Genomic DNA, 54190 nt, shown 5'->3' on the forward strand with positions numbered 1-54190 from the left:
AGACGAGGTTCTGGCCGTTGTCCCAGGTGAGCCGCACCGGCTGCCCGGGCGCGAGCGTCGTCCTGTCGGCGGTCCAGAGCGTGTCCGGCCCCGGCAGCTTGATCGAGGGATCGGATGCCGACCAGCCGAACTCGGCGTAGTAGGGATGCTCGCTGCCGACGGGCGAGAGCACCGGCACAGGCGGGCTGTTGGGATCGAGCGTCTCGCGCTGCTTGGCGAGCTGCACGTCGTCGATGCGCCCGCCCTTGAGGTCGATCGAGCCGATCAGTTCCGGCGTGTTGAAGGTGACCCGCGGATTGCGTGCCAGGGCCTGCTCGCGCGGCACGAAGGACTCGGCCGCGGCGGCCGGCGCCGAGCCGGGGGCCGAGGGCGGCGCCGACGGGCTGGTCGACGACGAGTTGGTCGACGACCGTTCGGCGGGCGTCGATTGAGCCGTCGTCTGCTGTTGCTGCTGCGTGTGCTTGGGCGGGAAGGCGTATTGCCAGCCCATGATGATCAGCACCGAGAGCACGATCGCGACGATGAAATTCTTCTGGTCCATTTGACGAGACTTCAGGAGCGCTCAGCGGTGTGACAGGAAAGAGGGATCCGGCGCGGCGGAACAGGGTCGCAGCCGCCGCCCCCCCACGGATGGCAGCGGCAGAGCCGGCGCGCCGCCAGCCAGCTTCCCGTGAGCGCGCCGTGCACGGCCACGGCCTCGGCGGCGTAGGCCGAGCAGGACGGCTCGTAGCGGCAGGCGCCGACGAAGAAATAGGCGAGGGTCAGCTGGTAGAAGCGGATCGCGGCCCGCAGGAACAGGGACACCATGCGGCCCGGAAACTGGCGATTCAGCGGGGCTGGCGCAAGCCATGCGAAGCAGGTCATGGCGTCGCGACAGGCGCTTGCGGCGCCAGCGCCTTCAGACGCTTCAGCGCCTCGACCAGTTCACTCTGGAGCAGGGCGAAATCACGGCCCAGGGCGGCCTGCCGGCCGACCAGCACATAGTCGAGATCGGCTCGCCCCCGTCCCGGAATCACGAGGCGCGCGACCTCGCGCAGCCGACGCCGCACCCGATTGCGCTCGACGGCATTGCCGACCTTGCGGCTGACCGTGAAGCCCACCCGGACGACCGACGGCCGGACGATGGTCTCTGGCGCGGGCGCCACCTGGAGGACGAAGCCGGGCATGGCACAGCGCCGTCCGGCCTGGACGCGCAAAAAATCCCTGCGATGGGGGAGACGCCCGGGGCGCGCCGGGGCCAAGGGACAGGCCTGGCGCTAGGCCGACAGGCGCTTGCGGCCCGCTCTGCGGCGGTTGGCGATGACCTTGCGACCGCCCACCGTCGCCATCCGGGACCGGAAGCCGTGCCGCCGCTTGCGAACGAGCTTGCTCGGCTGATAGGTGCGTTTCATGACGCAACTCCTTCAAACACAAGCCCCCGCGCGCGGCGACGGGGGCGAATAATTCGGTGGGCGGGTAAATAGGCGGGCACAGGGCCTGAGTCAACGCCGGCGGCCGGGCTAGACTGGTTCCATGTCCCTGATCTTGCATGGTTACCATCTCAGCGTCTATTTGCGCATCGCCCGTTTGGCCTTGGCCGAGAAAGGGCTCGCCTACGAGCGGGTGGAGGTGAACCCGTTCGCGCCCGACGTCCCGGCGTCCTACCTCGAGCTCCATCCCTTCGGCCGGGTACCGGTCCTGGTCCATGACGGCTTCGCGCTCTACGAGACGGCCGCCATCACCCGCTACGTCGACCGCGCCTTCGCAGGCCCGCCGCTGCAGCCCGTCGAGCCCAGGGCTCTGGCCCGCATGGATCAGATCATCGGCGTGGTCGACGCCTACGCCTATTGGCCGCTGGTGCGCCAGGTCTTCGCCCACCGCGTGATCCGCGCGCGTGGCGGCCAGCCGACGGACGAGACGGAGATCGCCCAAGGGCTCGTCGGCGCGTCGCGGGCGCTGGGCGCATTGGAGAAGCTTGCCGACGGTGAGCCATTCCTCGTCGGGCCGGCCGTCTCGCTGGCCGACTTCCATCTCGGCGCGATGACGGCCTATTTCGTGCAGGCGCCCGAGGGCGCGGCGATGCTGGCCCTTTATCCGCGCCTCGCCGCCTGGTGGCGGTCGGTCGCAGCGCGCCCCAGCTTCGCCGCGACCGATCCCGGTTCGGCGGACTGAGCGCTCAGCCGCCGGCGGTCGCCACGATCTCGCGCAGGATGGTGACCGTGGTCTCCGGTTCCGGCCGACGGGTGTAGTCGGGATCGGCCTGCACCGACCTTACGATGCCCTTGCGATCGACGACGAAGCGTGCGGGCACCGGCAGACGCCAGGACGGGTCGTCGTTGCGGGCGGCGAGGTCGTTGCCGAAGCCGAGATAGACCTCCTTTAAGTCTTCGGGCAGCGTGAAGGTCAGCCCGAAGGCCTCGGCGACTGCTGATCGCTCGTCCCACATGATGGGGAATGTCAGCTTCTGTTTCCTGGCCATGTCCGCCACCCGTTCGGATCGCTCGGGCGAGATCACGACCAGCGCGGCCCCGAGGGCCATGATTTCCGGAGAGGAGTCCTGCAGAGCGTCCAGCTCATGTCGGCAGTAGGGTCACCACGATCCCCTGAAAAACGACAGGACCAGCGGTCCGCGCGCCAGGAGATCGGCCGACGAGATGCGACGCCCGTCATGATTGGCGAGGTCGAAAGACGGCATCCTGGCGCCGTCCTTCACGATACGGTCGAGGATGCCCGAGCGCCGCAGGTCCTCGGTCGCGCGATGCATGATGGCGAGACGATCGGGCGGGATGCGCCTGGCGGCGGCTTCACGCAGGGCGGCGAGCTTGTCCTCGAGTGCCATGGAACCCCCTTCATATGATCGATGCGACTATGGGCGTTTCCTTCGTCGCGTTCTTCTCGGCGTGGTCAGCCGATCGAGCGCCGGCCGGGCCACGCTTTCCAGCAATCGGCGTCGGGCGCCGGTGCGGGCGAGGACGCGGATGGCGAGCACGATGCCCAGCAGATGCCCGGAAACCACCGCGGCATCGAGATCGGCGGCAATGGCACCGTCGCGCTGGCCCGCCGCGAGACTGCGCCGGAAGAAGGCGCGGATCTCGTCGAGATACGCCGCCACCAGCTTCGCCAGTCCGGCGTCGCGCGACGCCATGTCGAGCGCGGAGTTCACCAGCAGGCAGCCCTTGCCGTCGGGATCCCTGACCGAACGGTCGATGATCTCGCCCAGGAAGGCGCGGATCGCCTCCCGTGGCGGATGGCGCGCCTCGATCCGGGCGATGCGTTCGCGCATCGAGCGGTTGGCATAGCGCTCCAGCGCGCGCACAAACAGCGCGCGCTTGTCGCCGTAGGCATTGTAGAGACTGGCCCCGCCGATCCCCATCGCCCCGGCAAGGTCGCGGACGGAAGCGGCTTCGTAGCCATGCGCCCAGAAGCAGTCGACGGCGGCGTCGATCGCACGATCTTCGTCGAAGGCCTTCAGGCGGGGCACGAGGGCAGTAAATCACTATTTTGGAGCATCTGCTACAGAATAAGGTTCATCACCGGAAGTTGAGCCGCCGTGCGCCCGTGGTCGCTGAACCTTGATTGGCCGTCATGTCCGGAGTCCCCGTACAGTGCCCGATGCCCGTTCAGGGTCCATCACAGCAGGGAGCCTCGTCATGACCAAGCAAGCCCTGATCGCCACCGCGATCTCGATCTTCGCCGCCGGCAGCTTCGCCACCGCCGCCCACGCCGAGGCCGTGAAGTGCCACGGCACCAACGCATGCAAGGGCCAGAGCGCATGCAAGAGCGCGAGCAACGCCTGCAAAGGCCAGAACGCCTGCAAGGGCCAGGGCTTCACCGAGATGAAGGACGCGTCGGCCTGCACCGCCGCCGGCGGCAAGGTCCTCTAGCCGCTTTCCCGCTACGCCCGTCGCGTGACAGGCTCTCCGGCGGCGCCGGAGAGCCTTGTCGCGCGGGCGAGCGGAAGAGTCCCGGCCTGACCGCTAGGCCAGTTCCGCGCTCTTCGAGTAAGATCGCCCCATGGCTGCCGACATCACCGTCCAGGCGCGCTCGGCGCGGACAAGCCGCTCACTGCTGTCGCGCTTCGGCCTGTCGTGGCGCATCATGGGCCTGGTCGTGGCGGCGGTGATGACGGCGGAGGTGCTGCTGTTCCTGCCCTCGATCGCCCGCTTCCGCATGGTCTATCTCGAGCAGCTCATCGAAAGCGGCACGCTGGCCGCGCTGGCGCTGGACGCGACGCCCGACAACATGGTCACCGAGAAGGTGAAGCGCTCGCTGCTCAACAACGCGCGCGTCGACGCGGTCGTGCTGGTCGAGCCGAACAAGCCCAAGCGCGCGCTGCTGAACATTCCGCCGCGGCCCGACATGCCGAGCTTCAATCTCATGGACCGCGGCGCGCTCGGTCTGATCTGGGATGCGCTGGCGGCGATGACACGGGACGGCGCCTACTACATCCGTGTCGGCGGCGAATCGATGCGCCTGCCGCACGCCATGGTGTGGATCGTGGTCGACGAGCTGCCCATGCGCATCGCCATGTACGGCTATGCCGGCCGCATGCTGATCCTGTCGCTGATCGTCGCGCTGTTCACGGCCTCCCTGCTCTATCTGGCGCTGCGCTGGCTGGTGATCCGACCGCTGCAGGATCTTTCCGCGGATATGACGGCGTTCCGGCGCGCACCCGAGGAGCCCGGCAACGAACGACCGGCCACCGGTCGCGACGACGAGATCGGCGTGGTCGATCGCGAGTTCCGCAACCTGCAGCGCGAGCTGCGCGCCTCGCTGCGCCAGAAGTCGCGGCTGGCTGAAGTCGGCGCCGCCTCCAACAAGATCAATCACGACTTGCGCAACATGCTGTCGACGGCGCGGCTGCTGTCCGACCGCCTGGCGCGCAGCGACGACGAGCGCACGCGCAAGCTCGCGCCCACCATCCTGGGCACCATCGACCGCGCCACGCGGCTCGCCAGCGAGGCGATCGAGTATGTGCGCGACCGGCCGGCGCCACGGCTTGCCGAGTTCGACCTGGCCGACCTGGTCGACGAGGTCGGCGTGGCCCTGCAGGAGCAAGGCGAGGAGAGCGATCCGAACCTCCTGCGCAACTGGTCGAACGCCCTGGGCGGCGAACGTCGCGTACGTGCCGACCGCGACCTGCTCTACCGGGTGCTGGTCAATCTCGGGCGCAACGCCTTCGATGCCGGCGCAACGACCGTGAGCGTGTCTGCTCGTCCGCGCGGGGAGTATCTCCTGGTCGACGTGGCCGACAATGGCCGCGGCGTGCCGCCCGACGTCGCCGCCCAGCTCTTCCGTCCGTTCACGACCGGCGGGCGCGCTGGCGGTGCAGGCCTCGGCCTGGCGATTGCCCGCGACCTCGTGCGCGCCCATGGCGGCGAGATCGTGCTGGCCGAGAGTGGGCCCGGCGGCACGACCTTCCAGTTCTCACTGCCCCTCAACGGCGTGTGATAGACGTTCCCGGTGGATTTCCAGCGACGCCTGGCTACTATCGGTGCGGTCAGGCACTGCTGCATGTACCAAGGTGGTACTCGTCTATCGCGTGCATTGAGGGGCGATGACTATTCGCAACGCCGACCCTCTTGCGGAGATGCAGGCAAAGCGGCTGCAGTTTGGTCGCTATGTCCTCGATTTGGATCGCGGCTGTCTGTTTCTTGACCGGACCGAGATTGCCCTTCGGCCAAAGACCTTCGCGGTTCTGCGCTACCTCGTCGAAAGTTCCGGTCGCCTTGTCTCGAAAGAGGAACTCTTCGACTCGGTTTGGCCGAATCTGACCGTCACTGACGATGCCCTGGTACAAAGCATTGGCGAACTGAGGCGGGCGCTCAAGGATACGGGCCCGGCCTTATCAAGACCATTCCACGCCGTGGCTATCGATTTGAAGCCGAAGTGACGTCCGGTGGTCCAATCGACGGATCCTCCGCGAACGCCGCATCGGCCCCGACGGCGGGGTCCGTCACGGCTCGACCGTTGAGCGCCGACATTCGCACGTGGCCGCCGCTCAGCTTCCTGACCATGGCGCTCGGCCGCTCACGGATCGGATTGTTCTGTACGCTCGGTTTCGCCGTCCTGATTGCCGCAGGCGTGTTGTGGGAAGGCATCGGAGTCGAGTGGAAATCTTCAAGCCTTCCGGGACTGACCGACCGATCCGCAACGGCGAACACGGAGGTCAGCGCCAAACCCGCGATTGCCATTCTGCCCATTGTCAACCAGAGCGGAGATCCGGCTCGAGAGTACTTCGCAGACGGGCTGACCCAAGACATTATCAGTGCGCTCGGGAGGTTTCCCGAGTTGACCGTGATGTCGTGGAACGCCGTCTTTCCGTACAAGAGCAATCCCGCAAGCCCCGGAGAGATCGCCCACGGTCTTGCTGTGCGCTATCAGCTCGAAGGCAGCGTCCTGCAGACCGGCGATCGCGTGCGGATGACCGCGCAGCTTGTCAATTCGCATGGTCGGGTGCTTTGGTCTGCCCGTTTCGACGAGCCCCTCGCCGATCTCTTCGCCTTGCAAGACAAAATCACCACCGACATCGTCGGCGCCTTGGCTGTCCGAGTGGCGGCGATCGAACAGCGGCGTGTGCTTGCCAAGCCGACAAAAAGCCTTGAAGCCTACGACTACGTGCTGCGCGCCAGGCCGGCATTGCAGCGTCCGGCACGCGCGGACATCGCGCAGGCGCGCGTCTTGCTCAGGCACGCCATAGAGATCGATCCGAATTACGCCGACGCCTACGCCGCGCTCGCTGAAAGTTATTACATCGCCACGTCGATGGGCTGGGCGGAAACGCCGACCGCGGCGCTCGATCGAGCAGAGGAACTGGCGAACAAGGCGCTGAGCATCGACGATTCCGAAGTGCGCGCCCACGTCATCCTCGGCCGTATCCACATCTTCTATCGTCGATACGAACAGGCCAAAGCAGAGATCGATCGTGCGATCGCAATCAATGCCAACGACGCCCACGCCATCGCTGGCCGCGGCAATATCCTGATGTGGCTGGGACAGACGGAAGCTGCAATCAGGAATCTGGAGCTGGCGCGGCGAATCGACCCCGAACTCGACGCGATGGATCGTTTTGCGCTCAGCCTGGCCTATTATCTGAAAGGGCGCTACGACGCGGCGATCGAGGAAGCGGAGCTCAATCTTCGAAAAAATACCGGCGCCAGCTTCAGCCGCATCGTGCTGGCCGCCGCTTATGCGCAGTACGATCGAGCCGAGGATGCCGCGCGTGTCGTGTCGGCGATTCGACGCTTCGACCCGACATTCGATGCGCGGGATTTCGGAACCAAATTTCTGAAGCCCGCGGATCTCGAGCGCCTCCGGGACGGCCTGCACAAAGCCGGCCTCTATGCCGCCACGCCCAGCTCCCCGCCTCCGACAGCCAACCGCTAATTCTTGGTAAGGAGCGGTCGGTTGAGATTCGCCTTGGAGACGTTTCCGGCAAGATCCCTCTGGAACAGGCCCGGACCCACCACCTTGCCGAAAATGTAGAGCTTGCCGTCGCTGATCAGCCAGTTCTCCGGGTCGGCCTCGACAAGCTCGCCCTTGCTCAGCGCCATGGCGCAGAAGTTGCCGAACTGTGGCGCGTAACGGGTGGGGGCGGCCTTGAAGAGTTCGCGGTGCTCGGTGGTCGAGAACCGATAGCGGTAATCGTCCCACTCGTACTCGATGTCCGGTCGCCCGTGCACGGGCTTTCCGTCGGTGAAATAGGCAACCGGGTCGTAGCCCTTGATCGCCAGTGGAACCCCTTGCGCCCTTGCAGATCGCAAGGGGATTCCAAACGAACAAGCCGCGACCAGTGTCGCCAGGCCGACAGTATCGCGCCGGCTCAATCCGGATCTCGTTGCAGCCTCTCCAGGTCTTCTCGCGGACTGGGAGACGACATCTCGCCGAGAGAAGCGGAGCATGGCCAACGCCCTCATGATTTGGCCTCCACTCGCCGATACCGACGGCGCCGGTGCGCAGGTTGAATTCTAGCGTGCCCGTCTCCTCAAATCTCGGCGTTTTTTCGTTGTTTGCTTCGACTTCCTTCGTTACGCGCCCGTCCTCTCACCGTACTTCCTCCTTGCCGGAGTTGGCCTCGCTTCAGTGCGATTGGCCGGAGGAGCCGAACGATGAAGTTGCGAACATGCGGTGCGGGACGTGTCGTCCTTTTTGCGCTCTTGCCATGTCTGTTTGCCTTGTTGCTGTTGCCTTCGACCGTGAAAGCTCAAGGGAAATTTGTCGTCACGGCAATGACCGAGAAAAGAATCAGACAATTGCCGGCGGGGCCGCTTTACTGGGAAATCGAGAATTTCCCGACGCTCGCGCGGGCGCAGGCCGCCGCGGGCGAGACATCACTTGCAGCCGAAATCTGGGGCAAGGTCTGGCTCTTCACCCTGGGGACCAAAGGCGGTCCGGCCCGCGGCGGTACGAGAATCGCCGAGATCGGGCCCGTGCCCCGAATTACCGCACCCGAGTACCTGCTGCGCATCAACACTGGGCAGGGACCGCCTGGAGCCAGAACGTCGGTGCATATGCATCCTGGCGTCGAAACCTTCTACGTGCTGACCGGTCAACTGGGGCAAAAGACTCCCCACGGCGTGAACCATGTCGAGGCCGGTCAGTCCATGGCCGGACACGGCCCAGGCATGGCCATGCAAGTCTTCAACAGCGGCCCGGGCGATCTGAATACCCTGGTGATGTTCGTGGTGGACGCCACGAAGCCGTTCTCGTCACCGGCCAAGTTCGAGTGAGCATGGGCGCCGGCGGCGGCGCGCGCTGAGACGCCTCGAGTTCTGGGTGGCCAATTTCTGCCATTGGCCATCTCGGTCGGACCGCCCGACGCGGAACGCCCAATCGGCTTCGACCCTACCTCTCCGCCAGCAGAAGCCTGGCGAAGGTACGGATGCGCTCGGCGTTGACGCCGAGATCCGACGTGCCGGTGCGGCTCTTGGAACGGATGTCGACGCGGCTGCTCGACGCACCGTCGCGCCGGATGCGCACGACGATGTCGTCGTGGAAGCCGAACCAGGGGCTGGTGGCGACGGCCTCCAGGCGGCCCTCGGCCGGCACGCGCGCGACCACCTGCCAACCCAGCGCCGCCGCGACGCGCTCGACCCGCCGGAACGCCTCCGCCGGCGGAACATTGAGCCTGATCGGCGTCAGATCGGGGTAGATCGCGTGCTGCAGCTCGGCCGCGGCATGTCCGGGATAGGCCGGGGCATTGGTCGCTCCCCGACGTAGCTGCAACGTGACGACGAGCTTGGGCGGGTTCTCGGTGTCGGTGGTGATGTCGGTGAGATCGGGCGCGCGATAGGCGTGCATCAGCCAGGCAAGCGGCGCCCAGGCGGCGGCGACTCCGATCACCAGCGCCAGAACGGCGGCGACGAAGCCCCGCCGGCGATCGCCGGGCCGGGTCGGCAGGATGGTGGCCAAGGCGAGGGCGATGCTCGCGGCGGCGATGTAGAAGCCGAAGCGAAAGACGTTCAGGGCAAGCTCGCGATCGACGCCGAGATAGTGATGCAGCGGCCCCGCAATCGCCACGATCGGCGCCGACAGGCACGCCAAGGCGAAGGCCAGGCGCGCGAGTCGGTGGCTTATCGGGTTCGTCGGTCGAAAGATCATGCCGTTCCTGCCGCCCGGTCATCGTAGCCATGAAAGCCGTCCCATGCATCCCGGGGCGCACCGGACGACGCGCTCGACAGGCGCAAGCGCGTTGTCTATGCGCGAGCCATGATCATTGTCGCCAGAGAGCGCCGCCGCGCGATGGCCGCTGGGCTGGGCGCCATCGTGCTCTGGGGCGCACTCGCCACGCTCTCGGTGCTCGCGGGCCCGGTCCCGCCCTTCCAGATGGTGGCCATGACGTTTGCGATCGGCGCCGTGATCGGCATTGCCCGCGCGCGTCGCCGCGGGATCGCACGGCATGCCCTGCTCCGCTGGCCGGCCCGTGTGTGGCTTCTGGGCGTGGTTGGCCTGTTCGGCTACCACGCTCTCTATTTCGCCGCGCTGCAGCTCGCGCCGCCGGCGGAAGCCAATCTCGTGAACTATCTCTGGCCGCTCCTGATCGTGCTCCTGTCGGCCCCGCTTGCCGGCGAGCGGCTCGGCTGGCCGCATCTCGCGGGCGCGGTCCTGGGCTTCGCCGGCGTGGCCCTGCTTGCCGTCGGCCGCGGTGCGAGCTTCGCCGACGCCCATCTCGCCGGCTATCTGCTAGCGCTCGGCTGCGCCTTCACGTGGTCGCTCTATTCGGTCCTGTCGCGCCGCTTCGGCGAGACGCCGACCGACGCGATCGCCGCTTTCTGCGCCGCGGCCTCGCTGCTCTCGTTGATCTGCCATCTCCTGTTCGAGTTCACCGTGTGGCCGGCGACGCCGGGCGCCTGGCTCGCCGTGGTCGCCCTCGGCCTCGGCCCCGCCGGCGCCGCGTTCTATCTCTGGGACCACGCCGTGAAACGCGGCGACATCCGCGCTCTCGGCGCGCTGAGCTACGCCGCGCCGATCCTGTCGACGGCCTTGCTGATCGCCTGCGGGTTGGCACGGCCGACGAGCACGCTGGTGCTCGCCGCCCTGCTGGTGACCTGTGGCGCCGTCCTCGCGTCACGCGACATGTGGAAACGCTGAGCGTCGACCTATGATGGCTTCCAGTCCGGCGGCGCCAGGTCGAAGCCCTCGAACTCGAAGGCGGGCGCCACCGTGCAACCGACGAGCGTCCAGTGGCCGAGCGAGCGCGCCGTCTGCCAAACGCCACGCGGCACCACAGCCTGCGGCAGCTCACCGAGATCGAGGTCGCTGCCGAGCCGCAGATACCGCACGGCGTGGCCGTCGTCGCTCAACGACAGCTCGATCGGTGCGCCGGCATAGTGGTGCCACACCTCGTCGGCGTCGACGCGATGCCAGTGCGAGCGCTCGCCCGCTTTCAGCAGGAAGTAGATCGCCGTGCTCGCGCCGCGCGGCCGGTCGGCGGCACGGAACGTCTCGCGATAGTGCCCGCCCTCGGGATGCGGCTGCAGGCCGAGCCGCGCGATGATCTCGTCGGCCGTCACGACGCCGGTCAGCCGGGCGGCGGCGCGGTCGCCTTGATCGCCGGCGTCTTGGAGGCGGCGGCGAACCATTTGGCGAGCCTGGGATGGCGCGAACGCCAGTCGAAGCCCGGGAAGCGGAAGTCGAGGTAGCCCAGCGCGCAGGCGATGGCGATGGTGCCGATGGTGAGCTTGCCCTTGAGCGCCTTGGCCTCGGCCTCGAGCTGCGCCAGCACGCCCTCGATCTTCTTCATCTGGCCCTTGCTCCACTCGGTCCAGCGCTTGTCCTCCGGCCGCAGGAAGCCCTCGTAGCGCACCAGCAGGGCGGCATCGAGCAGGCCGTCGCCCATCGCCTGCTGGCGCAGCGCGACCCAGCGCTCGCGGCCCTTGCGCGGAAAGAGCTTGCGGCCCTTGTGGTGGCTGTCGAGATACTCGCAGATCACGGGCGAATCGAAGAGGTCCAGGCCCTTCACCGAAAGCGCCGGGATCTTGCCGATCGGATTGTGCCTGTCGACATCGGCATTGGGCGCCACCGGCGAGAGCGCCACGTTCACCATGTCGATCTTCTTCTCGAGGCCGGTTTCGAGGGCCACCACCCGCACCTTGCGGGCGTAGGGCGAGGCGGGGGAGTAGTAGAGCTTCATCTTGGCCATGATCTGTTTCCCTCTCTCCGTCCGCCGCCTCAGGTTGAAGCGACCTGCGGGATCTCGGTATCGTTCAGCCGCACCTTGCGCGCGACCTCGATGAGTTGCTGCCAGGTGGTGCCGTCGATTGGAACGCCATTCTTCTCGCGGTCGCGCCGGCGCGCACGTTCGGGCTCGCCCGGCATCAGCACCTCGGCGACGCCGGGCTGTGGCCGCGCCGACTTCACCCACTCGAGGAAGGTCTCGACCTCGTCCTCGAAGAACTCCGTGCCGCCCATCGTCGCGGGATCGATGATGACCGACAGCATGTTGTTGATGATGTCGTGGCCGTCCTTCTTGATCGTGCGCGGGCTGTGCGTGCGGCCGCCGGTCAGCGCCCCCGCCAGCAGGTCGCAGATGACCGCGAGCCCGCCGCCCTTGTGCAGGCCGAACGGCAGGATGGCGCCGTAGGGCGGGTTGTACATCACGCCGGGATCGGTGGTGGGATTGCCCTCGGCGTCGATCAGGAGGCCGGGCTCCATCCGCACCTGCTTGTTGTTGGCCACGCGCACCTTGCCCATCGCCACCTGGCTGGTGGCGAAATCGAGCACGATCGGCTCCTGGCCCTTGCGTGGGATGGCCGTGCAGTAAGGGTTGGTGGTGAAGCGGGGCTCGGCGCCGCCGAACGGCGCCACCAGCGACTTGTGGCCATGAACGTTCACCCAATGGGTGCTCACCAGGCCGGCGCGCGCGCATTGCTCGGCCCAATGGCCGATGCGGCCGATATGGTGGGAGTTGGTGAGGCCGACGACGCAGACGCCGTGCTTCCTCGCCCGTTCGATACCGATATCCATCGCTTCCTTGGCGATGACCTGGCCGTAGCCGGCGCCACCATCGATCACGACCACCGCGCCATTGTCGCGGACGATCTTTGCATGGTGGTTACGGATGCAGCGGCCGGTGGTGGTGTTCTGGATATAGGCCGGCATCATGCCGACGCCGTGGCTGTCGTGGCCGAACAGGTTGGCGAGCAGCAGATGGTCTGCAACCAGCTTCGCCTCTTCTGGCGAGCTGCCATCGGCCCGACAGATCGCCATGGTGAAGGCGTGCAGCCGGTCGGGCTTTATCCGGACTTCGCCTACGCCGGCTTGCTCGGCCCCACCTTTTTCGGCCATTGCCTCATTTCCTTCCCGAGATCGACTTTTTCGGCGGGCAAGGTTCCCCGTCGTGCCGGCACTGTCAACGCTCGTCCCCGCGCCCCGGGTCGCTGCCGGATGCATTTCCCGAGGCGCTTCATGGCGGGGACTTCCCTCAGATACCCGTGCTAGGGAAATGGTCATGCGGGACGCCTTTCGTCTGGCCGGTTTGGTGCTGTGGCTGTGCATCGGCGCGACCGCGCTCGCCCAGACCGGGACGCCGCCGCAGCGGCCCTTTTCGCAGCTTGTGAATCTCTGGACGCGGCAGCTCGACCGGATCAGCGATCGCGCCGAGCAGGGCGACGTTCAGGCGGCCGAAATCGACTCTCTGCGCGAGCAGACGACGGATGTACGGGCGGCGGCGGCCGCCGCCGCGGCGCTGGCCCGCAACGACCTCGCGGACACCAAGAAGCTTCTCGCGCCGCTCGAGCCACGAACCGGGACCGATCAGCCGCCCGATACCGAGGCCGTGAAGGCCGAGCGCGATCGGCTGACCGAGCAGGCCGCCATCAGCGAAAGTCGGGTCAAGCATTGCGAGGTGATCATCGCGCGCGCCGACCAGCTTCTCGAGCGCATGACCAAGCTGCGCGGCCAGGTCGTGCTGCAGACGCTGCTGCATCGCGGCCTGTCCCCGGTCTCGCCCGGCGCCTGGCAGCAGATTGGCCCGGAGATCGTCGCGGCCACGCAGACGCTCGCCAAGGCGATGGCGGCCTGGGGACGCGATGGACTCTCGTCCTTCCGGGCGGGCGCCGAGGACCTCTCGCCGCTCGTCTTCTGGGCGCTTCTGACCGTCGCGCTATGGTGGATCGGACGCCTGCTGCGCCGCCGCTTCGGCCGCGGCGAGGCGGCCGAACCGGGGCAGCGCGACCGCACCATCGCTGCCGCCATCGACGGTGTCGGCCTCGTGCTGGTGCCGATCCTGGCGGTCTGGCTGATCGGCAAGCTGCTGGCCGCGAGCCATCCGCCGGCGCCGATCGACAGCCTGCTGCCCGCGTTGATCAATCGTGTCATCTCGTTCCTGCTGGTCGTCGGCCTCACGGCGACGGCGCTCACGACGCGGCGGCCGGCCTGGCGGGTACTGCCGTTCAGCGATGCCAGCGCCCAGCATCTGTCGACGGCGCTGCGACGGCTGATGGCGATCGGTCTCCTTGTCGATTTCGTCTTTCTGGCGTTGACCCAGGGCGGCGATCGCGAGGCGCTGCGGGCCGTGGGCGCGCTGGTGCTGGCCGCGACGGTCGCGTTGCTGACCCTGCCTGCTCTGGCCGATCGCGCCTGGCAGGCGGCCCGTCCCGAAGGATCGACGCTGCCGGCAATGGTGGGTGGAACCTGGTGGTCGATGGCCCGCCTCGCTCTCTCCGCGGCGGTGCTGTCGTCGATCGTCTTCGCCCTGCTGGGCTACGCCACACTCGCCTCGCATATCCATTCAGCGCTGGCCTCGACCTGTCTCCTGCTGGCGCTCGCCCTGCTGGCGCACCGGCTGAGCGGCGACCTGCTCGATACTGCGGCGGCACCCGAGACGGCCACCGGCCGCTGGGTGCGTCGCCGATTCGGCCTGTCGCCGGACAGGACGCTGCGTGGCCAGAACATCGTGCTGCTGCTGATCGACGTCGTGCTGGTGGTGCTGCTGGGGATCGGCATTCCGGCCGCCTGGAGCGTCGATATCGATGCGATCCTGAACGGCTTCAACCAGCTCCTGCACGGCGTGCGGATCGGCAACGTCCGCATCTCGCTGGAAAACATCGGCATGGCGATTCTGGCCTTCGGGCTGGCGATGCTGCTGGCCCGGCTGATCCGCAGCATCGTGCGCGACCGCGTGATGCCGACGGTCGATGCGCCGCTGCCGCTACGCCAGTCGATCGATGCCGGCCTGAACTATGTCGGCGTCATCATCGCCATCCTGATCGGCATCACCGCGCTCGGCATCGATTTCACCAACCTCGCCATTGTGCTGGGCGCTCTCTCGGTCGGTATCGGCCTTGGCCTTCAGAACATCGCCAACAATGTGATCTCGGGGGTGATCCTGCTCGTGGAGCGGCCGGTGAAGGCCGGCGACTGGGTGTCGGTGAACGGGCACGAAGGCTTCGTGCGCCGCATCAACATCCGCGCCACCGAGATCGAGACGTTCCAGCGCACGCACGTTATCGTGCCCAACAGCCTGTTCCTGCAGAATCCGGTGATCAACCGGACCTATGCCGACACCTCGAGCCGCGTCGACATCTCCCTCACCGTCGGGCTCGCCGCCGACGTCACGAAGATGGAGACGATCCTGCGCGAGACGGCGCTCGCGCACCCGCGGGTGCTGCGCGTGCCGGCGCCCATCGTGCGCTTCGTACGCGTCACGCCGACCGGGCTCGAGTTCGAGCTGTTCGTCTTCGTCTCTCAGCTCGCCGACCGCGTGGTGGTGAACAACGACCTCAATCGCGACCTGCTGGCGCGCATGATCGAGGAGAAGATCATCGATCCCAGGCCGGTGCCGGAGCTCCGGGTGCGCGATCTCGACAAGCTCGCCGGCCGGTTCGCGGGCGACAAGGTGGCGCCAGACACCCAGCATGCCAGCCCGTCGCCGTCGCTCTGAAGCTCCGTCGCGCCCGTGGGCGCTCTGCCTGCTGTTCGCGCTGGGCGTGCTCGGCGGTGTGGTGCTGTGGGCCTGGCGGCCGGATCTGCCGAGGGAAGTCCTGATCCAGCGCTATGCCAATGCCCAGTCGAGATTCGTCGATGTCGGCGGCGTGCGCGCCCACGTGCGCGACGAGGGCAGGCCCGACGGCATGCCGCTCGTCATGATCCACGGCTCGCTGGGCTCGCTCCAGGTGTGGGAGGGCTGGGTTCGGGAACTCGACACGAAGCTGCGGCTGATCTCGGTCGACCTGCCGGGCCATGGCCTGACCGGCCCGTGGCCGCGCGGCGAGTACACGGTCGAGGCCTATGCCGACTTCGTCGAGGTGCTGGCCGACGCGCTGCACCTCGACCGCTTCGCCATCGCCGGCCAGTCGATGGGCGGGGCAGTGGCCTGGACCTTCGCGGCGACGCGGCCGGAGCGCGTGACGCACTTGATCCTGGTCGACTCCGCGGGCTTCCGGGACGGTGGCGACAGGACGCTGTCGACCAGCCTCGCCCATCTCGGCGTGCTGAGCGACATCGGCATCTATTTCAAGCCGCGGTCGATGGTGCGGCGCGCCTTGCTCGACACCTATGCCGATCCCGCCATGGTGACGCCGGCGCGATTGCAGCGTTACAGCGACCTGCAGCGCTTTCCCGGCAACCGTCCGGCGACGCTCCAGCGCCTGCGCACGCAGGAGCCGCTCGATCCCACGATGCTCAGGCACCTCGCCGTGCCGACCCTGATCATCTGGGGCGCCAGGGACCGGCAGCTACCGGTCAACGAGGCCTATCGTTTCCAAAGCGCCATCAAGGGCGCCAAGCTCGCGATCTTCTCGCGTCTCGGCCACGCCCCGATGGAGGAGGATCCCAAGGCGACCGCCGCCGCCGTTGCGGCCTTCCTGCCCACGGAGCCGCCGCCGCCTCCGGCCCGTTCCGTCGCACCCGAGCCGCCGAGCGCCGATCAGCCTGTGGCCCCGTCGATCGTGCCCGAGAAGGATTGACTGGACCGGCCGCTCAGGATCGCCAGATGCAGACCAGGATGACGGCGAGCGGGGCAGCGAGCGCGGCCCACGAGACGGCCCGCCAGAGGGCGTCCTGGCCCAGCAGCGCGGCCAGCAGACCGAGCATCGTGAGGACCGCCAGGATTAAGGGCCATTTCCAGATCTGGCCGGCGCTCACGATGCCAGGCCCTCCATCTCGGCGATGTGCGACTCGACGGACGTGCGGCGGCGCGCGAACCAGAGGTAGAGACCGCTTCCCAGGACGCCGATCGCAACGAGATCGAACAGCGCCCAGAGGATCTTGAGCGGCATGCCGCCATAGTCGCCGAAATGGAGCGGTTGGGAGAGCAGGATCGCGGTCAGGTACCAGGGCAGGGTCCGGCTGTCGGTCAACGCGCCGGTCTCGGCATCGACCATCACCGGCTTCAGAAGACGGGAGGTCAAGGCGGTGTCGCCGCGCATGAACACCATGTAGTGGTGCGACGTCGTGAACAGGCTGCCCGGAAAGGCGACGAACGCCACGTCCATGCCGGGCGCGGCTTGCCGGGCCGTGTCAGTCGCACGCTGCGCCGAGCTCAGGGCCGAGAGTGGCGGCTTGCCGCGCCAGGCCATCGTCATATCGGCGAGCTCCGTGCCCTGCCACAGGCCGAGCAGCGGCAGGGTCAGCGTGTTGATGACGCCGGTGACGGCGACCACCAGAAGCCAGGCCGCCGTCGCGATTCCCAGCAGATTGTGCAGGTCGAGCCAGCGGGCGCGCGGCGCCTTCGCCGCCCGCACCGTCCCGAAGGTAAGCTTGCGCATGAAGGGCGCGTAGAGGACGATGCCCGACATCATCGAGGCGAGGAAGCAGAGCCCGACCGCGCCGATGAACAGCGTGCCGGGCAGGCCGGCGAACAGGTCGACGTGCAGCGCGCGGATGATGAACATCAGGCCCTGGCGTTGCGGCACGTCGTGGATCATCGCCCCGGTATGCGCGTCGTACTTGAAGATGGCGGTCGGCCCGCGCGCGTCCGCCGTCTTTGCCATGCCGACGAACCAGGCCGGTGCGTCGGGGTCGCGGGAGACATAGAGAACCTTGTCGCCGGGCCGGCGCCGGCTTGCGTCCTCGACGAGGCGATCGATGCTGACGAACGGCGTGCCAGGCGCGGCCTCGCTCGGTTCCACGGTGGCGCCGGTCCAGATGTCGATCTCTTCGGTGAAGATCAGCGGCAAGCCCGTCAGGCAGAGCAGCAGCAGGAACAGCGTGCAGACGAGACTCGTCCACTTGTGGACGCGATACCAGGCCTTGAGCGCCTTGGTCGACATCCGCCTACCAGTCGTAACGCAGCGTCAGGGTGACCTGACGGCTGTTGCCGTAGAAGCAGGCGGCGATGCTGGTGCAGAGATCAACGTACCTCGTGTCCATGATGTTGCGGGCGTTGAGCGCGAGCTTGACGCCCTGAAGCCTGGGATTGAGCTCGCCCAGCTCGTAGCTCACCAGGGCGTCGACCAGCACATAGCCCGGGACAAGCAAGGTATTCGTCGCGTCGCCGTAGCTCGGGCCGATGTAGCGAAAGCCAGCACCGAAACCGAGGCCGCGCAGGCGCCCTTCCTGGACCACGAAGTTCGACCACAGCGACCCGCGGTGCTGCGGAATGGTCGGCACCTGCATGCCGAGATCGTCGCCGGTGCTGCCGGTCACCTTGGCGTCGGTGTAGGCGTAGGAGCCGACGATGTTGAAGCCCGGCGCCAGCTTCGCTGTGGCGTCGAACTCGATGCCCTGCACCGTCACCTGACCGGTCTGCACGCTGAAGCCGGGATTGACCGGATCGGGGGTGAGCGCGTTCTGCTGGACGAGCCAGTAGGCGGCGAGCGTCGCCGAGATGTCGCCGTCCGCCGGCAGGTACTTCAACCCCACCTCGTACTGCTCGCCGCGACTCGGCTGGAAGGGCGTGCCGCCGAAGGTCGTACCCAGGGTCGGCTGGAACGAGGTCGCGTAGGAGACGTAGGGCGAGAGGCCGAAGTCGAAGACATAGTTCAGGCCGGCGCGACCCGAGAAAGCGCCGACCGCCTGGCCGCTCGTCGTGTGGGCCATGTAGTCCTGCGTCGTGGTGTCGACCCAGTCGTGGCGACCGCTCAACGTCAGCCGCCAGTGCTCGAGCGCAATCTGGTCCTGCAGGTAGAGACCGTACTGGTTCTGCCGCTGCGACGTGCTGACCGTGATGTCCGGCGGCGTCACCGCCTGGCCGTAGACCGGGTTGAAGACGTTCTGCAGCGGCGGCGCGGCGCCCACGCCCTGCCGGGTCTGGATGCCGGCGTGCACATAGTCGAAGCCGAGCAGGGCCTCGTGCTTCAGCGGGCCTGTCGAGAACTTCACCTGCGCCTGGTTGTCGATCGCGATGTTCTGCGCCGCCTCGATCACGTGATAGGCGAGGCGATTGAGGGTGAAGAGATTGTCCTGTAGGCCGGCGCCGCCCAGCGACTCCATGTCGATGTTGACCGAGGCGTAGCGCAGGTTCTGGCGCAGGGTCACCGCGTCGTTGACGCGATGCTCGAACTGGTAGCCGGCCCACCATTGGCTGCGTCCGAAGATGTTGTAGTTCGGCTCGCCGACGAAGGCGCTCATCGGCAGCGTGCCGTAGGGATTGGGCAGCACCGTGCCCTGCGCCGGCAGGAACTGCGTGCCGAGACCGAACACGTCGCGCTGGAACATCCCGAACAGCGTCAGCGTCGTGTCGTCGTCCGGCCGCCAGGTGAAGGCAGGCTGGATCATCGCCCGGCTGTCGTCGACATGGTCGATCTGCGTGCCGCCGCCATGCCACAGGCCGGTCAGGCGATAGAGGAACCGGCCGTCCCCGGTCAGCAGGCCGCCGATGTCGGCGCCGGCCTGCAGCCGGCCGAAGCTGTTGCCCTGCAGCTCGACCGCGTGCACCGGATCGCTGGTGGGCCGCAGGCTCACGAGGCTCACCATGCCGCCGGGCGGGATCTGGCCGTAGAGCGCCGAGGAGGGCCCGCGCAGGATCTCGACCCGCTCGATCCCGAACGGATCGACCCTGAATTCGGCGAAGTGGTTCGAGTCGGAGGGCAGTATCAGGCCATCGACATAGACCGGAGCCACGAAGCCGCGCACCCGGATGGTGTCGTAGCGCGAATCGATGGTGGCGCCGGCGCTGGTCGCCCCGGCGGTGTATTGGACGGCATCGTTCACCGACTGCACGTTCTGCGTCTGCATCTGGTCGCGGCCGATGACGGTGATGGCCTGCGGCGTTTCGAGAAGCGGCGTGTCGGTCTTGGTCGCCGTGGCGCTGCGGTAGGCGATGAAGCCGTCGACCGGTCCGGTCGCCGTTTCCGGCCGCTGCCCCTGCACCACCACGGGCGCGAGCTGGACCGCGTCGGACGGTGCGTTGGCATGCGCTTCCTTCTGCAACGTCACGGTCGTGGGGTTGGTGAAACGCGGCGTGAGCCCCGTTCCGGCCAGCAGCCGGCCGAGCGCATCCTGCGGCGTGAAGCTTCCCTTGACGCCCGGCGACTGGAGATCGCGCGCGATCGAGGCATCGAAGAAGAGCTGGATCCCGGTCGCTTCGCTGAAGCGGATGAGGGCCGAGCCGAGCGGCTGTGGCGCGATATCGAAGGTCCGGCTCGCGGCGGTTTGCGCCAGTTGGGGATCGGCCCCTCGTGGATCGGCCCACCATGGATCGGCCCGGGGGCCCTTGCGAGGCTCGGCCTGCGTCGCCGAGGCGACTCCCATGAAGGCCGCAGCTCCCGCAACCATCGCACAAGCAGCCCTGACCGAACGCATCTCCGCTCCCCGAACGCACCGACGCCCTGTCCTTGGGACGGACGAGCGGCCCGGCCGTATGAGGGCCGTGGCGCATTTTCTTCGGGGAGAGGCGGCGCTCAGCCGCTGGGCGAGAGGACGACCAGCCAGTCGGTGAAGCGGTGGAGGCGGATCGGCAAAGTGCTGGCGATCGTGGCCAAAGCCGCGTCGACCTGGCGCGTGTCGAACACCGCCGTCACCCTGAGGTCGCGCAACCGCGCATCGGTGAGCAGGATGCGGCCGCCGCGGCACCGTTGCAGGTCGGCGATGACCTCGCCGAGCGGCGCTTCCTGGAACACGAGACGGTCGCGCCGCCAGGCCTCGACAGCGCGCAGGTCGGCCGGCCGTGCGAGCTCGATCCGATCGGTCGTGTAGCGCACGGTCCGGCCCTGCTCGACGATCGTCGGCGGCCCGTCCGCGATCGAGACCGCCACCTTGTGAGCCGATACGGCAACGTCCACCGACCCGTCGCCGAGCTTGACGTCGAACGCGGTGCCCAACGCATGCGTGCGGCCAGCGCCGGCCTCGACGACGAACGGCCGACCGGGGTCGGGGAAAACGTCGAAAAAGGCCTCGCCCTCGATCAGGCGCAGATGACGGGCATTGGCGCTGAACGACACGGCAAGGGCGCTCGCGCCGGCCAGCTCGACCGTCGAGCCGTCCGCCAGCGCGAAGGTCCGCCGCTCGCCCGCCGTGGTCCTGAAATCGGCCAGGAGATCGGACAGGAGATCGGAGCGCAGGAACAGGACGCCGGCCGGGATCGCGACCGCCCCCACCGCCGCCGCCTGCAGCCAGCGCCGGCGGGTCCAGGGCCGGGGCACCGGCCGTCGGCTTCTCAGATGCGGCCCGAGGATATCGGCCCGTTGCCAGACCGCCTGCGCGCGCTGCCAGGCCGCCTCGTGCGCCGGGTCGGCCGTGCGCCATCGGTCGAAGGCACGGCGGTCCCTCTCGTCGGCCGACTTGTCGCGCAACACGACCAGCCAGCGCAGCGCCTCCTCGATCAGCAAGTCCCGGGCTCGATCCGACATGGTGCTCCACGGCGGTCGGGCCGCCGATCGTGTCTCCTTACCCGTTGGACGCGCGGGAAGCGACCCAGCGTGAGCCTGTAACGATTATTTGTCGATCGGCGGTTGGTCGTCGGCGGCCATCTCGCGCTCGATCGCCGCCAGGGCCCTGACCATGTGGGTCACCACGGTGTTGCGGCTGATGCCGAGGCGCCGGCCGATTTCGGCGAGGCTCAGCCCCTCGAACTTGCCCAGCACGAAGACCTCGCGGCAGCGCGGCGACAGGCCCTCGACCATCCGCGCGAGCCGCGCGAACTCGCTGCGGTGGAGCACGACGTTTTCCGGCGACGGCTGCCGGTCGGCCACCGCCTCGACGACCTGCGGCGCGGCCTGCAGCTCGATCCGCTGGCCGACATGGCGCTGGTGATCGATCGCGAGATTGGCGGCGATGGAGAACAGGAAGCCGCGCGGATTGTCGATCGCGGCGGCGTTCTGCGCGTTGGCCGCGCGCAGCCACGTTTCCTGCGTCAGATCCTCGGCGAGGGTCGCGTTGCTCAGCCGCCGCTGCAGGAAGCGCAGCAGCGCCGAGCGATGCCGGGCGAAGCTGGACAGCAGGCGGTGATGGTCGGCCATGGGCTCCCGTCGGTCGATGCCATGGCTGTAGCGATATTGAGAATGATTCGCAAGTCAGTTACGATTCGAGGAGCGCGGCCACCTGGCGGTCGATGAAGGCGGCATCCTCTGGATTGTCGCGCGGATTGCCGGCGCGATGGCCCCAGATCGAGGGGATCTCGACCAGGCGCGCGTCCCTGAGATGCGGCAGCTCGGCGCGATTGTCGTCGGTCTGGAAATAGAGGTCGGTCGCCGACGGCATCAGCAGCACGCGCGCCTTGATGCCGGCCAGCGCCGTCCGAAGGTCGCCGCGATAGAGCTCGTTGGCCGAGATGTCGGAATGCTGCCAAGTCCGGAGCTGGGCCAGCAGGTCGTGCAGGTTGCGCCGCAGGAAGCCCGCTTCCCACGAGCGCACCAGGAAGTCCTCGAGATCGCGGAAGCCAAGCCCGCGCCACAGCTCGCGGCGGTAGAAGGTCTGGCTCAGCGCCCAGCCGGCATAGATGCGGCCCATGGCGCGCAGCCCCTGCTCGGGCGTCGCGGCCGCCTGCAAGGTGGCGCGGATGCCTTCGAGGAAGACGAAGTTGTGCGGTGCCGTCCTGGCCGAGCCGCAGTTCACGACGATGCGCTCGACCGCGTCGCCGAACAGCGCCGCCCAGTGATAGGCCTGCTGCGCGCCCATCGACCAGCCATAGACCAGCTTCACGCGCTCGACGCCGAACACCTCCGCCAGCAGTCGGCGCTGCTGCATCACGTTGTCGTAGGTGGTGACCTCGGGGAAGCCGCCCGGCGTGTTGGAGGGCGAGCTCGAGAGCCCGTTGGTGAACATGTTGGGGATGACGACGAAGTAGCGGCTTGGATCGAGCGCGTGCTCGGGCGACACCAGCCACTCGATGTCGGTGTGGTGCGCCGAATAGCTGGTCGGATAGACGATGACGTTGTCGCGCCTGGCCGACAGCGTACCGAAGGTCTTGTAGACGATGCGCGCGTCCCTGAGCGTCCCGCCGCGCTGCAGGGCGACGTCGCCGCACGCGAAGATGCCTTCTTCAGCTCTCATAGGAGCGCGCCCAACCCCTTCGGTGTCATCCCGAGCCGAAGGCGAGGGATCTTTTGCGACGCCGAAGGATCCCTCGCGTGCGCTCGGGATGACACCGAACTTGTAATAGCCGCCACTACTTCATCGGCTCCCACAGCGACTCGCGGTAGGCGCGCTCGACGCGCGCCTCGCCGCTCGCCTTGTCGGCCTCGCTCAGGCCGAGCTGGTCGCCGATGATGCGGGCGATCGAGGGGAAGGCGCCCTTGGGTTGGGCGTACTCGCCGCTCCAGAGCTTGGCGCGCAGCAGCGCCTTGGCGCAGTGGAGATAGGCCTGGCGCACCGACACCACGATGGCGCATCGGGGCGCCTTGCCCTGCACCGCCATCGAGGCCAGCAGCTCGGGATCGACCGAGAGCCGGGCGGTGCCGGCGAGCCGCACCGTCTCGTTCACGCCCGGCAGCAGGAAGATCAGCGCGATCTCCGGGTTCGCCAGCAGGTTCCCGAGCGAATCGAGCCGGTTGTTGCCCGGCCGGTCGGGGATGGCGACGGTCTTCTCGTCCAGCACCTTGAACGAGCCCGGCGGGTCGCCGCGCGGCGTCACGTCCTCGCGGCCCTCGGCGTCGGACGTGGCGAGGAAGCAGATCGGCGACAGCTCGATATAGCGGCGGATGTGCGGGTCGATGCGGCCGATGTCCTTCTTTTCCGCCAGCGCGCTTACCGGCGGATAGGAGGCGACCAGCGCCCGGGCCTCCTCGGGGCCGAGCAGCGCGGGCACGAAAGAAGGAGAAAGAGCGTCCGGCATGAAGGTTCCCTCCCGACTTGGTCAAAAGCGTACCATGGGGTGCGACGAAACGGGCAACTCCTGTCGCGGGCCGGCGTTGGGACACGAGAGCCCGAACGAGGAGAGCCCCCATGTCCGACTATAACAATCGCGACCCCTACGACCCCTACAATAATTCCCGCTTCGAGCCCGTCGACAACGGCCGCGGCCCCTACATCCTGCTCGCCATCCTGGTGGCGATCGGCGTGATCGGCGGCCTGCTCTACTTCAACCACAATCCGGCGACCGACCAGCAGGCCAACGCGCCCGCCGAGACCCACGCGCCGGCGCCGGCCAGCCCGACGCCGATGCCCGCCACGCCGGGCGGCGCGGCCAATCCGGCGAATCCGACGGCGCCGGCCGCCCCGACCACGCCGGGCGGCACGCGCTGACGACGGCGCGCGGGCAGAAAAAAGGCCCGACCGCAGGTATGCAGCGGTCGGGCCGAGAGGCCTTTGTACTGTACGTCCCGTTCCTAGCACGGCCGGCTGTGAACAGAGCCATGCGGCCGTGCAAGGCAGGGATGCAATCGAACTGTCATCGATCCGCCGACTGGCCGTAGCCCTTTGCGACGAGCGCGTTCCACCCGAATCCGGACGGCCGACGAAAATACCCCATCGGCCGCACGGGGTGGGACAGCCCCGATGCCGGAAGGCATCGGGGTCTTCGCTTGCGCTGTCCTCGAACCACAGAGAAGTCGTGTCATCCCGAGCGCCGTGAGGGATCTTTTCCCTCGGTCTTTCGGCTCCGGATGACGCTGTCCCTTAGGCCGCCGGCATCCTGTCGATGAAGCCCACGATCGAGGCGAGCTTACCCTCGGGCGAAAGCGTGCCGAAATCCACGCCCTCGACCACCGCCGGCCCGTCGACCGGTCCCAGCGACCACGAGAAGCGCACGGCATCGTTGTGGCAATCGACTTTGGAAGTCCGCTTCAGCACGAAGCCCGGGAAGCGGGCCTGGACGGCCGCCAGCATGGCGTCGATCTCGCCGTGCCCGCTGCTCCCCATCAGCGGATCGCGATAGCGCCCCGACGCCGCCCACGCCCGCGCGATCGCCGCCCGCCGGCGCGCAGGACCGCATCCACTTCGTCCATGTCGCGCGCGAGGACGGCCGCGACCGGCCGTTCGATCCCGCGTCCGACATGCCGAGGCTGGTGCGCGCGGCGCAGGGCCTGCCGGACCTCAGGCTCCTGATCCTCGATCCCGTCGTGTCGGCGGTCACCGGCGACAGCCACAAGAACAGCGAGACCCGGCGCGGGCTGCAGCCGGTGGTCGACTTCGCCCAGAAGCTCGACTGCGCGGTGCTGGGCATCACGCACCTCGCCAAGAACTCGGGCGGCCGCGAGCCGCTCGACCGCGTCGCCGGCAGCCTCGCCTTCGGCGCTGTGGCGCGCATGGTGCTGGCCACCGTGAAGCCCGCCCGGCAGGACGCGCCGCGCCGCCTGGTGCGCGCCAAGTCCAACCTCGGCCCCGACACCGGCGGCTTCGAATACACGCTGGCGCTCGCGCCCGTGCCGGGCCACGCGCTCTGCGCCCAGCGCATCGACTGGGGCCAGCCGCTCGACGGCACCGCGCGCGAGCTGATGGCGGTCGAGAAGCCCGACGCCGGCCCGAGCGCCGTCGACGAGGCGGAGACGTTCCTGCGCGAGGCGCTGCGCGAGGGGCCGATGGCGACGCGGGACTTGAAGGAGGCGGCCGAAGCCAATGGCTACGGCTGGCGCTGCGTCGAGCGCGCTGTTTGATGGCGCCGTAGCGAGGGAGCGGCCTTGCGGGGGTCACCGGCGATTTCCGGTTAGGGTTGGGTTGCGAGCTCCAACCTGCACGCGAGGAACCACCGATGACCGAAGAGATGATGGACCTGCGTTCGCTTGTCGAGAAGGCCCCTGACGCTGACGTTCTGCGCGAGATGATCGCCTTTGCTGCCGAGCGCCTGATGGAGATCGAGGTCGGTGCGCTGACCGGCGCCGCCCATGGCGAGAAGAGCGCCACGCGACTGGCCCAGCGCAACGGCTATCGCGACCGGGATTGGGAGACGCGGGCCGGCACGGTGGAGCTGCGCATCCCCAAGCTGCGCCGCGGCAGCTACTTCCCCAGCTTCCTCGAGCCGCGCCGCATGGCCGAGAAGGCCCTGACCGCGGTGATCCAGGAGGCCTACATCCAAGGCGTCTCCACCCGATCGGTCGACGACCTGGTCAAGGCCTTGGGCATGAGCGGCATCTCCAAGAGCCAGGTCAGCCGGCTGTGCGAGGAGATCGACCAGCGGGTGAAGGCCTTCCTCGACCGGCCGATCGAGGGCGACTGGCCCTATCTGTGGATCGACGCCACCTACGTGAAGGTGCGCCAGGCCGGCCGCATCGTCTCGGTCGCCGTCATCGTCGCCGTCGGCGTCAACGCCGACGGCCGGCGCGAGGTGCTGGGCATGGATATCGGCCCGTCCGAAGCCGAGACCTTCTGGACGGCGTTCCTCAGGAAGCTGACGCGCCGCGGCTTGCGCGGCGTCAAGCTGGTCATCTCCGACGCCCATGAAGGTATCAAGGCAGCGATCTCCAAGATCCTCACCGCCACCTGGCAGCGCTGCCGCGTCCACTTCATGCGCAACGCCTTGGCGCATGCCGGCCGAAGCGGACGCCGCGTGGTCTCGGCCTTCATCGCCACCGCCTTCGCCCAGGACGATGCCGAGCAGGCGCGTGCGCAGTGGCGGCGTGTCGCCGATCAGCTCCGACCCAAGGTCCCCAAGCTGGCTACCCTGATGGACGAGGCAGAGCCCGATGTGCTCGCCTACATGAGCTTCCCGGCACAGCACCGGGTCAAGCTGCACTCGATCAACCCCCTGGAGCGCCTCAACGGCGAGATCAAGCGCCGCACCGAGGTCGTCGGCATCTTCCCCAATGAAGCGGCCATCGTTCGACTCGTCGGGGCCATCCTGCTCGAGCAGAACGACGAGTGGGCCGTCCAGCGCTCCCGCTACATCACGCTGGAAAGCATCGCCCCCGTAAGCGATGATCCTCTCGTCGGGCTGCCTGCTGTGGCTGCCTGATCGATCCGGCTCACGCCGAAGATCGCTGTGCTGACTCAGCGCCAGCTACACCACGTCTCGGGGCACGATCGAAGGCTTTGTCCGTGTCCTCTTTGTCGCTCACCGAGAGGAAATTCTCAATCAAGCTATCGCGACTTTCCGGCGAGTTCGTCCAGGGGCTCGGTTCGGTCGGTATACTGGAGACGAAAAAGACCCCTCCGCCGACGTTCTGTTCGCGTCGATTCAGACGCTTGGCCGAACCAAACACCTTCGGAACTTTCCACCGGATTGGTTCGACTACATCGTCGTAGACGAGTTTCATCATGCTGCGGCGCCGACATACCGGACGCTAATCGAGCACTTTACTCCTCGGTTCCTTCTTGGCCTGACAGCAACGCCGGAACGCACCGATGGGGGCGATCTGCTGGGCCTTTGCCAAGAAAACCTCGTCTTTCGCTGCGATATGTTGAAGGAATTACGGAGGGGCTGCTTTCCCCCTTTCGCTATCTGGGCATTCCCGACGAGGTCGACTATACGCAAATACCCTGGCGATCGACCGCTTTCGACGAAGAAGCACTGACGCAGGCTCTAGCCACACAGCAGCGAGCACAAAACGCATTCGAACAGCACCAGAAGCACGGTGGCCGGAAGTCGATCGGCTTCTGCTGCTCCATCGCGCATGCAGACTTCATGGCGCAGTTCTTCAATGAACGTGGCGTTCGTGCGGCCGCCATTCACTCTGGCCCGACATCCGCACCGCGGGTAACGTCGTTGGAGCAATTGCAAACTGGCCAACTTGATATCGTGTTTGCCGTGGACATCCTAAACGAGGGTGTCGACTTGCCGGAAATAGACACCGTTCTCATGCTGCGCCCAACAGAGTCGGTCATAGTATGGTTGCAGCAGTTTGGGCGAGGATTGCGCATCTCTGGTGGTAAGGACCGACTTAACGTCGTCGACTACATCGGAAATCATAGAATCTTCCTGACCAAGGCCAGAGCGCTCTTGCGTCTGGGCGAAGGCGATCGGTCGCTGGCTCTTGCCCTCGAAGCAATTGGAAGCGGCCAGTTCAAGTTTCCGCCAGGCTGCGAGGTGACATACGAACTCAAAGCCCTTGACCTGCTGCAGCAGCTCTTGCGACGGACAGACCACGGAGACGCGCTGGAGGGATTCTATGTGGATTTCAGGCAGCGGCACGGCGCGCGCCCAACCGCTCTTGAAACATTCCATGCTGGCTTCGACCTTCGCGCTACCGGCCATGGCGGTTGGTTTGGTTTCGTTGAGCATATGGGAGACCTTGATGGCGAAGCGGCGGAAGCGTTCCGTCGCTATCGAGCATTCTTGACCACGTTAGCAACCACGCCGATGACCAAGAGCTACAAGATGCTCTTGCTCAAGGCGATGATCGAAGAGAACGTCCTGCCTGGGCGCATCGCGCTTGATCCGCTTGCAAGCCGATTTGCGAACATCGCCGCTCGAAATCCGCGGTTCCGCCACGACGTAACGGTGTCTTTGGACAACCTTGACGACCTAAAGCGACTGCTCGTTCAAAATCCAATTGGGGCTTGGATTGGGGGCAGGGGCACCGGCGGAACATCATACTTCGATTTTCATGACAATGAATTCGGAACGTCATTCTCAGTGTCCGAGCCATTGGTGCCTGCCTTTCAGAAGCTCGTCTCGGAACTTCTGGAGGTGCGTATCGCCCAATATCTAGGCCGCAATCCTTCTGACCCGATTCCGACGGAAGAGATCGACGAGGCCTTGCCGGACCAAAGCGGCCCTGAACTTTGGAAAGAATATGCACGTGCCGAAATACCCGCGCTTTTCGGGGCTTCATTCAACCGCGGTAGTTGGAATGCTGGCATGGTGCTTACCGGTCGTAATCTGCTTCTCTTGATTACCTTGAAGAAGGGAAACCTAGCTGCCGGCAATCAGTACGAGGATCACTTCATCGACCCGCAGACTTTCCAGTGGCAAACACAATCCCAGACGACCCGGACATCGAGGCATGGTCGAATCATAAGCGGAGTGGAGGCAGGCCATCACGTTCATCTATTTGTGAGACCTTCTAAACTTCGCTCGTCTACTGCTGCACCGTTCATCTATTGCGGTCAGATCGGATTCGCCAAGTGGGAAGGCGAAAAGCCGATTACAGTGACCAGCCGACTCCCGCAGGCTGTGCCGAATTACTTACGTCGAGCTCTCAGAATAGCACCGACGCAATAAACCATCACAATCGGAGACTTGTTCACCGGGGTGAAAAATTGGCGACAAGCCGGGTCACTCGCCGGTCTCCTTGATCTTCTCCTCCAGCATCGCGCGGATCGGCGCGTCGGCGGGCAGCAGCGCCAGGAGCTTCTTCCAGCGGCGGGCGGCATCGGCCTTGTCGCCCCCGGCAAAGGAGGCGGCGCCGAGGTAGAAGAGGGCGAGGGCGTTGTCGGGCTGCGCCGCTTCGAGGCGCCTGAGCACGGCGACGGCCTGCGGCGGGGGCGGCGTGCCGGGCTGGATCTGACGCACCTCGGCCTCGGCCCAGTCGGCGAGCTGTTGTGGCCCGAGCGGTGCCAGCGCATCGGCCTTCCCATAGGCCTCGGCCGCCTTGTCGGGCTCGCCCAGCACGCGCCGCGCGTTGGCGAGCCGCAGCCAGCCGTCGCGGTCCTTCGGCGAGGCACGGAGCTTCGCATCGAGGCGATCGACCATGCCGCGGATCGCCTGCTGGCGCTGCTCGGGCGTCATCTTCGCCATCGCCTCGCGCTCCTCCGGCGTGGGCTGCGGCATGCCCGACAGGGAGGGCGGTTGCGCGGCCGCGACAGGCGGCGACTTGCGGTCGGGCTCGATGCTCTTCGGATCGATGCCGGACTGCTGAGCCACGCGCGCGATCTCGCCGCGCAGCATGGCGAGCCACGGCGCGCCCTCGGGCGAGCGTGCCTCGAGGTCGAGCCAGCGCGTGAGCGCCGCCTTCGGGTCGCCCGCCTGCGCCTCGTGCAGGCCGAGATAGAAGAGCGCGCGTGCGTCGGCCGGCTGCTTGTCGAGCGCGCGGCGGAAAAGCTCGACAGCGGGCTGGGGCACGACGCCCTGGGCCTGCTGCGTCAGGAGCTCGCCCAGCGCCGACAGGGTCTCGGGATCGTCGGGCTTCTCCTTCAGGCGCGCGCGGAGGGCGGCGATCTGCTGGTCGAGGCCGGGCGCGGTCTCGCGCGGCACGGCGGCGGGCGCGGTCGGGTGCGGCACGAAGGGCGCCGAGGGCAGGCCAGGCTGGCCGATGCGGAGATAGAGGCCGAGTGCGAAGGCCGGGATCAGGAGGCAGAGCACGGGCGGCAGGAAGCGGTGCAGCGCGGCGGCGGGCTTGCGCGCGGGCGCGGAGCCCTTGTCGGCGGCAGCGAGGATGCGGCGCTCGATCTCGGTGCGCGCGGCCTGGGCTTCCGGCGCGGCGAGGCTGCCTTGGGCGCGCTCGCGCTCCAGCTCGGCGAGCTGGTCGCGATAGATCGCAAGGTCGCCCTGCAGGCGGTCGGTCGTCCGAAGCCGTGCGCGCAGCAGCGGGATCAGGAGCACGCCCACGGTGCCCGCGGTCAAGAGCGCGAGGAGGAATTCGAGCACGGCTAGTCGCGCCGCCCGAGGAACGAGTCGAGCCGCGCCCGCTCTTCGTCGCTGAGCGGTGCCGGGCCGGGCGCGGCGGCGCGGCGGCGGTTGACGAGCCAGAGGCCAATCGCGCCCAGCAGCAGCACCGCCGGCGTGCCCAGCCAGAGGACCAGCGTGCGCGTCTTGAAGGGCGGCTTCAGCAGCACGTAGTCGCCGTAGCGCGCCACCATGTAGTCGAGCACCTGCCGGTCGGTGTCGCCCGCCACCAGCCGCTCGCGCACGGCGCGGCGGATGTCGTGCGCCACCTCGGCCGGCGAATCGTCGACCGATTCGTTCTGGCAGACGACGCAGCGCAGCTCCCGGCTCAGCGTCCGCGCCCTGGCCTCGAGCGCCGGATCGGACAGCATCTCCGACGGCTCGACGGCGAGGGCGGGCAGCGAGAGCGACAGGCTCAGGAGCAGGACGCACAACGTCCGCCGGCTTTTCGGTGCCTGCCCACCGCCGCCCATCACGACCCGGCCTTGAGGAGCGGCAGCAGGCGCTGCTCGACGTCCTTCTCCAGGATCGGCGCGCGGATGTGCAGGCGCACGATGCCCTGCGCGTCGATCAGGAAGGTCTCGGGCACGCCGGAGAGACCCCAGTTGACGGCCATCGAACCGTCGAGATCGTAGCCCGCGGCGGCGAAGGGATCGCCCAGCCGCTCGAGCCAGGCGCGCGCCTCCTCGGGCTTGTTCTTCCAGGCGACGCCGATGATGGTGACGCCCTCCTTCTGCGCCAGCCGCAGGAGCAGCGGCTGCTCGGCGAGGCAGGGCGTGCACCAGCTCGCGAAGAAGTTCACCAGCACCGGCTTGCCCGAGTGCAGGAGCGCGTCGGAGAGCGCGGGCTCGCCCGGCCGGAGCGCCGGCGCCGCGAGCGATGGCGCGGCCCGGCCCACCAGCGGCGAGCCGATCGACGCCGGATCGCGCCCCGACACCAGCGACCAGCCGAAGAAGCCCGCCAGGATCACGAGCGTCAGCAGCGGCAGCAGGTAGAGGAAGCGATTGGATTTCATGGGAGCGCGCCACTCCAATGGCGCTCATGTTCATGCGGACCGCGCGCATCTTGCGCGCTCATGAGCGGGCTGGAAGCCCGCGGTCCGGAAGATGCGCCACTGGAGTGGCGCGCTCCACTGAACATCATCATTCGGCGGCCTGTGCGACGATACGCGAGCGCCGCGGGGCGCCGATGCGCAGGCGGCGGTCGGAGAGGGAGACGAAGCCGCCCAGCGCGCAGAGCGCGGCGCCGAGCCAGATCCAGGGCGCGAGAGGATTGTCGTAGAGACGGACCGTCCAGCCCTTCTGCGCATCGCCCTCGCCCAGCGTGGCGTAGACGTCGCGCAGGAAGTTGGTGCGGATCGAGGTCTCGGCCGTCTCGCGCCGCTGCACGCGGAACATCCGTCGCTCCGGAGTCAGCACGGCGTAGGGCTTGCCGTCCCGGGTGAGCGTGATGGTGGCGCGCTCGGCGTCGTAGTTGGGACCGCGCACGGCCTCGACATTGGTGAGCGTCGCCTGCCAGCCGGCGAACGGCGCGCTGTCGCCGACCTTGAAGGTGCGGATCAGCTCGACGTTCCAAGCCGAGGTCGCCACCGCGCCCAGCACGACGAAGCCCAGCGCCGCGTGGCTGATCGTCATGCCGATCGAGGCGCGCGGCAGCGTAAGCAGCCGTCGCTTCGTCTCGGCCCATGGCGCGCGGCCCAACCGCACGCGGTCGGCGAATTCGAGGATGCTGCCCAGGATCAACCAGACACCGAAGCCGAAGGCGATCGCCGCCAGGGTCGCGCGGGCATCGATCACCGTCGCGGCGAGCACCATGCCGATCACCGCCACGGCGAAGGCCGCGCGCAGGCGCACCAGGGCGGGCCACAGCTCGGCCCGCTTCCAGCCCAGGAACGGACCCACGCACATCGCCGCGAACAGCGCGAAGGAGATCGGCACGAAGGTGATGTTGAAGAACGGCGGTCCGACCGAAACCTTGGCGCCCTCCACGAGGTCGAGGAACAGCGGATAGAGCGTGCCGATCAGCACCGTGGCGCAGAGCGTGCAGAGCAGCAGGTTGTTCACGATCAACGCGCCCTCGCGGCTCACCGGCTGGAACAGGCCGCCCGGCTGCAAGGTCGGCGCCCGCCAGGCGTAGAGACCGAGCGCGCCGCCGATCACCACCACCAGGAAGCCGAGGATGAACATGCCGCGCGCCGGATCCTGCGCGAAGGCGTGCACCGAGGTGAGCACGCCCGAGCGCACCAGGAAGGTGCCGAGCAGCGACAGCGAGAAGGCGAGGATCGCCAGCAGCACCGTCCAGCTCTTGAGCGCATCGCGCTTCTCGACGACGATGGCCGAGTGCAGCAGCGCGGTGCCGGCGAGCCACGGCATCAGCGAGGCGTTCTCGACCGGGTCCCAGAACCAGAAGCCGCCCCATCCGAGGATGTAATAGGACCACCAGCTCCCGAGCGTGATGCCGAGCGTGAGGAAGCACCAGGCGGCGAGCGTCCACGGCCGCACCCAGCGCGCCCAGGCGGCGTCGACGCGGCCCTCGATCAGCGCGGCGATGGCGAAGGCGAAGGTCACCGAGAAGCCGACATAGCCGAGATAGAGGAGCGGCGGATGAAAGGCGAGGCCGGGATCCTGCAAGAGCGGATTCATGCCGTTGCCGTCCGGCGGCGCGGGCGAGAGGCGCAGGAACGGGTTCGAGGTGAAGAGGATGAAGGCGAGGAAGCCCACGCCGATCCAGGCCTGCACCGCGAGCACGCGCGCGCGCAGGGAGTCGGGCAGGTTCTCGCCGAACAGCGCGACCGCGCCGCCGAACACGGCGAGGATCAGCACCCAGAGCATCATGGAGCCTTCGTGATTGCCCCACACGCCGCTGATTTTATAGAGCAGCGGCTTGGCCGAGTGCGAGTTGGCGACCACGGTCGCGACCGAGAAGTCGGACGTCACGTAGGCTCCGGTGAGCGCGGCGAAGGAAAGGATGATCAGGCCGGCCTGCGCGAGCGCCGCCGTGCGGGCGAGCGCCATCAGCCGGATGTCGCCGCGCGAGGCGCCCACCAGCGGCAACGTCGCCTGCACCAGCGCCACCGCCAGCGCCAGGATCAAGGCGTAGTGGCCGAGCTCGGGGATCATACGTCCCCCTCCCCATCGCAAGCCGTGTCATCCCGAACGAAGTGAGGGATCTTTTGCGATTCCGACCAAAGATCCCTCGCCATGCTCGGGATGACACGAACAGGAATTTGCAAAAAGGGACGACGGAAGATCATTTCACCGTCCCCTCGCCTTCCTGCCAGCGGCCGGACTCCTTCAGCGCCTTGGCGACCTCGGGCGGCATGTATTTCTCGTCGTGCTTGGCCAGCACCTCGCGCGCAGTGAAGATTCCGTCGGCACCGAGCGAGCCCTCGACGATCACGCCCTGCCCCTCGCGGAACAGATCGGGCAGGATGCCGCGATAGACCACCTCGACACTGCGCCTGAGATCGGTGACGCGAAAGCGCACCTCGGTGCCCTCCTTGCGCACACTGCCGTTCTCGACCAAGCCGCCGATCCGCAGGCGACGATCCGGCGGCAGATGCTTCTCGGCGAGCTGGGTCGGCGAATAGAAGAAGACGATATTGTCGGAAAGCGCCGACAGCACCAGCGCCGCCGCCACCCCCAGCACACAGAGCGACCCCAGCAGCAGCCACAGCCGCTTGCGCTTGGGCGTCACCGCCGCCGCTCCAGCCCGCGGCTGGCCAGGGCCCGCCGCGCCTTGCGGTGCTGGCCGACAGAGACCACGACCAGCCCGCCGATCGCGGCCAGGGCCGCGCCATAGGCGCTCCAGATGAAGGCGCCGTAGCCGCCCATGGCGAAAAAGCCCGAAGCCAACAGGATCATGGCGCGTGGGATAGCCCAACGGGCTGGGCCGAGGAAGCATCGGCCGAGCGGCGCTTTGCCACGATTTGCCTCAAGATGTAGTCGGCGATCTTGCTGTGCGTCATGGGCTTGGGGTGGCCGTCCGCGCGACCGATGACATAACGCAGTTGGTGGCGGCGATAGTCCGGGACGATTCGCTGCACCGGGTCGACCACGACGCCGGCCGCTGTCAGGTCGTGGGCGAGCTCGTCGAGCCGCTTGTCGTCGACCATGGTCCAGAACAGCACATGGAACTCGGCCTTGGGGGCGATGCGCCAGATCTCGCGCGCCGCCTCGACCATGACGGCCGCGGTGAGCTCGGTCTCGGCCCGCGTGCCGAAGCGATCGACGCCGTAGATGAGCCGCCGCCAGCCCAGGATGCCTTCGTCGAGATCGGGCGGCGGGTCGTGCGGCCGGGTATCGAAATTGCCGTCGCGCACTGGCCTGCCGTCGGCGCCCAGGCGATAGCGCGGCCCGTGCGGATCCCAAGGCGCGAGCCGGCTGGTGACGCGGCCGATATGCTCGGCGATGAAGAAATAGATCACGTGCGTGGGTGTGCAGCGCAGGATCTTCTGGAAGCGACCGGACTGCAGGCCGGCCAGCATCTGGTGCGGCCCCGAGCCGCCGATCCCGAAATTGTAGACCGCGAGCCGGCCCTTGCCGCGCTCGGCGAGCTGCCAGGCGTAAGTCTGGTCGTCCTGCACGCCGATGCCGAAGGTGTTGGAATCGCCGAACAGCACGATGCAGGCATCGGGATCGGCCGGCTCGGGCGGCATCACGCGAAAGCCGTCGGGGCCGATCCCGTAGCTGACGTCGTAGATCGTCCGGCCGGGCGCGACGAGGCGCGCCGTCACGCGCTGGTTGGGCTTCAGCAGATAGCCCATATCGTCGAACAGGTCGTAGCTTTCGAGCCTGGTGATCGCGCCCTCGAGATGCGTGTCGCTGCCCGGCGCCGGCTGCAGGCTGCGATAGAGCAGGAAGGCGGCCACGCCCGCCAGCACGGCCGCGAGATTGATGCCGAGAAAAAGCCGGCGGCCGCGTCGGTCCATGACGTCCGCTAGTCCTGGTTCTCGGCGATCTCGAGGCGGCGGCGATCGATCTCGGTCTCGGTGCGCAGCAGCACCAGCGCGACGAAAAGCAGCGCCATGGCGCCCATCATCCAGAGCAGCGGCCACAGCAAGGACGGGTCGATCGCGGGTCCGCCGAGACGCATGATCGATTCGGGCTGGTGCAGGGTGTTCCACCAGTCGACCGAGAACTTGATGATCGGCACGTTGATCGCGCCCACGACCGCCAGGATCGCCGCGGCACGATCGCCACGTTCGGAATCGTCGTAGGCGCGGCTGAGCGCAATGTGGCCGAGATAGAGGAAGAAGAGCAGCAGGAACGAGGTGAGACGCGCATCCCACACCCAGTAGGTGCCCCACATCGGCCGGCCCCACAGCGAGCCCGTGATCAGGCAGACGGCGGCATAGGTCGCACCCACCGGCGCCGCGGCCCGCGCCATCAGACCGGCCAGCGGATGGCGCCACACGAGCAGCGACGCGCCGAGCGCCGCCAACAGGAGATAGCCCGCCATCGACAGCGAGGCCGTCGGCACATGCAGGAACATGATGCGGACCGTGTCGCCCTGCTGATAGTCGGGCGGCGCGATCACCAGCCCCCAATAGAGGCCGATCGTCAGCGCCAGCGCCGTCACCACCCAGAGCGCGGGCAGCACACGCTGGCTGAAGCGGCGAAAGCGCGCGGGATTGGCGAAGAAGTGGAGGGCAGCCATGTCGGATCCGTGCGCCCTCTATCGCCTCACTCGCCGGCCTGGCGCAAGGCCGCGGCGATCGCCCACGGCAGCGTCGCCAGTGCGACCAGCGCCAGCGCGCCCAGGATCGCCACATGGACCACGAAGCTTTCTCCCGTCGCGGTCGCCTCGATCGCCGAGGCGCCGAAGATCAAGGTGGGCACGCAGAGCGGCAGCGCCAGCAGCGCCAGCAGCGCGCCACTGCGTCGCGCCCCCAGGGTGAGCGCGGCGGCCAGCCCGCCGATCAGGGAGAGTGCCGGGGTGCCGACCAGCAGCGTCAGCGCCAGCACGGCAAGGCTTCGATCATCGAGGCCGAAGGCAAGGCCGATCAGGGGCGCCAGCACCGCGAGCGGCAGGCCGGTCACCACCCAGTGGGCGGCGCATTTGGCGAGCGCCGCCAGTTCCAGCGGCCATGGCGCCAGTAGCAGGAGATCCAGCGCGCCGTCCTCGTAGTCGGCCGCGAACAGCCGATCGAGCGAGAGCATCGAGGCAAAGAGGGCGGCGGCCCACAGCACGCCGGCGGCGATGCGCGCCAGCAGGTTGGCTTCCGGCCCGATGCCCAACGGGAACAGCACCGTGGCGATAACGAAGAACGCCAGCACGACCGCCACGTCGCCCGGCCGCCGCCATACCAGCCGCAGGTCGCGCAGAAAAAGCGCCACGATGGCCATCAAACACCGAGCTCGAGCACGCGCGCGTGTTCCAGCGGCGCATGGGTCGCGGCCACGACGAGGCCGCCTGTGGCACGGTGTCGGGACAGCACCTCGTGCAAGGCCTTCTGCGCCGGCGCGTCGAGCGCATTCAGCGGCTCGTCGAGCAGCCACAAAGATGCCTGCGAGGCAGCTACCCGCGCGAGCGCCGCACGGCGGCGCTGGCCGGCGGACAAGGTGCGGACGGGGCGTTGCCGCAGGGAGGCGAGATCGAACGCCGCGAGCGCTGCCCCGATCCGCTCCGAATCCGCCTCGCGGCCATGCAACCGCTCGGCGACCGCGATATTCTCGAGCACCGTCAGATCGCCCTTCAGCCCATCCTGATGGCCGAGCCAGGCGAGTCTCGCGCGCCAGGCTTCCCGCTCCTCGCGAACTTCCTCGCCCCGCCACAGAATCGTGCCGGCCCGAGGCGTGACAAGCAGGGCGAGTGCGCGCAACAGCGTGGTCTTGCCGCTGCCGTTGCGGCCGGTCAGCGTCAAGAGGTCGCCGTTCGCAAGCGCGAAAGAAACCCCGTCGAATACCCGCCGTCCGCCGCGGCGGCAGGCCAGGCCCGAGACTTCGAGAAGGGCGGTCGTCATGCGCCGCCCTCGTACCATGCTCGGCTTGCACTGCGCCGGAAAGAAAAAGGCCGTCCTGTCGGGGGAGAATGACAGGACGGCCGAACGCCTCCGAAGAGGCTGAACGTGGCTTTGGGGGGACCACGTTCGGGGGAGATACAGCCCGAACATGGAAAGCCGGGGTGGCCGTCGCTAGACCCAAATAGGGCGGAAGTGTGATTTTTTAATCACACTAGGATTCGGCGGGTCTTTTGGCGATTTCGCCGATTTTTCAGCCGCTTACCGGCGAGCCATGCTTTACGCGTAGGGATCGGCCGCATCGCGCATGCCGTCACCCATGAACTGATAGGCCAGAATCACCAGAATCACCGGCACGACGGGCATCATCAGCCACCAGTTCACGGCCACCACATTGATGTCGGTCGCCTCGTTCAGCAGCACCCCCCAGGAGGTGATCGGCGGCCGCAGACCCAGGCCCAGGAAGCTGAGCGCCGTCTCGGCCAGAATCATGCTCGGGATGGAAAGGGTCGCCGAGGCGATCAGGTGGCTCATGAAGCCCGGCAGCAGATGGCGGCCGATGATGCGCGCGGGCTTTGCCCCCATCATTTGCGCGGCAACGGCATAGTCCTCCTCGCGCAGCGCCAGGAGCTTGGAGCGAACGGCGCGACCGAGGCTCGGCCAGTCGAGCAAGGCCAGGATCAGGGTGATGCCGAAATAGATCAGGAGCGGCGACCAGGTGACGGGCAGCGCCGCCGACAGCGCCAGCCAAAGCGGCAGGTGCGGGAAGCTCTTCAGGATCTCGGTGATGCGCTGGACGACCAAATCGACCCAGCCGCCATAGTAGCCGGCGAGCCCGCCCAGGATCAGCGCCAGCGCGAAAGAGAGCACGATACCGATGATGCCGATGGTGAGCGAGATGCGCGCGGCGTAGACGATGCGGCTCAACATGTCGCGGCCCAGCCGGTCGGTCCCCAGCAGGAAGAGGGTGCCGTTCTCGGGTGGACAGACGAAGTGGAAGGAGCCCTCGATCAGGCCCCAGAACTTGTAAGGCTCACCACTGCAGAAGAAGCGCAGCTTCTGCGGCGCGCCGTGCTCCGGTTTGTAGACCCTCTGCAGCGTGTCCAGGTCGCGATGGACGGAGAAGCCGTAGACATAGGGCCCGATGAGCTTGCCGTCGTGGAAGAGATGGACTGCCTGCGGCGGCGCGAAGATATACCTGATGTGCCGCGTATGCAGGTCGTAGGGAGCGATCCATTCGCAGATCAGGATCGAGAAGTACATGATCGTCAGGAAAAGGGCCGAGACCACTGCCGGCCGGTGGCGGCGGAAGCGCCACCACATCAGCTTCCACTGGCCGGCCATGTAATACTTTTCCTGATCGGCGCTGAGCCTGTCGGCGACGTAGGGATCCCACGGCTCGCGGCTCACGAAGTGGGGCGTCTGGCTGGCCGGGCGCCCGCGCGACGGCCGGGGAGCGGTGTCGCTCATCCTTCCCTCACCTCTCGCCGGCCGCGCCGAAGCGGATGCGCGGATCGAGCGCCGCCAGCAGGAGATCGGAGATCAGCATGCCGATCACGGTGAGCACGGCCACGAACAGCAGGAAGGTGGCCGCGAGGTTCACGTCCTGAGTCTTGAGCGCGGTGAGCAGCATCGGCCCCATGGTCGGCAACGACAGCACCACCGACACGATGACCGATCCCGAGACGACCTCGGGCAGGAGATGGCCGATATCGGCGACGAACGGATTGATGGCATGGCGCAGCGGATACTTGACCAGGAGCTTGAGCGGCGGAAGGCCCTTGGCGCGGCCGGTGACGACGTACTGCTTCTGCAGCTCGTCCAGCAGGTTGGCACGCAGGCGGCGGATCATGCCGGCAGTCCCGGCGGTGCCGATGACGATCGTCGGGATGACGAGGTGCTGGGCCACCGAGGAGACCTTGGCCCAGGACAGCGGCTGCTCGATGAATTCGGGATCCATCAGCCCGCCGATCGAGACGCCGAAATAGACCTTGCCGACATAGAGCAGCACCAGCGCCAGCAGGAAGTTGGGGATTGCGAGCCCCAGAAAGCCGATGAACGAGGCGGCATAGTCGCCCAGCTTGTACTGGTGGGTCGCGGCATAGACGCCGATCACGAACGAGACGGTCCAGATGAAGATGATGGTGCAGCTTTCCATGACGACGGTGAGCGCCAGCCGTTCGCCGATCAGATCCTTCACCGGGACCGTGTCCTGGCAGGACAGACCGAAGTCCCAGTGGAAGATGCCGCCCAGCCAGTGGAAATAGCGATACCACACGGAATGATCGAGACCGTAGAGGGCCCGCAGCTCGCCGGCGCGCGCGAGCGCATCGGCGTCGCCGCGCGCCAGCAGCTCGTCGATCTGCGCCGTGACGCAATCGCCGGGCGGCATGTTGATGATCATGTAGACCAGCAGGCTGATGACGAAGAGCGTGGGGATCATCAGCAGCAGGCGCCGGGCGACGTAGTGGAGCATGGTCAGGCCGCCTCCCGCATCATGCGCACATGGTGGCCCGGCTCGACCTCGGTCCAGTGGAGCCGTTCGGTGCCCGTGTCGGTGAAGGGCGCCGGCCATTCCCCGGGGTCGGAGGCCTTGCCTTCCATCAAGGCCTGCAGGTCGAGCCGCTGGTCGGGATCGGGAAACGGCACGGCCGAGACGAGGGCGCGGGTGTAGGGATGGAGCGGGTTGCGGAACAGCACGCCTGCAGGCGCGAGCTCGACCAGCCGGCCGGCGCACATCACCGCGACACGGTCGGCGATGTAGTCGACCACGGCGAGATTGTGGCTGATGAAGAGATAGGTGAGGCCGAGCTGCCTTTGCAGATCCTTCAGCAGATTGAGGATCTGGGCCTGGATGGAGACGTCGAGCGCCGAGACCGGCTCGTCGCAGATCACCATGTCGGGCCTGAGCGCGAGGGCCCGCGCGATACCGATCCGCTGGCGCTGGCCGCCCGAGAAGGAGTGCGGATAGCGGCTGAGCTGCCGGCGGTCGAGCCCCACCAGTTCCATCAGCTCGCCCACCATCTCGCGGCGATAGGCCTCGTCGCCCACCTTATGAATGATCAGCGGCTCGACCAGGATGTCGTAGACCGTCATGCGCGGGTTGAGCGAGCCGAACGGGTCCTGGAAGATGAACTGCAGCTTGGTGCGGAAGCGGTCGAGCGCCTCGCCCTCCAGGGTCAACACGTCGGTCTTGCGACCCCAGTCGTCGAAGATGACGCGGCTTGCGCCGTCGTTGCGGTCGGCCGAGATGCCGCGCATCAGCATCTTGCTGAGCGTGGTCTTGCCGCAGCCCGATTCACCGACCAAGCCCAGGCATTCGCCGCGCGCGACGTCGAAGCTCACGTCGTTCACCGCGCGCACCACCCGGGCCGTGCCGCCGCCCATAAGCTGCTCCAGCAGGCTGTCGGCCTTGCGGATGCTGAACGTCTTGGTGAGATGACGAACCTTCAGGACCGGCGCCTCGGGATTGAAATTCGGCGCCGGCCGGGCCTCGGGCTTCTCCTGCAGCAGATGTCCGGTCGCGGCCTTGATCTCGCGGATCGGCTGAAGGCGTTCGCCCGGCTTCATGTCGAAGCGCGGCACGGCATCCAGCAGCGCCTTGAGATAGGGATGCTGCGGGTCGCGGAAGATGTCGCGCAGGCTGCCCGACTCGACCACCTTGCCGCGATACATCACCACGACGTCGTCGGCGACGTTGGCGACCACTCCGAGATCGTGGGTGATCATCAGGAGCGCCATGCCGAGCTCCTGCTGCAGGTCCTTGATCAGCCGCAGGATCTGCGCCTGGATGGTGACGTCGAGCGCGGTCGTCGGCTCGTCGGCAATCAGGAGGGCCGGCCGGCAGACCAACGCCATGGCGATCATCGCACGCTGGCGCAGGCCGCCCGACAGCTCGAAGGGATAGGTCCTGAGCGCGCGCTTGGGATCGGGGAAGCCGACCATGCGCAGCATGGAGATGGTGATCTCGTCGATCTCGGCGCGACCTATCCTGGCGCGCGAATCGCGGGGACCGACATGGGCGCCGTGCAGCTCGACAGCCTCGCCGATCTGATCGCCCACGGTGTGGAGCGCCGACAGCGAGGTCATGGGCTCCTGGAAGATGATCGAGATCTCGCCGCCACGGATGCCGCGCATTTCCGGGCCAGACGGCGACAGCTTGGCGATGTCGACGACCGGCGATTCGTCGCGCGGGTCCTTGAAAAAAATCGAGCCGGACGGGATCGAGGCGGCGCGCGGCAGAAGTCCCATGATGGCTTGGCTGCATACCGACTTGCCCGAGCCGGACTCGCCTACCAGCGCCACGGTGCCGCCGGGCGGGATGGAGAACGAGACCTCGTCGACGGCGCGCAGGATGCCCTCGTGGACGCCAAACTCGACCGTCAGATTCTCGACCCGCAGCAGATCCTTCATTCTGCTTCTTCCTGACCTGCCACGGTGATGCCCATCGACCGCAGATTGGCGCGCGTGGCCGGGCTGAGCTCGAGCTTGCATGCTTCCGCAGCCTTCGCCGCCCGCTCGACGATATCGTAAAAGCCGTCGAGCGACGAATCGACCTTCACGGACCGTGCGCCCGCCGACCGCACGGCGAGCTGCATCCACCCGCCCGAGCGGTCGCGTTTGGTGGAGTAGTAGGAAAGCGCCATGCGGTCGAGCCGGGCCCATTCGACCAAGCCGCCGGCCGGCCCATCCGCGGCGAAGGTATCCGGGCCGAGAATGTAGCGGGTCATCTGACGCAGGACGGTCCGGGTGAGAAAGAGCAGAAACAGAAGGCAGGCGGCCCCCAGCAGAAGGCCGATCCACCGGTTGACCTGGAGCAGCAACAAGGGCAACCCGCACAGCACGGCCCCTGCCACGGCGCGGATGTAGTCGGCCCACAGCGTCTGGCGCGGATAGCGCAAAACGGCAGAACTCAAGGCCGCGCCTCCCGTCACGCGAAAACGCGACGGGCCGCGCGCACCTCCACGCCCGACATCGCTCCCGCTTTCTCCAACAGCGACCTTAGGAAATCCCAAGCGGCCTCGTCCATCACAAGATGATGACTGAGCACACCGACGGGCTCATGCGACGACTGCCGCGCGCCGCACAACGCCGCCATCAGCGCAGCGAGTGCCGTCTCCTCGCCGACGAAGCCACGTCGTCCTTTCCAGTCCACGAGATCGAGATGCGCGTTGACCTGGCACAGGCCCCTGACCGGCTCCGCCCTCGGACGGCGGCCGAACGACGAGAGGCCGACAAAGCCGATCTCCGGCAAGGCCGGCACCAGTGCCGGGGCGATGCGGTTCCAGGGCGGCACCAGGACTGGCAGGGGCCGTTCGCCGAACAGCCGCTCGAGGGCGAGCCAGCCGGCGCCCAGCTCACCCAGCACCAGCATGGCCGGGCGATGTGGCCCCAGCTCGCATTTCTTGTCGCCGGCCGGCGCATGGTTGACGTGGGCATAGCCGTGCTGCAGCAGATCGACGGCCGACTCGCCTGCGAGCCGGGCGGCCAGGGCGGGCGTGGCGATGGCGGGGATCACGGCCAACGCCAACGGCGCCTGCACCTCGCGCCGCACGCTCAAGAGGCGGTCGAGGTTGGCGGTCGCATCGGCGGCGTCGTCATCACGCCACCACAGCTCGACCGTCCTGCCGGCATCGCGCCAGCGCGCGATCTCCTCGCCCAGGGCGCGCCAGCTGCTCATGCGACTTTCGTCCGCAACAGCTCGACCGTCGCTGCCGCACCGCCGACGTCGCAGGGCGGGAAGCTGCGCAGCGAGGGGCCGGCCAGGGCCTGCTCGATTCCAGCAGCGAGGCTTTCGGCAGAGAGCGAGGCTGCCGGCACCACAGTGGCCATACCGCGTGCAGCCAGCAAACGGGCGCGATCGGACTGCTCCGTTTCGCGCTCGGTCGAGAACGGCACGAGCAGGGCGCGATCGGCGAAGCGCAGAATATCCACCACCGTATTGTAACCGGCCTGCGAGATCGACAGTGCGGCGTTGGCCAGCAGCGTCGGGAAGTCGCGCCGCGACGGCTCGATCACGACCCCATCCTGCGGCTTCAGGGCGGCGCGGTCGATTGCGGAAAGGTTGGCCCCGACCAGCAACCGCCAGCGGCGGTCGGCCAGCGTGCCCCGACGGCGGGCCGCCAGCGCCGCCTCGAGCAGGGGCGCGCCGACGGCGCCGCCGCCGATCGACACGACGACCTCGTTCGTGCCGGCATCGCTTGCATTCACGCCGTGGGCCGGCGGCGCGACGTAGCCGGTATAGACGGCGCGCGCGGCGATACGATCCCAGGCGGCGAAACTCTTGCCGAAGTCGGCGATCCTGGGGTCGGCATGAACCAGCACGAGATCAAACTCGGCGAGCATCTCGAGCGTCTCGGCGACTCGCTGCGACGAGACCGACCGCCGCACCACGTCGCGAACCGAGCAGACGATCGATGGCCGCGGACGCAGGGCGCGTGCCGCCTCGACGAGCGGCACTAACTCGAAGCGCAACTGCGTGCGGCCGAACGGAAACTGTTCGGTGATCACGATCGACGGCGCTTCGGCATGCAGGAGCGACACCAGTTCCTGCGCGCGCGCGGCCCGAAAGGCATGGTCGACCGGCGCTCCGTCGAGCCGGACCAGCTCGCGCAGAGTCTCGTCGCGCGCGCGGACAGGCGGCAGCTGGTGCAGGCGCGCGGGCCCGAGGTCGAGGGCAATCGGCGCGCCGCCGGACACCATCAGAACGTCGAACCCGCCCTCGGCCAGGGCGCGGGCGAGAACGGCGGCGCGTCGCAGATGGCCGATGCCCAGGAGGTGCTGGACGTAGAAGATGATGCGCGGCGTCATACGCTCTCCATCTCCACGTTGAGCCGATCGACGGCAAGGCTGCCGCCGCCAAGGGCGACGAAGTAGTGCAGCCTGCGCCAGTCGAGCTTCACCGGCGGCGGACCAGTCATGTCCCACCCGGTCGCCAGAGCGAGCAGCGCGCGGATTGCCGCCTTGTGTGAGATCGCCACGACCGGATGGCCGTCGGCCGCGACCGCCGACGCCCAGTCCGACAGACGAAGCATCGTCGCGCGTGGGGTTTCCCCGCCCGGCGGTTGGAAGTCGAGCCCTCGCTGCTCCGCTTCGAGAAACGAAGCACCGATCGTTGCCCGCAGCTCGGCGACCGACCGGCCCTCCCAGAGGCCGAAGCTCATCTCGCGCAGGCGCGGCTCGATCACCGCGGGCGCTGTCGGGCTGAGAAGCTCGGCCGTCCGGCGCGCGCGTTCGAGCGGGCTGCAGACCCGCCGCCAGTCACGCGCCGGCGCCGGCAGGCGCCAGCTCCTCGCCACCGCCTCGCCGTCGGCACTGAGCGGAATGTCGGTCATGCCCTGCAGGCGCCGGGAGGCGTTCCAAGCGGTCGGGGCATGGCGAAGGACGGCAAAGCGGACGCCGGTCACGGCAGCCGCCGCAGGATGCCGCTGAGCGCGCGTGCGGCGGCGCGCTCGTCGTGGTGCTGCGCGACGCGGCGCCGTGCGCCGGCGCCCAAGCGGGCGCGCTCGGCCGGATTGTCGAGCAGCCAGCCGACGGCGGCGGCAAAGGCGCAGGCATCGCCGATGGGGGCCAGGATGCCGGAAATGCCGTGGCCAACGACCGCCGGCACGCCGCCCGTACGGCCGGCGACAACCGGCAAACCGCAGGCCTGGGCCTCGAGAAAAGCCATGCCGTAGGCTTCGTTGATTGCAGGCCACAGGTAAAGGTCGGCGGCGGCATAGACCGCCGGCAGGGCCTCGTGCGGCACGATCCCCAGGAAGCGCACGCGCGAGCCGAACGGCGCCATCAGCCTCTCGATCTCGGCGCGGGCCGGCCCGTCGCCCACCAGCACCGCCTGCCAGCGGCGTTCCTTCAACGCGGCAAAGGCCTTCGCCAGCACGCGATAGGAGTCGAGCTTGGCACGAGTGCGCATCATGGCGACGGTGAGCAGCACCGGCGGATCGTTCAGTCGTCGGCCGCCGGCCGCCGCCTGGAAGGGCGCGGCATCGATGAATGGCGGCAACGAAAGTTGATGCGCCCCGGGACGCAGCCGGCTCTTGACGCCGGCGATGTCGCGCGGATTCAGCGTCAACACGAGATTCGCCGCCGCGATGGCCCGCTCCGCCGCACGATGGCCAAGCCGCGTCGCTCCCTGCGCGCGACGCGGCGAATGCGATGCCTCCGCGATCACGTAGGGAATGCCCAGCGCGCGCGTCACCGCGGGTCCCAGCCAGTCGGGCTTGCGGTACCACGAATGATAGGTGAACCAGAGGTCGAACCGTTCGGGATGCCGCTTCGGCAACGCCCGCCAGCGCGCGATGATGCGGTTCGCCCTGATGCGTGCCTGGCGCTCGAGGGCCAGATGGGCTTCCGGCGCCGGGACGCCCGGGGCGATGCGACTTTGCGTCGGCGTGACGATCCGATGCCCGAGGCGTTCGAGGAGGCGCTGCAGGCCTCGCGCCATTTCGCGGTCGCCCGAGGCGACAGGGCTGTCAGGAGCTTTGAGCGGCGTGTGCAACAGCACGCGCATGGCTACTCCGCGGCCCGGACCTCGGGAATCTCGATCTGCGGGGCGAGGTTGCCGTTGGCCGGCTGGACAAGGGAACGGGCGATCCAGTCGACACCCGCCTCGTAGGAGAAGCGCGTGCGCACGATCTCGTTGGCGCGGCTGCCAAGGCGGACGCGCAATGCGGGATCACGCGCCAGCCGTTCTAGCGCCACGGCGAGTTGCGCCGGCGAGCCGGGATCGGCCAGCAGGCCGTTTTCCTGGTCGGCGATGAACTCGCCGATCGCCGCCGAGCGGGTGGAGACGATCGCCATGCGCTGATAGCCTGCCTCCTGCAGGACATTGGGCATGCCCTCCCGGTCGCCGTCGCCGGCCGTCTTGCTCGCCAGCACGAAAATGTCGGCGCGCTGGTAGGCCGCGAAGACCTCGGCCTGCGGTCGTGCGCCATGCCAGAGGCAACGGTCGGCGATGCCGAGTTCCTCCGCTATGTGCTCGAAGGAATCGCCTAGCACGCCCGCCCCGACATGCTCGAAGCGCCAGTGGAGGTCCTTTGGCAGGCGGGCCAGCGCGGCCAGCAGATCGTCGTAGCCCTTCTTGGCCACGCGCCGCCCCACCGACAGGATCACGACCGGATCCTTCGGATCGCTGCCGTCGCGCGGCGGGCGTTCGGCCGGCGGCGCGGGCAGGTTCGCGAGGTCGAGGCCGTGATAGACGAGCCGCAGGCGGTTGTGATCCGACACGAGCTCCTTCAGCCGGCCGAGCGCGAAGCGCGTGCAGGTGATCAGCCAGTCGATGTCGCAGAGCTTGGTGCGCAGCTCCCACTCCTGGCTGGTCCAGATGTCCTTGGCGTGGGCCGAGGCGCTCCAGGGCAAGCCGCGCATCAGCGCGGCATAGCGCGTCGCGGAGGCGGGCGTATGGATAAAGTGGGCGTACATGCGTTCGATGCCCTGGGGCATTTCCGCCGCCAGCACCATCGCCTGACCGAAGCGCCGCGCGCGGTTTGGCGTGCGATCGCGCACGAAGTCGTGCAGGAAGCGCGCCCGGGCGGCGCGATAGCCCGGCAGCTTGCGGACCTTCCACCAGGCCCGCAGCACACGCAGGGGATCGTTCTTGAGATACTCCGGCAGGTAGACGATCGGCGCCTTGACGCGAGCATGCGCCGGATGAACGGCCGGATCGGTCGGCAGGCGCAACGAATAGATGATGAGCTTGAGCCCCCGCGCCTCCAGCCCCGTCATTTCCTGGGCGATGAAGGTCTCGGACAGCCGCGGCCAGCACTTCACTACGACCGCGATGCGCGCGTCATTTCCGTCCGTCATGTGACACCGATGTTTCTATAGCTTGGCGCGTGCGGCGACGCCGTTCGGCGCGGACGCGACGTGCTCCGCGGCGTCGGGCGGTGGCGCGTCTATGGCGGCCGGCCCACGATGCGGATGGGAGAGCTGCTTCGACACGAGCCGCCAGACATTGCCCAGACCGTCGAGCAGGCCAGGGACGATCACATCGCTCGGCAGGCCCTGCTGCGGCAATTGCCGGAGCGCGGTCGCCATGCGCCGCGGATCGCGTCCCAGCTCCGCGTCCAGCATCTCGACGAGACCGAGGCTGCGCGCGGCGCGGGCGCGGATGAACTGCTCCAGGCGCGGCCGCTTGCGCGGCACGATGATCGCCCGCTTGTCGAACGACAGGATCTCGCAAAAGGTGTTGTAGCCGCCCATGGCCACCACACCAGCCGCTCGGTGCATCAGGGCGCCGAGATTGTTGGTGAAGGTGAGCGTGCGGACGTTGTCGAACCTCGCGGCGCGGTCCTTGAAACCCTCACGTACCGTGGCCGGCATGAACGGCCCGAAGGCGATCACCGCCCCATAGGGGATGTGGGGGTCGGCCTCGTAGGCCGACAACACCCAGTCGACGACATCCTCGCCGTCGCCGCCGCCGCCCGCGGTCACGAGGATGAACGGGCCGGCGATCTCCTCGATCTCGTGCGGCAGGTCGACGTGGAGCGGCAGGTCGCGGCGCAGATAGCCGGTGTAGACCGTCTTGTGGCGAACAGACGGCGGCAGGTCGAGGCCAGCCAGAGGCTTGTTCAGCTGCGGCAAGCCATAGGCCCAGATCTCGTCGTAGAGGTCGCGCAGCGCCGGCATGACGTTCTTGCGCCGCCATTCGACGTCGAGCTGCACGGGGTCGTCGACCACGTCGCGCAGGCCGAAGACCAGCGGTGTGCCGCACTTCTTCAGGAGCTCGAGCGCAGGGACAACCTCGCCACGCAGGCCGAGCGGTTCCTTGTCGACGATGAAGAGGTCGGGCCGGTAGATGTCCGCGGTGTCGCGTATGATGCGCGTGCGGATTTCGAGCGTGTGCTCGACACCGACCCGCAGGTTGGCGGCGTCGTACTCGCCGGTGATCTGCTTGACCATGCCGGGAATGCGCACGAAGTCGATGCCGGAGCGGAACTCGTACGACCCGATCACCGGCGAGCCCGAGATGATCAGAACCGAGATCGAGCTGTCGGCCTCGACGATGGCGTTGGCGATGGTACGGCAGCGGCTGACATGGCCGAGGCCGTAGGAATCGTGGCTGTAGAGCAGCACACGTTTTGACCGGCTGCTGGCGGGCATGAGACGCTTTTCTCCCCGTGGCCGTTGCGCTTGGCCCGACCGGTGGCTCGACCGGACTATGCCACAACGTTTGGAGACCCGCGACTCCCGCGCCTCGATGCAAAAATATCAAATGTAATCAAAGGTCTGATCGAATATACGTCAATGCAAGACGGCCGCAGTCTGGGGTCTAATGCATCGCAGTCTGTTCTCCTATATCTGGCGGCACAGCAAGTCCGAGCAGCTCGTGATCCTCGGCCTCGTGGTGCTGTCGCAGATCTTCTACTTCCTCTCCCTCACAGTGCCGAAGTCGATCGTCAACAACGGCATTTCCGGCAATGCCTTCAAGGCGGCGGCGGAAGTGCGCGTGCTCGAGATCGAAATCCCCCTGCCCGGCTTCCTGGGTGGTCATCACCTGCGCCTGTTCGATGGTTTCTCGGTCGACCAGCTCCAGTATCTGGTGGTCATGAGCTTCGTGTTCCTGGCGGCGGTGATCGTGAACGGCCAGTTCAAGCGCGTCATCAACACACAGAAAGGCCGCATGGGCGAGCGCATGCTGCGCCGGCTGCGCTACGAGCTCTATGACCGCATCCTGCGCTTTCCGCCGGCGCACTTCCGCAAGGTCAAGCAGGCCGAGCTCGCAACCATGATCAAGGACGAGGTCGAGCCGCTGGGCGGCTTCATCGGCGACGCCTTCGTGCAGCCGATGTTCCTGGGCGGACAGGCGCTGACCGCGATCGCCTTCATCATGATGCAGAACCTGCTGCTCAGCGTCGTGGTGATCGTGCTGCTTGCGGCGCAGATGATCATCATCCCGCGCCTGCGCAAGCCGGTGCTGGCGCTCGGCCGCCAGCGCCAGCTCACTGCCCGCCTGCTGGCCGGACGCATCGCCGAGACCGCCGACGGGGTGAGCGAGATCCACGTCCACGGCGCAGCCAACTACGAGCGCGCCGACATCTCCGAGCGACTGGGCCATATCTTCAAGATCCGCTTCGACCTCTACAACAAGAAGTTCGTCGCCAAGTTCTGGAACAACATCCTCTCGCAGGCGACACCGTTCGCCATCTACCTGCTGGGCGGATACTTCGCCATCGAAGGCCATATGAGCGTCGGCGCGGTGGTCGGCGTGCTGCTCGCCTACAAGGATCTGCCGTCGCCGATCAAGGAGCTGATCGACTGGGACCAGCAGCGCCAGGACGTGCAGATCAAGTACGAGCAGGTGATCGACCAGTTCCAGCCCGAAGACATGATGCCGGCCGAGCTGCAGGCCCTGCCCGAAGGATCGCCACCGCCTCTCGGACACGAATTCGTCCTGTCGGGCGTCACTGTAAGTGACGACGGCCGGGTGAAGCAGCTCGACAGCGTGTCGCTCTCGATCTCGACCGGGACGCGGATGGCGGTGATCGGCACGGCGAGTTCCGGCAAGGACGTGCTGGGCCAGGTGCTGGGGCGCCTCACCCAGCCGACCAGCGGCTCGATCAGGATCGACGGCCGGGACTTCTTCCGGATTCCCGAGGCGGTGCTGGGCGCCCGCGCCGCCTATGTCGGCCAGGAAACCTATCTCTTCCCACTGTCGGTGCGCGACAACCTGCTGTTCGGCCTCAAGCATCGGCCGATCACGCCCGCCCGCTACGATGACGCCACCCTCGTTACGCGCCGCGCCTTCTGGCGCGAGGCGGAGCGGGCCGGCAACCCGGTGCTCGATCCCAACGCCGACTGGATCGACTACGAGCTGGCGGGCGCCACCGGGCCGGCCGACCTGCTGCCGCGCATGGTCGAGACGCTGAGGCAGGTGGAGTTCGACGAGGAGATCTATTCACTGGGCCTGCGCGGCGCCATCGACGGCAATCGCAGGCCCGACCTCGCGGAGAAGATCCTCGCCGCCCGCAAGGCGCTGCATGGCCGACTGCAGGACCCGGCCTATGCCGGCCTGATCGAGCAGTTCGACCCCGACAAGTACAACAAGAACCTGTCGGTGGCGGAGAACCTCCTGTTCGGCACACCGGTCGGCGGCGGCCTCGACGGCGACAATCTTGCGGCCCAGCCCTATGTCCAATCGGTCCTGAAGGACGCCGGCCTGGACCAGGATCTGCTGCGAATGGGCCTCTCGATCGCCGAGACCATGGTCGAGCTGTTCTCCGGCCTGTCGCCCGACAATCCGCTGTTCGAGCAGTACAGCTTCATCTCCGCCGACGAACTGCCCAATGTGCGCCTGTTGCTGCAACGTCTGGGCGGTAAGGGCGTCGACGCGGTGCCGGAGGCCGACCGGCCCAGGCTGATGACGCTGCCGCTGCGCTATATCGAGGCCCGGCATCGCCTCGGCCTGATCGATGCGGCCATGGAAGAGCGGCTTTTGGCAGCGCGGCGTGCCTTCGCCGCGCACCTGCCGGACGCCTTGCGGGGCGCCGTCGAGTTCTACGATTTCGAGCGCTACAACAGCGCCGCCACGGTGCAGGACAACGTGCTGTTCGGCCGCCTGGTCTATGGGCAGGCCCAGGCCGAGACCCGCATCGTCGCCCTCATTTCGCAGGTCCTGGTCGAGCTCAAGCTGCGCGATTCGGTGATCGAAGTCGGGCTGGAGTACAATGTCGGCGTGGCGGGCAAGCGCCTGCCGGCGACCCAGCGTCAGAAGCTCGGTATTGCGCGTGCGCTGATCAAGCGGCCGCAGTTCCTGGTGGTGAACGAGGCGGTCGCGGTGTTCGACGGCCGCACCCAGGATCGCATTCGCGACAATATCCTGGCGTCGGCGAGGGAGGGGCGTGGCGTGGTGTGGATTGCCAATCGGCCGAGTCAGGCCGAGCCGTTCGATCAGGTCGTGGTGATGCAGGCCGGCAAGATCGTGGTTCAGGGAACGCCGGCCGAGCTGAAGGCGAAGGGCGGGCTCTATTGCGAGCTCATGCAGTCGGCGTAGGGCGCAGGCAGGCAGGAAATCGGGAGGGTATGATGAACCTCAACGAAGAAGTCGAGATCCTGAAGGGCATACCGCTGTTTTCCAAGGTCGAGCCGGCCAAGCTCAAGCTGATCGCCTTCACCGGTGAGCGCATGAACTACGCCGCGGGCCAGGAGCTGTTCCACCAGGGCGATGTCGGCGACGCGATGTACGTGATCCTGGGAGGTTCCGCCGACGTGCTGCTCGAGACGCCGAATGGGCAGATCCGCGTCGCCGAGCTCAGAAAGGACAATTTCGTGGGCGACATGGCGCTCCTGGGCGACGTGCCGCGCACCGCCACCATCAGGGCGCGCGAGCCGCTCACGACGCTCAAGATCTCCAAGGACATGTTCTATCGCCTGGTCAGCGAGATTCCTCAGTTGGCGATCGCGATGCTGCGTGAACTGGCGCACCGCCTGGAGGATACCAATCAGAAACTGCGCGAAGCGACGACCACCCGGGCAGCCTGATCCTTCAATCTCCTTCGCCCGCCTTTCATGAGCCGACTCGACAGCTTCATCGCGCGCATGGAAGCGCAGCGCGATTGCCTCAACTTTCTCAAGGGCCGGATCGACCGCGTGGCCGGTCCCCTGATCGAGGTGGGGCTGGGCAACGGCCGCACCTACGACCATCTGCGCACGCTCTTTCCCGGTCGCGACATCTATGTCTTCGAGCGCAAGGTGGCGGCCCATCCCGACTGCATCCCGCCCGACGACCGGCTGTTCCTGGGCGAGGCGCAGGATTCCATCCCGCGCGCTGCGGCGTTGCTCGGCGCCAGCGCCGCCCTGATCCATACCGATCTCGGCACCGGCGATCACGCGGCGAACCTCGCCATGGGCAAGTGGCTCGGGCCGGCACTCGACAAACTCGCGGCTTCGGGCGGCTATGTGCTCGCCAACCAAGCGCTCGAGGTCGCGCGCTGGCAACGCCTTCCCGAGCCGCCGGGCGTGCCGAAGGACCGCTATTTCCTCTATCTCGTGCGCTAACCGGCCTTCACCTCGAAGATCCGGCCGCACCGGAAGCGGAGACCGACCTTGGCACCCGCCTTGATCTCGGTCGAGCGGTCGAGCTCGACATCGATCAGCGTATCGGCCGTCCCGAGACTGACCTGGGCGCGCCGGCCCGCCGCTGTGCGGTGGATGCTGCGCACGACGCCGCAAGGCGACGTGGCGTGCGGCGCCGTCAGGTCGATGTCGCCGGGTCGCACATACAACCGGCCGGGTCCGCGATAGGCGCCAAGAAGGCAGGTGTCGAATCCCACTCCCTGAAAGCTCGGGCGATGACCGTCGAAATCGACCGGGATGGACGTCGTGTCGCCGACGAAGGACATGACGAATGCGGTCGCCGGATGGTCGTAAATGTCATCGGCAGTGCCCACCTGCTCGATCCGACCGTCGTTCAGGATGGCGACCCGGTCGGCAAGCTCCAGCGCCTCCTCCTGATCGTGCGTCACGAATACCGTCGTATGGCCCGTACGGCCCTGCAGATCGCGCAGCCAGCGCCTGAGGTCGCGGCGAATCCCGGCGTCCAGGGCGCCGAACGGTTCGTCCAGGAGAAGCACCCGCGGATCCACCGCAAGCGCACGCGCCAGCGCCACGCGTTGCCGCTGGCCGCCCGACAGCTGTCGCGGATGTCTTCTTTCGAAGCCCGCCAGCTGCACGAGATCGAGCAGCTCATGCACGCGCCTTGCGATCTCCGACGCCGTGCCGCGACGGCGCACGCGCAGGCCATAGGCGATATTCTCGAAGACGGTCATGTGCTTGAAGAGGGCATAGTGCTGGAAGACGAAGCCGATCTGACGCTCCTGCACCGGCAGGCCGGTGGCATCGTCGGTACCGAAGAAGACGCGCCCGGCACTGGGGAATTCGAGGCCGGCGATGACGCGCAGGAGGGTCGTCTTGCCGGATCCCGACGGACCCAGGAGCGCGATCAGCTCGCCGCTCCTGATCTCGAGGTCGAGCCCGCGCAGGGCGCCGACGCGGCCGAACTCCTTGCTGACCCCCAGGATGCGGATGTCCATGTGCTAGATCCTTGCCGTCCGCGCCAGCGCATCGCCATAGCGCATCTCGAGGATCGTCTTGGCCGCCAGCGTCACCACGGCCATCAGCGCGAGCAGCGACGCCATCGCGAAGGCAGCGACGAAATTGTACTCGTTGTAGAGGATCTCCACATGCAGCGGCATCGTGTCGGTGACGCCGCGGATATGACCGGAGACCACCGACACCGCGCCGAACTCGCCCATCGCCCGCGCGGTGCAGAGAAGGACCCCGTAGAGAAGGGCCCACATGATATTGGGCAGGGTGACGGTGAAGAACATCCGGAACCCGTGCGCGCCCAGCGTGAGCGCGGCCTCCTCGTCGAGGTTCCCCTGGTCCTGCATCAGCGGGATCAGCTCGCGAGCGACGAAGGGGAAGGTGACGAACACGGTCGCCAGCACGATGCCCGGCAAGGCGAAGAGGATCTGGATGCCGTGGGCCTCGAGCCAAGGGCCGAACAGGCCCTGCGCGCCGAACAGCAGGACGTAGATCAACCCCGAGACGACCGGCGACACCGAGAACGGCAGATCGATCAGCGTGATCAGAAGATTCCTGCCGCGGAAGTCGAACTTGGCGATCGCCCACGACGCAGCCACGCCGAAGACCATGTTGAGAGGAACCGCGATCGCCGCCACGAGAAGCGTGAGCCGTATGGCCGCCCGGGCATCGTGGTCGTCGAAGGTCGCGAGATAGACCGCAAGACCCTTTCGCAACGCTTCCACGAAGATGACGACGACCGGCAGCACCAGAAACAGGGCCAGGAACGCCAGGGCGATCACGACAAGACAAAAACGCGCGGCTGGCGGCTCGGTCGTGACCGGCGGCGGCGAGCGCTCGTTCATGACAGCCTCATGACGCCCCGAGCCGTCGCCGGCTCCAGGCCTGGATCAGGTTGATCGCCAGCAGGA

General features: G+C 67.5%; 58 protein-coding genes and 2 pseudogenes (2 of these 60 only partly in view). 17 read left to right on the forward strand and 43 right to left on the reverse strand.

Annotated features, from left to right (window positions below):
- The 4 genes in view from yidC to rpmH are tightly spaced (at most 15 nt apart) and all read right to left on the reverse strand, a layout consistent with a single transcriptional unit that may run on beyond the window.
- Positions 1 to 541, reverse strand: the 5' portion of a protein-coding gene (gene yidC / locus OJF58_RS09530) for a membrane protein insertase YidC (protein ID WP_300783791.1). It extends 1310 nt beyond the left edge of the window; 541 of the gene's 1851 nt are visible here — the first part of the coding sequence; the start codon lies at positions 539 to 541; its stop codon lies beyond the left edge, outside the window.
- 11 nt (positions 542 to 552) lie between these two features.
- The gene (gene yidD, locus OJF58_RS09535; RefSeq protein WP_300783793.1) at positions 553 to 864 is read right to left on the reverse strand and encodes a membrane protein insertion efficiency factor YidD; all 312 of its coding nucleotides are present in this window, start codon (positions 862 to 864) and stop codon (positions 553 to 555) included.
- Positions 861 to 1241 (reverse strand): ribonuclease P protein component, encoded by a 381-nt coding sequence (gene rnpA / locus OJF58_RS09540; RefSeq protein ID WP_300783795.1) that lies wholly within the window; start codon positions 1239 to 1241, stop codon positions 861 to 863. Before rnpA ends, yidD begins: the two co-directional genes overlap by 4 nt.
- 15 nt (positions 1242 to 1256) lie before the next feature.
- A complete protein-coding gene (gene rpmH / locus OJF58_RS09545; RefSeq protein ID WP_300783797.1) occupies positions 1257 to 1391 on the reverse strand; it encodes a 50S ribosomal protein L34 in 135 nt (44 codons plus the stop codon).
- A gap of 121 nt (positions 1392 to 1512) precedes the next feature.
- Between rpmH and OJF58_RS09550 the strand changes: the two genes are divergently transcribed.
- Positions 1513 to 2151: a glutathione S-transferase family protein gene (locus OJF58_RS09550; protein ID WP_300783799.1), complete on the forward strand. Its 639-nt coding sequence runs from the start codon at positions 1513 to 1515 to the stop codon at positions 2149 to 2151.
- A 4-nt stretch (positions 2152 to 2155) separates the two neighbouring features.
- Here OJF58_RS09550 and OJF58_RS09555 read toward each other — a convergent pair.
- The 3 genes and pseudogenes from OJF58_RS09555 to OJF58_RS09565 form a co-directional block, all read right to left on the reverse strand.
- Positions 2156 to 2557 (reverse strand): annotated as a pseudogene (locus tag OJF58_RS09555) (redoxin domain-containing protein); the annotation flags it as partial.
- A 12-nt stretch (positions 2558 to 2569) separates the two neighbouring features.
- A complete protein-coding gene (locus OJF58_RS09560) occupies positions 2570 to 2818 on the reverse strand; it encodes a hypothetical protein (RefSeq protein ID WP_300783801.1) in 249 nt (82 codons plus the stop codon).
- 27 nt (positions 2819 to 2845) lie between these two features.
- Positions 2846 to 3460: a TetR/AcrR family transcriptional regulator gene (locus tag OJF58_RS09565; RefSeq protein WP_300783803.1), complete on the reverse strand. Its 615-nt coding sequence runs from the start codon at positions 3458 to 3460 to the stop codon at positions 2846 to 2848.
- A gap of 169 nt (positions 3461 to 3629) precedes the next feature.
- Here OJF58_RS09565 and OJF58_RS09570 point away from each other — a divergent pair, with 169 nt between their 5' ends.
- The 4 genes from OJF58_RS09570 to OJF58_RS09585 all read left to right on the forward strand — a co-directional run bounded on the left by OJF58_RS09570 (position 3630) and on the right by OJF58_RS09585 (position 7365).
- Positions 3630 to 3863, forward strand: a complete 234-nt coding sequence (locus OJF58_RS09570; RefSeq protein WP_300783805.1) for a hypothetical protein — start codon at positions 3630 to 3632, stop codon at positions 3861 to 3863.
- A 130-nt stretch (positions 3864 to 3993) separates the two neighbouring features.
- Entirely contained in the window at positions 3994 to 5430 is a 1437-nt protein-coding gene (locus OJF58_RS09575) for a HAMP domain-containing sensor histidine kinase (RefSeq protein WP_300783807.1), read from the forward strand.
- 106 nt (positions 5431 to 5536) lie between these two features.
- On the forward strand, positions 5537 to 5872 hold the full coding sequence (locus OJF58_RS09580; protein ID WP_300783809.1) for a winged helix-turn-helix domain-containing protein: 336 nt from the start codon (positions 5537 to 5539) through the stop codon (positions 5870 to 5872).
- A gap of 77 nt (positions 5873 to 5949) precedes the next feature.
- Entirely contained in the window at positions 5950 to 7365 is a 1416-nt protein-coding gene (locus OJF58_RS09585) for an adenylate cyclase (protein WP_300783811.1), read from the forward strand.
- On the opposite strand, the gene OJF58_RS09590 is transcribed toward OJF58_RS09585, so the two are convergent.
- On the reverse strand, positions 7362 to 7805 hold the full coding sequence (locus tag OJF58_RS09590) for a YHS domain-containing (seleno)protein (protein ID WP_300783812.1): 444 nt from the start codon (positions 7803 to 7805) through the stop codon (positions 7362 to 7364). The two genes, OJF58_RS09585 and OJF58_RS09590, sit on opposite strands and share 4 nt — an antisense overlap.
- 282 nt (positions 7806 to 8087) lie before the next feature.
- Between OJF58_RS09590 and OJF58_RS09595 the strand changes: the two genes are divergently transcribed.
- Complete coding sequence (locus OJF58_RS09595) at positions 8088 to 8708, forward strand: cupin domain-containing protein (protein ID WP_300783813.1); 621 nt, start codon at positions 8088 to 8090, stop codon at positions 8706 to 8708.
- 115 nt (positions 8709 to 8823) lie between these two features.
- Here the strand turns inward: OJF58_RS09595 and OJF58_RS09600 are convergent, their stop codons facing one another.
- On the reverse strand, positions 8824 to 9579 hold the full coding sequence (locus tag OJF58_RS09600; protein WP_300783814.1) for a DUF1499 domain-containing protein: 756 nt from the start codon (positions 9577 to 9579) through the stop codon (positions 8824 to 8826).
- Positions 9580 to 9687: 108 nt separating this feature from the next.
- Between OJF58_RS09600 and OJF58_RS09605 the strand changes: the two genes are divergently transcribed.
- Positions 9688 to 10569 (forward strand): DMT family transporter, encoded by an 882-nt coding sequence (locus tag OJF58_RS09605; protein ID WP_300783815.1) that lies wholly within the window; start codon positions 9688 to 9690, stop codon positions 10567 to 10569.
- Positions 10570 to 10577: 8 nt separating this feature from the next.
- Here OJF58_RS09605 and OJF58_RS09610 read toward each other — a convergent pair whose 3' ends face one another.
- From OJF58_RS09610 to OJF58_RS09620, 3 genes are read right to left on the reverse strand one after another with little or no spacing between them, the layout of a single operon-like run.
- The gene (locus tag OJF58_RS09610; RefSeq protein WP_300785229.1) at positions 10578 to 11003 is read right to left on the reverse strand and encodes a cupin domain-containing protein; all 426 of its coding nucleotides are present in this window, start codon (positions 11001 to 11003) and stop codon (positions 10578 to 10580) included.
- Positions 11000 to 11620 carry a glutathione S-transferase gene (locus OJF58_RS09615; protein WP_300783816.1) on the reverse strand — a complete coding sequence of 207 codons (621 nt, stop codon included), beginning with the start codon at positions 11618 to 11620 and terminating at the stop codon, positions 11000 to 11002. The genes OJF58_RS09610 and OJF58_RS09615 overlap by 4 nt, the downstream gene beginning before the upstream one ends.
- Positions 11621 to 11649: 29 nt before the next feature.
- Positions 11650 to 12765, reverse strand: a complete 1116-nt coding sequence (locus tag OJF58_RS09620) for a malate/lactate/ureidoglycolate dehydrogenase (RefSeq protein ID WP_300783817.1) — start codon at positions 12763 to 12765, stop codon at positions 11650 to 11652.
- 163 nt (positions 12766 to 12928) lie between these two features.
- Between OJF58_RS09620 and OJF58_RS09625 the strand changes: the two genes are divergently transcribed.
- Positions 12929 to 15361 carry a DUF3772 domain-containing protein gene (locus tag OJF58_RS09625; protein ID WP_300783819.1) on the forward strand — a complete coding sequence of 811 codons (2433 nt, stop codon included), beginning with the start codon at positions 12929 to 12931 and terminating at the stop codon, positions 15359 to 15361.
- Positions 15336 to 16385, forward strand: coding sequence for an alpha/beta hydrolase (locus OJF58_RS09630; protein ID WP_300783821.1), 1050 nt, complete (start codon positions 15336 to 15338; stop codon positions 16383 to 16385). Before OJF58_RS09625 ends, OJF58_RS09630 begins: the two co-directional genes overlap by 26 nt.
- A 13-nt stretch (positions 16386 to 16398) precedes the next feature.
- Here OJF58_RS09630 and OJF58_RS09635 read toward each other — a convergent pair whose 3' ends face one another.
- The 7 genes from OJF58_RS09635 to OJF58_RS09665 all read right to left on the reverse strand — a co-directional run bounded on the left by OJF58_RS09635 (position 16399) and on the right by OJF58_RS09665 (position 23632).
- Positions 16399 to 16563, reverse strand: coding sequence for a hypothetical protein (locus tag OJF58_RS09635; RefSeq protein ID WP_300783823.1), 165 nt, complete (start codon positions 16561 to 16563; stop codon positions 16399 to 16401).
- Positions 16560 to 17690, reverse strand: coding sequence for a PepSY-associated TM helix domain-containing protein (locus tag OJF58_RS09640; RefSeq protein ID WP_300783824.1), 1131 nt, complete (start codon positions 17688 to 17690; stop codon positions 16560 to 16562). Before OJF58_RS09640 ends, OJF58_RS09635 begins: the two co-directional genes overlap by 4 nt.
- A gap of 4 nt (positions 17691 to 17694) precedes the next feature.
- Positions 17695 to 20112, reverse strand: coding sequence for a TonB-dependent siderophore receptor (locus tag OJF58_RS09645; RefSeq protein ID WP_300783825.1), 2418 nt, complete (start codon positions 20110 to 20112; stop codon positions 17695 to 17697).
- Between the two features lie 149 nt (positions 20113 to 20261).
- Complete coding sequence (locus OJF58_RS09650; protein WP_300783826.1) at positions 20262 to 21209, reverse strand: FecR family protein; 948 nt, start codon at positions 21207 to 21209, stop codon at positions 20262 to 20264.
- A gap of 84 nt (positions 21210 to 21293) precedes the next feature.
- Positions 21294 to 21818: an RNA polymerase sigma factor gene (locus OJF58_RS09655; protein WP_300783828.1), complete on the reverse strand. Its 525-nt coding sequence runs from the start codon at positions 21816 to 21818 to the stop codon at positions 21294 to 21296.
- Positions 21819 to 21876: 58 nt separating this feature from the next.
- Positions 21877 to 22851, reverse strand: coding sequence for an alpha/beta fold hydrolase (locus tag OJF58_RS09660; protein ID WP_300783829.1), 975 nt, complete (start codon positions 22849 to 22851; stop codon positions 21877 to 21879).
- A 115-nt stretch (positions 22852 to 22966) separates the two neighbouring features.
- Positions 22967 to 23632 (reverse strand): MSMEG_1061 family FMN-dependent PPOX-type flavoprotein, encoded by a 666-nt coding sequence (locus OJF58_RS09665; protein WP_300783831.1) that lies wholly within the window; start codon positions 23630 to 23632, stop codon positions 22967 to 22969.
- A gap of 110 nt (positions 23633 to 23742) precedes the next feature.
- Between OJF58_RS09665 and OJF58_RS09670 the strand changes: the two genes are divergently transcribed.
- Positions 23743 to 24042, forward strand: coding sequence for a hypothetical protein (locus tag OJF58_RS09670; protein WP_300783833.1), 300 nt, complete (start codon positions 23743 to 23745; stop codon positions 24040 to 24042).
- Positions 24043 to 24414: 372 nt separating this feature from the next.
- Here OJF58_RS09670 and OJF58_RS09675 read toward each other — a convergent pair whose 3' ends face one another.
- Positions 24415 to 24657: a hypothetical protein gene (locus OJF58_RS09675; protein WP_366526825.1), complete on the reverse strand. Its 243-nt coding sequence runs from the start codon at positions 24655 to 24657 to the stop codon at positions 24415 to 24417.
- Between the two features lie 71 nt (positions 24658 to 24728).
- Here OJF58_RS09675 and OJF58_RS09680 point away from each other — a divergent pair, with 71 nt between their 5' ends.
- The 4 genes and pseudogenes from OJF58_RS09680 to OJF58_RS09690 all read left to right on the forward strand — a co-directional run bounded on the left by OJF58_RS09680 (position 24729) and on the right by OJF58_RS09690 (position 28894).
- On the forward strand, positions 24729 to 25391 hold the full coding sequence (locus tag OJF58_RS09680; RefSeq protein ID WP_300785231.1) for an AAA family ATPase: 663 nt from the start codon (positions 24729 to 24731) through the stop codon (positions 25389 to 25391).
- 95 nt (positions 25392 to 25486) lie between these two features.
- Positions 25487 to 26686: an IS256 family transposase gene (locus OJF58_RS09685; protein WP_300779380.1), complete on the forward strand. Its 1200-nt coding sequence runs from the start codon at positions 25487 to 25489 to the stop codon at positions 26684 to 26686.
- A 67-nt stretch (positions 26687 to 26753) separates the two neighbouring features.
- Positions 26754 to 27059 (forward strand): annotated as a pseudogene (locus OJF58_RS27125) (DEAD/DEAH box helicase family protein); the annotation flags it as partial.
- A gap of 38 nt (positions 27060 to 27097) precedes the next feature.
- Positions 27098 to 28894 carry a DUF3427 domain-containing protein gene (locus tag OJF58_RS09690; protein WP_300783834.1) on the forward strand — a complete coding sequence of 599 codons (1797 nt, stop codon included), beginning with the start codon at positions 27098 to 27100 and terminating at the stop codon, positions 28892 to 28894.
- Positions 28895 to 28948: 54 nt separating this feature from the next.
- On the opposite strand, the gene ccmI is transcribed toward OJF58_RS09690, so the two are convergent.
- From ccmI to OJF58_RS09790, 20 genes are all read right to left on the reverse strand, one after another.
- On the reverse strand, positions 28949 to 30259 hold the full coding sequence (ccmI, locus tag OJF58_RS09695; RefSeq protein ID WP_300783836.1) for a c-type cytochrome biogenesis protein CcmI: 1311 nt from the start codon (positions 30257 to 30259) through the stop codon (positions 28949 to 28951).
- Between the two features lie 2 nt (positions 30260 to 30261).
- Positions 30262 to 30750: a cytochrome c-type biogenesis protein gene (locus tag OJF58_RS09700; RefSeq protein ID WP_300785233.1), complete on the reverse strand. Its 489-nt coding sequence runs from the start codon at positions 30748 to 30750 to the stop codon at positions 30262 to 30264.
- Positions 30750 to 31292, reverse strand: coding sequence for a DsbE family thiol:disulfide interchange protein (locus OJF58_RS09705; protein ID WP_300783837.1), 543 nt, complete (start codon positions 31290 to 31292; stop codon positions 30750 to 30752). The genes OJF58_RS09700 and OJF58_RS09705 overlap by 1 nt, the downstream gene beginning before the upstream one ends.
- A 127-nt stretch (positions 31293 to 31419) precedes the next feature.
- Entirely contained in the window at positions 31420 to 33396 is a 1977-nt protein-coding gene (locus tag OJF58_RS09710; protein ID WP_300783839.1) for a heme lyase CcmF/NrfE family subunit, read from the reverse strand.
- 130 nt (positions 33397 to 33526) lie between these two features.
- On the reverse strand, positions 33527 to 33973 hold the full coding sequence (gene ccmE, locus OJF58_RS09715; RefSeq protein ID WP_300783841.1) for a cytochrome c maturation protein CcmE: 447 nt from the start codon (positions 33971 to 33973) through the stop codon (positions 33527 to 33529).
- Complete coding sequence (gene ccmD, locus OJF58_RS09720) at positions 33970 to 34140, reverse strand: heme exporter protein CcmD (RefSeq protein WP_300783843.1); 171 nt, start codon at positions 34138 to 34140, stop codon at positions 33970 to 33972. Before ccmD ends, ccmE begins: the two co-directional genes overlap by 4 nt.
- Entirely contained in the window at positions 34137 to 35207 is a 1071-nt protein-coding gene (locus OJF58_RS09725) for an SGNH/GDSL hydrolase family protein (protein ID WP_300783844.1), read from the reverse strand. Before OJF58_RS09725 ends, ccmD begins: the two co-directional genes overlap by 4 nt.
- Positions 35208 to 35215: 8 nt before the next feature.
- Positions 35216 to 35935, reverse strand: coding sequence for a heme ABC transporter permease CcmC (gene ccmC, locus OJF58_RS09730; protein ID WP_300783845.1), 720 nt, complete (start codon positions 35933 to 35935; stop codon positions 35216 to 35218).
- 26 nt (positions 35936 to 35961) lie between these two features.
- The gene (gene ccmB / locus OJF58_RS09735; protein WP_300783847.1) at positions 35962 to 36624 is read right to left on the reverse strand and encodes a heme exporter protein CcmB; all 663 of its coding nucleotides are present in this window, start codon (positions 36622 to 36624) and stop codon (positions 35962 to 35964) included.
- Positions 36624 to 37241, reverse strand: a complete 618-nt coding sequence (gene ccmA / locus OJF58_RS09740) for a cytochrome c biogenesis heme-transporting ATPase CcmA (protein ID WP_300783849.1) — start codon at positions 37239 to 37241, stop codon at positions 36624 to 36626. Before ccmA ends, ccmB begins: the two co-directional genes overlap by 1 nt.
- A gap of 276 nt (positions 37242 to 37517) precedes the next feature.
- Positions 37518 to 38708 (reverse strand): ABC transporter permease, encoded by a 1191-nt coding sequence (locus OJF58_RS09745; protein WP_300783851.1) that lies wholly within the window; start codon positions 38706 to 38708, stop codon positions 37518 to 37520.
- Between the two features lie 7 nt (positions 38709 to 38715).
- Positions 38716 to 39714 (reverse strand): ABC transporter permease, encoded by a 999-nt coding sequence (locus tag OJF58_RS09750; RefSeq protein WP_300783853.1) that lies wholly within the window; start codon positions 39712 to 39714, stop codon positions 38716 to 38718.
- A 2-nt stretch (positions 39715 to 39716) separates the two neighbouring features.
- Positions 39717 to 41651: an ABC transporter ATP-binding protein gene (locus OJF58_RS09755; protein WP_300783855.1), complete on the reverse strand. Its 1935-nt coding sequence runs from the start codon at positions 41649 to 41651 to the stop codon at positions 39717 to 39719.
- Positions 41648 to 42154 (reverse strand): hypothetical protein, encoded by a 507-nt coding sequence (locus OJF58_RS09760; protein WP_300783857.1) that lies wholly within the window; start codon positions 42152 to 42154, stop codon positions 41648 to 41650. Before OJF58_RS09760 ends, OJF58_RS09755 begins: the two co-directional genes overlap by 4 nt.
- A 14-nt stretch (positions 42155 to 42168) precedes the next feature.
- A complete protein-coding gene (locus OJF58_RS09765; RefSeq protein ID WP_300783859.1) occupies positions 42169 to 42918 on the reverse strand; it encodes a polysaccharide deacetylase family protein in 750 nt (249 codons plus the stop codon).
- The gene (locus tag OJF58_RS09770; RefSeq protein WP_300783861.1) at positions 42915 to 44048 is read right to left on the reverse strand and encodes a glycosyltransferase; all 1134 of its coding nucleotides are present in this window, start codon (positions 44046 to 44048) and stop codon (positions 42915 to 42917) included. The genes OJF58_RS09765 and OJF58_RS09770 overlap by 4 nt, the downstream gene beginning before the upstream one ends.
- Positions 44045 to 44644 (reverse strand): histidine phosphatase family protein, encoded by a 600-nt coding sequence (locus OJF58_RS09775; RefSeq protein WP_300783862.1) that lies wholly within the window; start codon positions 44642 to 44644, stop codon positions 44045 to 44047. Before OJF58_RS09775 ends, OJF58_RS09770 begins: the two co-directional genes overlap by 4 nt.
- Positions 44641 to 45747, reverse strand: coding sequence for a glycosyltransferase family 4 protein (locus tag OJF58_RS09780; protein ID WP_300783863.1), 1107 nt, complete (start codon positions 45745 to 45747; stop codon positions 44641 to 44643). The genes OJF58_RS09775 and OJF58_RS09780 overlap by 4 nt, the downstream gene beginning before the upstream one ends.
- 2 nt (positions 45748 to 45749) lie before the next feature.
- Positions 45750 to 47042 carry a glycosyltransferase family 4 protein gene (locus OJF58_RS09785; RefSeq protein WP_300783865.1) on the reverse strand — a complete coding sequence of 431 codons (1293 nt, stop codon included), beginning with the start codon at positions 47040 to 47042 and terminating at the stop codon, positions 45750 to 45752.
- 15 nt (positions 47043 to 47057) lie between these two features.
- On the reverse strand, positions 47058 to 48338 hold the full coding sequence (locus OJF58_RS09790; protein WP_300783866.1) for a glycosyltransferase: 1281 nt from the start codon (positions 48336 to 48338) through the stop codon (positions 47058 to 47060).
- Positions 48339 to 48510: 172 nt separating this feature from the next.
- Between OJF58_RS09790 and OJF58_RS09795 the strand changes: the two genes are divergently transcribed.
- Genes OJF58_RS09795 through OJF58_RS09805 form a run of 3 tightly spaced genes read left to right on the forward strand, consistent with a single transcriptional unit; the run spans position 48511 to position 52232 of the window.
- Complete coding sequence (locus OJF58_RS09795) at positions 48511 to 51228, forward strand: ABC transporter ATP-binding protein (protein ID WP_300783868.1); 2718 nt, start codon at positions 48511 to 48513, stop codon at positions 51226 to 51228.
- A 32-nt stretch (positions 51229 to 51260) separates the two neighbouring features.
- On the forward strand, positions 51261 to 51716 hold the full coding sequence (locus OJF58_RS09800) for a cyclic nucleotide-binding domain-containing protein (RefSeq protein ID WP_300783869.1): 456 nt from the start codon (positions 51261 to 51263) through the stop codon (positions 51714 to 51716).
- 27 nt (positions 51717 to 51743) lie between these two features.
- The gene (locus OJF58_RS09805; protein WP_300783870.1) at positions 51744 to 52232 is read left to right on the forward strand and encodes a class I SAM-dependent methyltransferase; all 489 of its coding nucleotides are present in this window, start codon (positions 51744 to 51746) and stop codon (positions 52230 to 52232) included.
- Here the strand turns inward: OJF58_RS09805 and OJF58_RS09810 are convergent.
- The 3 genes in view from OJF58_RS09810 to cysT are tightly spaced (at most 7 nt apart) and all read right to left on the reverse strand, a layout consistent with a single transcriptional unit that may run on beyond the window.
- Positions 52229 to 53266, reverse strand: coding sequence for a sulfate/molybdate ABC transporter ATP-binding protein (locus tag OJF58_RS09810; RefSeq protein WP_300783872.1), 1038 nt, complete (start codon positions 53264 to 53266; stop codon positions 52229 to 52231). The two genes, OJF58_RS09805 and OJF58_RS09810, sit on opposite strands and share 4 nt — an antisense overlap.
- A gap of 3 nt (positions 53267 to 53269) precedes the next feature.
- Complete coding sequence (cysW, locus tag OJF58_RS09815) at positions 53270 to 54124, reverse strand: sulfate ABC transporter permease subunit CysW (protein WP_300783874.1); 855 nt, start codon at positions 54122 to 54124, stop codon at positions 53270 to 53272.
- Between the two features lie 7 nt (positions 54125 to 54131).
- Positions 54132 to 54190: the final stretch of a sulfate ABC transporter permease subunit CysT gene (gene cysT, locus OJF58_RS09820; protein ID WP_300783875.1), read on the reverse strand. It continues 787 nt past the right edge of the window; 59 of the gene's 846 nt are visible here — the last part of the coding sequence; its start codon lies off the right edge, out of view; its stop codon occupies positions 54132 to 54134.

The organism is Enhydrobacter sp., assembly GCF_030246845.1.
Classification (GTDB): Bacteria; Pseudomonadota; Alphaproteobacteria; order Reyranellales; family Reyranellaceae; genus Reyranella.

What these genes read in the sequence shown, in the direction of transcription:
- yidD (WP_300783793.1), bottom strand. Translation starts at nt 864, where the DNA reads ATGACCTGCTTCGCATGGCTTGCGCCAGCCCCGCTGAATCGCCAGTTT.
- rpmH (WP_300783797.1), bottom strand. Translation starts at nt 1,391, where the DNA reads ATGAAACGCACCTATCAGCCGAGCAAGCTCGTTCGCAAGCGGCGGCAC.
- OJF58_RS09550 (WP_300783799.1), top strand. Translation starts at nt 1,513, where the DNA reads ATGTCCCTGATCTTGCATGGTTACCATCTCAGCGTCTATTTGCGCATC.
- OJF58_RS09560 (WP_300783801.1), bottom strand. Translation starts at nt 2,818, where the DNA reads ATGGCACTCGAGGACAAGCTCGCCGCCCTGCGTGAAGCCGCCGCCAGG.
- OJF58_RS09570 (WP_300783805.1), top strand. Translation starts at nt 3,630, where the DNA reads ATGACCAAGCAAGCCCTGATCGCCACCGCGATCTCGATCTTCGCCGCC.
- OJF58_RS09575 (WP_300783807.1), top strand. Translation starts at nt 3,994, where the DNA reads ATGGCTGCCGACATCACCGTCCAGGCGCGCTCGGCGCGGACAAGCCGC.
- OJF58_RS09580 (WP_300783809.1), top strand. Translation starts at nt 5,537, where the DNA reads ATGACTATTCGCAACGCCGACCCTCTTGCGGAGATGCAGGCAAAGCGG.
- OJF58_RS09595 (WP_300783813.1), top strand. Translation starts at nt 8,088, where the DNA reads ATGAAGTTGCGAACATGCGGTGCGGGACGTGTCGTCCTTTTTGCGCTC.
- OJF58_RS09600 (WP_300783814.1), bottom strand. Translation starts at nt 9,579, where the DNA reads ATGATCTTTCGACCGACGAACCCGATAAGCCACCGACTCGCGCGCCTG.
- OJF58_RS09605 (WP_300783815.1), top strand. Translation starts at nt 9,688, where the DNA reads ATGATCATTGTCGCCAGAGAGCGCCGCCGCGCGATGGCCGCTGGGCTG.
- OJF58_RS09615 (WP_300783816.1), bottom strand. Translation starts at nt 11,620, where the DNA reads ATGGCCAAGATGAAGCTCTACTACTCCCCCGCCTCGCCCTACGCCCGC.
- OJF58_RS09620 (WP_300783817.1), bottom strand. Translation starts at nt 12,765, where the DNA reads ATGGCCGAAAAAGGTGGGGCCGAGCAAGCCGGCGTAGGCGAAGTCCGG.
- OJF58_RS09625 (WP_300783819.1), top strand. Translation starts at nt 12,929, where the DNA reads ATGCGGGACGCCTTTCGTCTGGCCGGTTTGGTGCTGTGGCTGTGCATC.
- OJF58_RS09630 (WP_300783821.1), top strand. Translation starts at nt 15,336, where the DNA reads ATGCCAGCCCGTCGCCGTCGCTCTGAAGCTCCGTCGCGCCCGTGGGCG.
- OJF58_RS09640 (WP_300783824.1), bottom strand. Translation starts at nt 17,690, where the DNA reads ATGTCGACCAAGGCGCTCAAGGCCTGGTATCGCGTCCACAAGTGGACG.
- OJF58_RS09645 (WP_300783825.1), bottom strand. Translation starts at nt 20,112, where the DNA reads ATGGGAGTCGCCTCGGCGACGCAGGCCGAGCCTCGCAAGGGCCCCCGG.
- OJF58_RS09650 (WP_300783826.1), bottom strand. Translation starts at nt 21,209, where the DNA reads ATGTCGGATCGAGCCCGGGACTTGCTGATCGAGGAGGCGCTGCGCTGG.
- OJF58_RS09655 (WP_300783828.1), bottom strand. Translation starts at nt 21,818, where the DNA reads ATGGCCGACCATCACCGCCTGCTGTCCAGCTTCGCCCGGCATCGCTCG.
- OJF58_RS09660 (WP_300783829.1), bottom strand. Translation starts at nt 22,851, where the DNA reads ATGAGAGCTGAAGAAGGCATCTTCGCGTGCGGCGACGTCGCCCTGCAG.
- OJF58_RS09665 (WP_300783831.1), bottom strand. Translation starts at nt 23,632, where the DNA reads ATGCCGGACGCTCTTTCTCCTTCTTTCGTGCCCGCGCTGCTCGGCCCC.
- OJF58_RS09670 (WP_300783833.1), top strand. Translation starts at nt 23,743, where the DNA reads ATGTCCGACTATAACAATCGCGACCCCTACGACCCCTACAATAATTCC.
- OJF58_RS09675 (WP_366526825.1), bottom strand. Translation starts at nt 24,657, where the DNA reads ATGGGGAGCAGCGGGCACGGCGAGATCGACGCCATGCTGGCGGCCGTC.
- OJF58_RS09685 (WP_300779380.1), top strand. Translation starts at nt 25,487, where the DNA reads ATGACCGAAGAGATGATGGACCTGCGTTCGCTTGTCGAGAAGGCCCCT.
- OJF58_RS09700 (WP_300785233.1), bottom strand. Translation starts at nt 30,750, where the DNA reads ATGGGCGGCGGTGGGCAGGCACCGAAAAGCCGGCGGACGTTGTGCGTC.
- OJF58_RS09705 (WP_300783837.1), bottom strand. Translation starts at nt 31,292, where the DNA reads ATGAAATCCAATCGCTTCCTCTACCTGCTGCCGCTGCTGACGCTCGTG.
- OJF58_RS09710 (WP_300783839.1), bottom strand. Translation starts at nt 33,396, where the DNA reads ATGATCCCCGAGCTCGGCCACTACGCCTTGATCCTGGCGCTGGCGGTG.
- ccmD (WP_300783843.1), bottom strand. Translation starts at nt 34,140, where the DNA reads ATGATCCTGTTGGCTTCGGGCTTTTTCGCCATGGGCGGCTACGGCGCC.
- OJF58_RS09725 (WP_300783844.1), bottom strand. Translation starts at nt 35,207, where the DNA reads ATGGACCGACGCGGCCGCCGGCTTTTTCTCGGCATCAATCTCGCGGCC.
- ccmC (WP_300783845.1), bottom strand. Translation starts at nt 35,935, where the DNA reads ATGGCTGCCCTCCACTTCTTCGCCAATCCCGCGCGCTTTCGCCGCTTC.
- ccmB (WP_300783847.1), bottom strand. Translation starts at nt 36,624, where the DNA reads ATGGCCATCGTGGCGCTTTTTCTGCGCGACCTGCGGCTGGTATGGCGG.
- ccmA (WP_300783849.1), bottom strand. Translation starts at nt 37,241, where the DNA reads ATGACGACCGCCCTTCTCGAAGTCTCGGGCCTGGCCTGCCGCCGCGGC.
- OJF58_RS09745 (WP_300783851.1), bottom strand. Translation starts at nt 38,708, where the DNA reads ATGAGCGACACCGCTCCCCGGCCGTCGCGCGGGCGCCCGGCCAGCCAG.
- OJF58_RS09750 (WP_300783853.1), bottom strand. Translation starts at nt 39,714, where the DNA reads ATGCTCCACTACGTCGCCCGGCGCCTGCTGCTGATGATCCCCACGCTC.
- OJF58_RS09755 (WP_300783855.1), bottom strand. Translation starts at nt 41,651, where the DNA reads ATGAAGGATCTGCTGCGGGTCGAGAATCTGACGGTCGAGTTTGGCGTC.
- OJF58_RS09765 (WP_300783859.1), bottom strand. Translation starts at nt 42,918, where the DNA reads ATGAGCAGCTGGCGCGCCCTGGGCGAGGAGATCGCGCGCTGGCGCGAT.
- OJF58_RS09770 (WP_300783861.1), bottom strand. Translation starts at nt 44,048, where the DNA reads ATGACGCCGCGCATCATCTTCTACGTCCAGCACCTCCTGGGCATCGGC.
- OJF58_RS09780 (WP_300783863.1), bottom strand. Translation starts at nt 45,747, where the DNA reads ATGCGCGTGCTGTTGCACACGCCGCTCAAAGCTCCTGACAGCCCTGTC.
- OJF58_RS09785 (WP_300783865.1), bottom strand. Translation starts at nt 47,042, where the DNA reads ATGACGGACGGAAATGACGCGCGCATCGCGGTCGTAGTGAAGTGCTGG.
- OJF58_RS09790 (WP_300783866.1), bottom strand. Translation starts at nt 48,338, where the DNA reads ATGCCCGCCAGCAGCCGGTCAAAACGTGTGCTGCTCTACAGCCACGAT.
- OJF58_RS09795 (WP_300783868.1), top strand. Translation starts at nt 48,511, where the DNA reads ATGCATCGCAGTCTGTTCTCCTATATCTGGCGGCACAGCAAGTCCGAG.
- OJF58_RS09800 (WP_300783869.1), top strand. Translation starts at nt 51,261, where the DNA reads ATGAACCTCAACGAAGAAGTCGAGATCCTGAAGGGCATACCGCTGTTT.
- OJF58_RS09805 (WP_300783870.1), top strand. Translation starts at nt 51,744, where the DNA reads ATGAGCCGACTCGACAGCTTCATCGCGCGCATGGAAGCGCAGCGCGAT.
- OJF58_RS09810 (WP_300783872.1), bottom strand. Translation starts at nt 53,266, where the DNA reads ATGGACATCCGCATCCTGGGGGTCAGCAAGGAGTTCGGCCGCGTCGGC.
- cysW (WP_300783874.1), bottom strand. Translation starts at nt 54,124, where the DNA reads ATGAACGAGCGCTCGCCGCCGCCGGTCACGACCGAGCCGCCAGCCGCG.